The sequence below is a fragment of the Undibacterium sp. Di27W genome, assembly GCF_049340345.1.
Classification (GTDB): Bacteria; Pseudomonadota; Gammaproteobacteria; order Burkholderiales; family Burkholderiaceae_D; genus Undibacterium.
This window is the reverse complement of sequence record NZ_JBMPOS010000008.1, coordinates 228,357-286,027: the sequence shown is the minus strand read 5'-3', so window position 1 is coordinate 286,027 and position 57,671 is coordinate 228,357. Positions and strand designations below refer to the sequence as shown.

Sequence of the window (57,671 nt, the reverse complement as noted above, 5' to 3'; positions counted from 1 at the left end):
CGAAGCAGTTGATGAGGGTGGCGTGCAAGTCCATGCCAGCGGCAGAATTGATGCGGCCTGCCGGGACGAAACCATTCTTTTGCGCCCACAAAAATTTTTCTTCGTAATACGCCTGAAAGTCTGGCTGTTCTACGCTGGCCAGTGCCCTGGCAACACGTGACTGCACATCCTGGATGGTGACTTCATCACCTTTGGCATATTTTTCCAGCAAGACATCGAGGGAGATTTCCTGGGGAGACATTTCCGTCAATCCTAAAATTTTTTCGTTCGCGTTCATATGAAGAAGTTTTTCTTTGTTACTTGTTGCAGAGTTAAATCCAAAAGCCCGACAGCGATATTAGCGATATCAATAATCTCAACGATCTCAATAATGGAAGCTTAAAACTCAGGGGGCTATACATTCGGGGAAACAGGATGGCATTATTTCTATCAAAACAAATATTGCTCAATTGAAAATCCGGCACTGAAGTGCCAAGCATCCTGACATCAGATAGCTGCATTATAAACCCCGCCGCCATATTTTTTCTTGAGCGGGTTCAAGTTAAAACCAGATTCCAGCGCCAGGCCCGACAAAATAATCAAGCCAAAATTACCCAGAAAACATCTTCATTTTTGGAATCGTGCAAGCTGTCATGGTTTTGCCAGAATTTGCGGAAAAATGCCTGAAGTTGATTTCATACGGCATCATGCCTCGATGACATCACAGAATTTTTAGTGGAAAAAAATTCGCCAGCGAAGTTGCTGCCGAGATATGTACTATTACAAACAAAATGGCCAGTTTTCTATTTCCCTTGCAAAACCTGTGTGCAGTCGCTTGCCAATTTTGCTGCATTTTTGCGATTTTCCTACAAACTACAAAAATCTACCGCCCTTATAGGGATATCTATACTTTCTTGATGTCTGAATAACTTATACTTGGGCAAGACATTTTTGACAAAAACACCCATATTTCAGAGGACAGATAATGAGGCAGGACAGTTTGGCTAAGCGATACCTTTATCCTCAGTTTCTGTTTGCCTTTGTATGCCTGTTATGTGCCCTGCTTATGTGTCAGCCAGCAATGGCTGTACAAAGCCTGCGCTTTGAGCAAGTCGGGCGGGACCAGGGTTTCCAGCATGAATCTGTGCAATCCATGTTGCAAGACCGTCAGGGCTATATGTGGGTTGGCACTCAGGGGGGGCTGCATCGCTATGATGGTTCCAAGGTGGTGTTTTTTCGCCATGACCCCAATCATCCGGACAGCCTGGCCGATAACTGGGTCTGGGCCTTGCACCAGGATGACAAGGGCAGGATCTGGGTAGGTACGCGCAATGGTGGCTTGCACCGCTATGACATGGCAACCGAGACCATGGTCAGGTATAAGCGTAATTTGTCTGATATCCGTAGTGCTGGCAGCAACCAGATCCAGGCCATTATCAGTGATAGTGCGGGTGGCTTGTGGCTGGCGACCGGCGATGGACTGGCGCAATTTGACCCTGATAGCGGGCGCTTCCAGATTTTGCGCCATGATGACAAGGACCCCAGCAGTATCGCCAGCGATCAGGTGAATGCAATTTGCCTCGATAAAGACGGTAACTTGTGGGTGGGTAGCAATGCTGGTCTCAGCGTCATGTATCGTGGCAAGTCTGCTTTTGAGAATTTCCGCCTCGATAGTGATGCCAAGCCCGATCCGCGCCACAATAATGTGCAAGCCATACTCAATGACAAGCAGGGTAATCTGTGGATAGCCACGACGGCAGGCCTGGAAATCTGGAATAAAGAGCGCACGCAAAAACGTCGCCTGGGCCAGCGAGAGGGCTTGGACCCTGGTCCTGTCAACTCCTTGCTGGAAGACAGCGAGGGCATCATCTGGGCAGGTACCGAAGATGGCTTGAAACGCTGGGACCCGGCAGACCATCAATTTTCATCGTTTCGTCATCATGCCAGTGACCGCCATAGTCTGGCTGACAACCGTGTTACCCGCTTGTTGCAAGACCGCTCGGGTACTTTATGGGTGGGCACCTGGCTGGGCGGCGTCAGCCGTACCAATCTGGCCAGCGGTGGCTTTGAGCGCTTGCTGCATTTGCCTGGTGAAGCCAAGACCCTGAGTAATAATACCGTGGCTGCTGTGACCAGCAAGGATGGCATACTCTGGATAGGTACGGGCGATGGTTTGAACCGTTTCGACAAGGCGAAAGATCAGATACGCGCCTATTATCACCAGGCCAACCAGCCTGATAGCCTTAGCAATAGCAAGATCAGGGCTGTGAAGCTGGCGCCGGATGGCAAGCTCTGGGTGGGCACGCAAGATGGCTTGAATTTGTTTGATCCCGTCACCGAACGTGCCACGCATTTCCAGAATGATCCCAAACAGGCTGATAGCATCAGCTCCAGCATCGTTCATTCACTGGCCTATGACAAGGCTGGCAATTTGTGGGTGGCCAGCGACGATGGCTTGAATCTCATGCAGGGTGGTAAATTCAAGCGCTATATGCCTAATCCCAAGGATAGCGATAGCCTCAGTCATGGGCGCGTCGTCTCTTTGCTGTTTGACCATCGTGATCAGCTATGGGTGGGTAATTTTGGCGGCCTGGATAAGCTCGATCGCAGCACAGGGCGTTTTGAACATTACCGCCATGAGCCGGACAATGCCAATAGTCTCAGCCATAGCCGTGTCTATGCTGTGTACGAAGACAAGACTGGCGTGATCTGGGTAGGCACAGCCAGTGGCCTGAATCAAATGGTGCAGGGAGCGGATGGCAAGATCAGCTTTATCCGCTATGGCGGTGGGCTGGGTAATGATGCGATAGCTGGTTTTGCTGAAGATGATGCAGGCAATCTGTGGATCAGCACCGATGGTGGCTTGTATAAACTGGGCCCGGACAGGAAAAGCCAGAAAAAATATTCCGCCGATGATGGCCTCATCAACGGCACCTATACGGTAGGAGCCAGCCATCGTGATGCTGATGGTGCGCTGTATTTCGGTGGTTTCCAGGGCATGAGCTGGTTTTATCCTAAAGCCATACGTGACAATACCAGCAAGCCAGTCACGACGATAACTGACTTCCTGATTTTCAATCAGTCTGTACGCGGTGGCAAATTGCCCAAGGGCGTGAAGATGGATGGCAATATCTCGGATGCCAAGTCCATCACCCTGACTTACAAAGACAGCGTGGTCTCGATAGAATTTGCAGCGCTGAATTATTCTGACCCCCTGCATTATCGCTATGCTTATAAGCTGGAAGGTTTTGACCAGGACTGGGTACAGATAGACGGTGCTCACCGTGCTGCCAATTACACCAATTTACTGCCTGGAGAATATGTTTTCAGGACCAGGGCAGCGACCAAGGATGGCGAGTGGAGTGATGAAGGTGCCAGTCTGCTCATCACCATCACACCACCATTCTGGATGGAGTGGTGGTTCCGTATCATCGTCAGCCTGATCTTGCTGGCCTTGATTTATCTGGTTTACCGCTGGCGTGTACGACGTTTTTCTGATCAGCAAAGCTTGCTCGAAGGTCTGGTCAGGCAAAGAACCGCCGATGCCGACAGGGAGCGTAAACGTCTGACGGACCTGACGGATGTCTTGCCACTCTCGGTCTATCAATACCGCGAAAGACCAGATGGCCAAAGAGAATATGCCTACGTCAGTGAAAATGTCATCAACGTCCTCGGCGTGCCCGCAGAAGAACTGCTGGCTGATAAAAATGCGCGCTGGCGCACCACCCTGGCTGAGGACAGGGAAGCTGCCGAAGCCAGCCTGAACCGGGCAGTGGACAACCGCACTTACAGCAACTTCCACCAGCGTGTGCTGGTGGATGGCAAAGTGCGCTGGTTGCGCTCGCAAACCGTGATCCCCAAGCGCATCAATGGTGACTGGATATGGAATGGTTTCTGGATAGATGAAACCGAAACCTATCTGCAAAAAGATGAGTTGCGCGAGGCCAAGGAGCAGGCAGAGCAAGCCACCGTCGCCAAGTCCTATTTCCTGGCCAACATGAGCCATGAAATCCGCACGCCGATGAATGCCATCATCGGCCTTTCGCACCTGGCCAAGAAAACCCGCCTGACTTTGAAACAGCGCGACTACATCGATAAAATCCATAGTGCCGGTACATCCCTGCTGGGCGTAGTGAATGACATCCTGGATTTTTCCAAGATAGAGGCAGGCAAGCTCGATATAGAATCGGCTGAATTTGTACTGGCGGATGTGATTGATGATGTCGCCACCATCGTCAGCCACAAGGTGGCAGAAAAAGATATAGAGCTGGTGTTCGATATCGACACCCATGTACCTTCCAGCATGCGTGGCGACCCCTTGCGCCTGGGGCAGATCATCACCAACCTGGTCAACAATGCCATCAAATTTACTGACCATGGCTCTGTCATCATCCTGGTCAAGCAAGTGCAGGCAGAAGTCGACAAGGTGCAATTGCAATTCAGTGTGCAAGATACCGGCGTAGGCATGACGGACGAGCAGCAGCATAATCTGTTCCAGGCCTTTACCCAGGCAGACAGTTCCACTACCCGCAAATATGGTGGCACGGGCCTGGGCCTGACGATATCGCGGCACCTGGTGGAGCTCATGGGCGGCAGTATCTGGGTAGAAAGCCAGGTCGGAGTCGGCAGCACTTTCCACTTCAATTGCTGGTTTGCTTTTGCCAGCGCGGCCACGCAAACCCTGTTGCCATCACACATACAAGGTCTCAAATTGCTGGTCGTGGATGATCATGACGTGGCACGTCAGCATTTACAAAAACTGGGGCAGCAATTAGGTTTGACCGTGAATGCGGCCAACAGCGGCAAGCTGGCCCTGCATATGCTCAGTGAAGCCAGGGTGCATGGCCAGCCTTATGATCTGCTCTTGCTCGATGCCCATATGCCAGACATGGATGGCGCCGCCACCATGGGTGCCATTGCCGCCAGCATGGGCAAGGAAGCGCCGCAAGTGCTCATGCTGACCACCATGAATTTTGATGAAACGACCCTGCAAGCCAGGGCATATGCTCCAGTGGCCTATCTGTCCAAACCCATAGGTATGTCCGGCTTGCTGGAAGTCATGTTACGCATCAGTGCAAAAGCAATGGACACGCCCGTCAATGCGGCAGCAGAGCAGCATACCGACTGCCGCTTTGAAGGCATGCGCGTCTTGCTGGTGGAAGACAATCATATCAACCAGCAAATCGCCGCAGAGTTGATGAGTGAAGCAGGCATCATCGTTGACGTAGCAGACAATGGCCGCATCGCCATCGACAAACTCAATCATGGCAATCCCTATGACATCGTACTCATGGATTTACAAATGCCGGAGATGGATGGTTATGCCGCCACCACCGTCATCCGTTCTTACCCTGAGTGGCTGGACTTGCCCATCATCGCCATGACTGCCCATGCCATGAATGAAGAAAGGCAGCGCTGCCTGGATACCGGCATGAATGACCATATCGCCAAACCCATAGACCCGGATAACTTCTTTGAAACGCTGAGTCGCTGGTGTGGCCGCCGCATGCCTGGCTATCAGGTGGATGTGCCCGTCACGTCTGCTTCATCGGTCTCATTTGCTTCATCTGCCTCAACTGCCTCATCTGCCTCCGCTACTGTGGCTGCCAGGGTAGAGCCAGCCAAGGCAGAAGTGCCAGTCCATGATCTCAGCATCCCAGGTGTCGATGTTGCACCGGCCTTGCGCCGCTGCGGGCAAAACCTTGACCTTTATTTGCGCCTCTTGCAAATCTTTGTCGATAGCGCCGCCACTACGCCCGACAAGATCAAACGCGCTCTTGAGCTGGGTGACCGCGGGACCGCCGAACGCGAAGCCCACACCATGCGCGGTGCCGCAGGCAATATTGGTGCCACGGCCCTGGCCGCAGTCGCGACCGAGCTGGAGCTGGCCATAGAAAAGTCAGCAGAAAACCAGGTCTTGATACAGAAGTTTACCGATGCCAGCGCAGAACTGATACAGGCGCTGAAGCAGGCTTTGCAAGAACAGGCTGCCGAGGCAGTAGCGCTTGCTGATGAGCAGGTGGGCGTTGCAGCCGATGTAGTCGATGCAGCCGCGTTATTTGCCAAGCTGCGCCTGTATCTGGAAGATTCAGACAGCGAAGCCCTGGATTTTTTCCAGGGCCACCAGCGCAGCATGCGTCAGGTATTGGGGGCGCAGGCAGATGACTTCATTCAGTCGCTGCAAGCCTTTGATTTTGAAACTGCTTTACAGATACTTGACAGTGTCAGCCCGGTAGATAGCACCAGCTTATAAATATTTTTCCAGCATCTGCATGGTGCGTGCTGTGGCACCCTGATGCTGCAAGAAGAAGGCATAAGCTGCTTCGCCCATACGCTGGCATTGTTTCTTGTCAGCCAGCAAGGCATGTGCTTGCAGGAACAGGCTGAGTGCACCATCGACACGGAAAGCTGCACCGCAGGCGATGGCTTGCTCCGTAATTTCAGAAAAATTAAAGGTATGCCTGCCCGTCAGCACAGGCTTGCCCATGGCACAGGCTTCGATGAGGTTATGTCCACCGAGTGGCACCAGGCTACCGCCGACAAAAGCGATATCGCAAGCGGCATAGTACATATACATCTCGCCCATGCTGTCACCCAGCACGACCTGTATGTCTTCGCTGATGTGGGCAATTTCTTCATGATTCAGGCTGGAGCGGCGCAGGTACTTGATACCATGCGATTCCAGCAGGCTGGCCACATGGTCAAAGCGTTGCGGGTGGCGTGGCGTGATAATCAGCAGTGGGTTGGTTTGCAGCAAGGGCACCTGTTCAACAAAGGCTTGCAGTATCAGCTCTTCTTCGCCATCGCGGGTACTGGCGCACAAGATCACCTGGCGCTCACCAAAACTGCGACGCAGAGCGGCACCGCGTTCGGCCATCAGGGGTGGTGGTGTCACATCAAACTTCATATTGCCGGTGACACCAGGTTGTTCTATCCCCAGTTCATGCAGGCGCAAGGCATCAGGATTTGACTGCGCTGCCACGCTGCTGATAGCGCGCGCAGCAGGCAAGATCAGCGCAGCCAGGCGCTGGGCCTTGCGCAAAGATTTTTCTGACAGGCGGGCATTCACCAGGGTCACCGGGATGGATTTGGCTTCACACTGGGCGATCAGGTTGGGCCAGACTTCGGTCTCGATCAAAATGCACAACTGAGGAGAAAAATGCCGTAAGAAGCGCACGATCATCCAGTTGATGTCATACGGTAAAAACGCCTGTCGCAGGCGCGGGCCTACATCGGCAAACAGCTTGCCGCCAGTTTCACGGCCTGTCGCGGTCATATGCGTCAGCAAGATGCGATGTTCAGGGCAACGGGCCAGCAGTGCACGTATCAGCGGTTCAGCTGCGCGGGTTTCACCGGCAGAGACGGCATGTACCCAGATCGTTGGCATACTGGCAGCGGCCGGGTAAAAGCCCAGGCGCTCACCTATATGCTGGCGATAGCCAGGCTCAAGGCGGCCACGCCACCAGAGGCGGAACAGGGCAAACGGCAGGGACAGACCCCATACCAGGGAGTAAAGAAGACGCATGCTTTATGTCCGACGGAAATTCACCAATACAATACCACCACACACCAGTACTGCACCCAGCGCAAAGCGAGGGCTAATGGGATCGTGCATAAGAATGACACCAGCGGCCACGCCGAACAAGGGTGTCAGGAAAGAAAAGACAGAAAGACGCGAAGCCAGATAACGTCGCATCAGCCAGAACCAGGTCAGGTAACTGGCAAAGGCAATCACCACCGTCTGGAAAAACAGGCTGACGATGCTGGTCATATCCCATTGCATGGGCAGGCTCTCACCGCGCAGCATGACAAATGCCAGCAAGATTGCAGCACCTACTGCCAGTTGATAGAACAGCGTGGTCGTTGGTTCTGCTTCAGAAAGGCTGGATTTGCGTATGGTAATCGTGGTCGCTGCCCATAGTACTGCTGCAGCCACACCAAAACTGTCACCGATGAGCATGTCAGCCACATCATGCTGGTTACTGCCTGATGTATCAAATAAGGCACCGGAAAAGGCAATGGCCACACCCGCAAAGGCCGACAGTATGCCCAGCCACTGTGTTGACTGCAAACGCTCAGCCGGTATCAGCCAGTGCAGGCCCAATACGGTAAAAATCGGTGCTGTATATAAGAACACTGACATATGTGAAGCTGTGGTGTACTTCAGCCCCAGTGATATGCATAAAAATTCGACTGCGAACAAAACACCCGCTGCAATACCGGGCATGAGATGCTTGTCGCGCAAAGAAAATGGAAGCTTTTTAACAAGTATCAGCAACAACACCAGCACCGCAGCCAGCCCGGACCGCAAGCCCAGCTGCATAGTGGCACCGATAACAGGCGCCGCCAATTTAACCGCCACCTGTTGCAAACCCCAGCACAGGCAGAGTACCAGCATGAGGGATATGGCAAAACCATCAAGATTTTTACGGTGAGCAGACATCAAGCTTGGGGAGTGTGGGCGAAGAGGAGGGAATATACCTGAAAACAGTGTGTAGAGGTGTATGTCTTGCTAGAGCTTAATACACAGCAGAGGGTGTGTATTTTTATTAATATGAGATGCAATCCTTCCCAATTTTGTAATTAATTGTCTCTAATGTAAGTTCTTTGACGTTGCGGACGAGATAGTTTAATACAGGCAAGGCGCTAAAATCGTCGCTCCTGCGCAGGCAGGATCCTGGTGGCGTTTGTTGCCAGCCATACTGCTTGAAAAGTGAGTAAAGCTGAATAAGCTGCTTTGCTGTTCTACAAAATCACCCCCATAAAATGATATCCTATGCCTCTTAAACAACATGCAAGGACATGTTGAACCACCCACCCATCTTGGAAATGAAATAGATGAGCACAGACCTCTTTTGGCAAGCACTGGCAAACGCCCAGCCACAATTACAGAAAATGGAAATCCGTGAAGTCATGGAAGCCATCAATGCATTGCTGGAACCCCATTTTCCCAAGCTGGCCGCCGAGTTGCAAGGCACCTCCGGCGATGGTGTGTATGAACTCATCATCACGGCCCACGGTGCGACTGAGCATTTTCAGGATGTCATGGCGCTCACGCAGTCAGCCCCTAAGCTGGCCATGTTCTCCAAAGTGATCGCTTTCAGGGCGCGCACAGAAATGGGTGAGTTTGGTATCAATATGGACAATTTCAGTCTCAGCCCATCGGATGTGCTGGTCTGCCACTATGCTGACGCTGGCAGGGTGGGTTTGCAGTTATGGTTTAACAAACCTGTGCCACAGGACATGGTTGACCATGCCAGGCATATGTCCTTCATCTTGCTGGATCATTCCATAGGTGAATATGACTTCGCCATCAAGATAGGCCCTGTCGATTTCCTGGATGAAGCACCTGAGCAAGAGACGGTCAGCCTGGCCGCTTTCCCAGTCGTGCTGGATAGTTTCTGGCGCGATGAGCTCAAACATACTGCCCTGTTCCCTGCGGGTGAAAATGAATGGACAGGATTTGAGCTCGTCAGCAATACCGACCCCGACGACAAATTACTGGTACAGCGCAATGAATCCGCCATGGCCCTGGTTGGCAGGGCAGACATGCTGTGGCGTCTGCAAGTCGATGTCGTGCTGGACAATAAAGATGATCTTGAAGCCGCTCGCGAATTTGAAGACCAGCTAGAAACCCTGTTTGTGCAAACCCAGGAAGGCATCACCAGCCAGATCACCTTGCATGGCAATGTGCGCAGCATGAACTGGCATGTCAGTGATGTAGTAACGGCCCAGGCCAAGGCGCACAAACTGGCACAAAATTTTGCTCCAATGGAATTTGCTATCAGCAGCGAATTTGATCCGCAGTGGCAGAATTATCTGCGCTGGGTATCCTGAGCATATTCAGCATATCCAAAAATACCTATAAGCCTGTACACACTATTAAGAACTGGAATCATCTTGACTACCGTAGCCATCACCCCACAAATTCAAGCCAGCAACCAAAGCCCCTTCGTCCTCTTCGGTGGCATGAATGTGCTGGAATCCAAAGACATGGCCTTGCGCGTTGCTGAAGAATACGTGCGCGTTACCAGCAAGCTGGGCATTCCCTATGTCTTCAAGGCCAGCTTTGACAAGGCCAATCGCTCCTCCATCCATTCTTACCGTGGTCCTGGCCTGGAAGAAGGCTTGAAGATATTCGAGGCCATCAAGGCAGAATTTGGCGTACCTTTAATCACCGACGTGCATGAACCATGGCAAGCTGCACAAGTGGCTGAAGTGGTCGATGTATTGCAATTGCCAGCCTTTCTGGCGCGCCAGACTGACCTCGTTGTGGCGCTGGCCAAAACCGGCCGCGTCATCAACATCAAAAAGCCGCAATTTTTGAGCCCATCACAAGTACAAAACATCGTCGAAAAATTCAGGGAGGCAGGCAACGATCAACTGATACTCTGCGACCGCGGCACCTGCTTTGGCTACGATAACCTGGTGGTCGACATGCTGGGTTTTGCCGTCATGAAAAAAGTGACGAACAACCTGCCTGTCATCTTCGATGTGACCCACGCCCTGCAACAACGCGAAGCTGGCGCAGCAGCCTCTGGCGGCCGCCGCGAACAAATTGTCGAACTGGCACGCGCAGGCATGGCGACTGGCCTGGCTGGCCTGTTCCTTGAAGCACATCCTGATCCGGCGCAAGCCAAATGTGATGGTCCCAGCGCTCTGCCCCTGGATAAGCTGGAACCTTTCCTGGCGCAATTGAAGTCGCTGGATGATTTGGTGAAGTCGTTTGGGAAGTTGGAGATTTGAGACTGGTCATCTTGATGAAATACATTTTATAAAATGAAACTGGATGATGGGGGCATCCAGTTTACATAAACGCAATCAAAATTCCACTTAGCCCGGATAGGGCATTGACAAGTCTCACGCAGATAAGTAGGGCAAAGCGCCTATAGTGCTTTATGTTCTTTTAAATACTTGATGGCATCTTGATTTTTGGAGTCCAGTTCAAGAACACGCTGATAGCTTTTGATGGCCTCCTGTATTTGTCCTGCCTTCGCCAGTGTTTCTGCCAGGCCATCTTGCAGGAAGGCCTGATCTGGATACAAGTGAGTGCCAAGACGGAAGATTTCGCGGGCTTGCTCCAAACGGTTTAATTGGAACAATTTTAACCCCCAACTGTAAATCTGATCGGAGTCCAGTTTAAATGTTGCGTCTTGCGTCACAAGCTGACTGTAGACCGGGATGGCCTTATCGAAGCCTTTATTTGCCAGGCTTTGTGCGAAATTCTCTTGCGTGACTGGTGCGACATCTTTTTTCCGGCGGATGTCGGTAATAATCATGTGTGGTGGTGCCTTGTTCGCGATGGGTGTATTGTTGATGAACTTGAGTCCAGCAGCATCGTCCTTTAAATAAGCATCAAGAAAATGTCTGGTGTAAAGCATTGTCCAGCTGTGGGCCAGCGATATTTCATCGCGTGTGTAATCACCAAAGTCTTGAGGGGGTACAAGGCGCATGGCAAATGAAGTAAAGTTGGTGTGCTTCATAGGTAACATCGTGATGATATAAACGTCTGAATACTTCATTTCGTTCATGAATGAATAGTAAGTGCCGTTTTTCTTGCTATTCAATGTCTCTATGGTCTTGGGTTGCGCGCCCATGAATAGCATGGGTATGGCGACTTGCTTGGGTGTTACATATTTTGCTGCATCCTTGCCGCCATCAACGAGCTGCGGGAAATAACGTACAGAGCCATCAAGACTGACTAGCGCCTTGATACGCGCGTCTTTCGCCGCAGCGTAGACGTTTGACAGTCCACCCCAGCTAAAGCCGATGACGGCTACTTTACTTTGGTCTGCCTGTGGCAATGTGCTGGCATAGCCTATGAGATAGGAAATGTCAGCAGCCTGCGTTTCAGCGCCGTCCTGGTCTATCCCTATCCCTGGTGAGTGGGCGCCTAGCGACGCGCTGGATAATACTATGTATCCCTGGCTGGCCAGGTATTCGCACAGGTCGGCATTTTCTGTAGCCGATCCAGAATAACCAGGTGCGTAGATCACAATGGGGAAGCGACCGCTTGCTGGCTTGGCATCACGCACTGCTTGCATGGATTGTGCGACATCGCGCAGCAGTGCGTCACGGCGCATGCCAGTATTGCCTTCGATACGCTCGTCCGTCATGCGCTTTACCTCAGCTGCGCTGCGCGTGAAATCATCCTCGGTAGGAATGGTTTCGAGATATTGGCGATAAGTTAAGGGCGTGCCGCCACGCACGGCCGGATACCAAACCAGGGTTTGTACAGGACGCGAAAGTTCACCAGTGGAGGCTTCGCCAGTCGCTAAATCTACGTTTGTTTTATACAGGCGTGACCTATCGTATTGCTGGATAAGCTTGACGCCAACAGCATGCGGTCCAAACTGGTTTGAGAAGCTAAAACTGTCTGCTGCAGCAAAAACAGAAGCAGTATGAAAAAAAGCAAAGAGGAGGAATAAGCGTGTCATAAGTATTCTGGTAGAAGTGAAGATCCCAGCTGTTAAGCATAATATATGCCAAAATATAAACGTCTGATTTTAAATGATTTCTTCATGAATGCGCTGTCTGCGGACGTCCGTCGACCGGGCAAGGGGACATTCGTTGACAGGAGTGGCGATCAGCATTGCGCCAACCGGGGGTATTGTGCATCTCTGCTTTGAGGTGGGCGAAGGGCAGTTTTCTTCAATACTTTGGCGAAATATCCCGTCACCATTGACTCCTGTCCATTTTTCGATCGGAGTTAAGCATGAAAGAATCAAGTTTGCCAAAATTTCCAGTGGCATGGCAACCACTGGTTGCGCAGGCAGCGAATGGGCTTCGTCAATTGGCGCTGGATGAAGAAGCCAAGGCGCGGTTTTGTTATGATCCCGGCTTACGTCCCTATATGCAACGCGTGGCCAAGCGCTATGTCGCTGGCGAGACCATTCCTGATTTGTTGCGGCGCATAGAGCAAATCAACGCAAGAGGCCATGCCGGATCGGCTGAATACATGGGTGAGAGCTGCCGCGACGAGGGCAAGGCGCTGGCAGAAACAGCCATATTCCTTGAATTGATTGCAGCTATCGATAGGCAGAACTTGCGCTGTTCGATTTCCCTGGACCTGTCGCATGTGGGATCAGTGATTGATGCGGAACTTGGTTTTCAAAATATAAAACGCATCGCTATAGCCGCAGCAGCGGTAGGACGTGAGGTCATGATTTCCATGGAGGGATCGGATCGTGCTGATAATATTTACGCCACTTATGGCCGCTTGCATACGGAGGCGGGTCTCAGCAATGTTGGCATTACCGTGCCCGCCAAATTGCATCGTACCGCGCAAGACCTTCCGGCGCTGATGGCGTATCCGGGGCGGATACGCCTGGTCAAGGGGGCATTCCTGGAGGCTGAGAATATTGCTTATAGCCGCGATAGTCCTGAACTGGCAGCCTGCTATCGACGTTACGCAAAGGCTTTGCTGACGAGTGGCCATCAATGTTCGATAGCGACGCATGATGGTCAAATTCAAGAGGAATTATCTGCTTTTATTTCAAGTGAGGATATACGTCGCGATCGCTATGAATTTGAATCCCTGATCGGTCTTGGTACTGATTTGCTTGATAGCTTGCAGAAGCGCGGTTTTACTACACGGGAATATGCAGTGTTTGGCGAAGAATATTTTCTTTATGTACTCAACCGCATTGCAGAGGAACCTGTGCGGCTATATCAGGCGCTCATCGACGTGATGGAAGTATCATCCTAATTCGCTTATGACGGTATGAGTCTATCCGCGACCCCGATACTGACCTGGTGTTGCTGCCAGATGCTGTTTAAAGGCGCGCTGAAAATGTGCCTGGTCTGAGAATCCTATGTCGACGGCTATGTCGGCGATGGCATGGCCGCGCCTGAGCTGGGCGCGGCCCTGTTGAATACGGTGATTGATCAGATATGCATGAGGCGTCATGCCAAATTGATGCTTGAATGCGCGTATCAGATAGGCAGGCGACAATTCGGCAGCGGCGCAGATTTCTTCAAGCTTGGGGCTACGCTTGAAGTTTTCCTTGATGAATTCTGCCGTGCGCATGAGCTTGATGTTGGCGTCCTTGCTGCTGGTGGGTGCAGGATCAAGCCGGTTTTGCAGCATAGAGAAAAAATCGATGACAGCGCCATGTTTTTGCAATTGATCCGCATGTTCATCAGCCAATATTGCACTTAGGGTAGTCAATTCCGCAAACAGGAAATTGGTCGATATTGTTGAAAACGGCCTGAAGTCAGCATTGGCACTAAAGCCAAGTTCCTGCTGAAGCGCCGCCAACCATACATGATCGACATACAACATGTGGTAAGACCAGGGTTCATCAACAACGGGATTGCAGGCGTGCATCTCTTCAGGATTGATAATGACGACCGTCCCAGCACCTACCTGTTCTTTCATTTTACCGTTGAGGTAGGTACTCTTCCCACCAGTAACTGCGCCGATGGAAAAGCTCTCATGCGAATGCTTCGCATAGCCTATGCTGCGTGCGCCCTTGATAGACCGCATCTCGATAAAAGGCAGCTTTTCGTCATGCCAGAAATTGGGTGAAGCGCTGTGGCTGGAAGGGGATGCCATGGGTCGCGGTATATAGACAGGCGGGGTTTTATTTTACCGTATCTGGCATTTTCCTGGCATCTTGGCGAATACTAGAGGGAGTAGCTGTCGGGCTACCTCGGCTGGCCTGAATGACTTATGAAGGTATTTGAAAAGCGAGTTCGTGAAGTACAACTCTGAAATTAATTTGCCGTATAGTATGCCAAGAACGCCGCTGGATTCCAGCTAAAATCACGCTGGAATGACGTTACTGAGGGTATGGGTTATCTTCAACCGCCGGACTATTGCTATGCACCAGTTGTTCTCATTAGTGTGCAAATCGCATCGCGAACCTCGTCAACAGTCGCAGGTTGCCCACTATCCCCAAGATTAATAATCTTGTCCGACCAGTTTCCTTCAGTCTTCCAGCGCGGTGAAGCGCAATAGATTTCTATGGTTGGGGTTTCGTAAGCTGCGGCGATATGTGTCAGGCCGGTATCGACACCGATGGCGAGACGTGCTTTTTGCGCCAGCAGGGTTGCTGCCTGCATGGAGAGTGCAGGCAAGACGGTGGCGTTTGGCATGACGGCGGCCATTGCTTCTGCTTCGGCTTTTTCAGCGGCGCTGCCCCAGGGGAGTAGTATCGGTAATTCGTAGTTTTTTAATTCTGCGGCAATCGCTTGCCAGTGATCGCGTGGCCATTTCTTGGCTGCACCTGCCGTGCCATGGAAGAACACCGCATACGGTGTAGAAGGTAACCAGGTGCGCTGGTCAGCAGGTATATCTGGTGCCTGCAAGCCAAAGCTGGCGGGGGTGTTGACGGTATAGCCGCCAGGAGCAGCGGCGACCAGGCGGCCGCGCAGGACGGCGTGGGTGCGCTTGTCTACTGGTACGCTGATGTCGTGGAAGATTCTGGAAATGCCTTCATAGCCTGAACCCTCAGTGCCATTGGCAAGGCCAACTTTTTTGCCGCCTTTGACGGTTTTTGCCAGGCCCATGATGATGCCGGTTTTCAGCAAACCCTGGGTATCGAGCACCAGGTCATATTGCTCTTGCCTTAATTGGCGAAAGAAATTCTTGATCTCTTGCCGCGTTGCCGCCTGCCCCAGACTCTTGCGCCAGCGGCGCAGGGCGAAGGGGAAGACCCGGTCTACACCGGGGTTCAGGCGCACCAGTTGCACATAGGCTTCTTCCACCACCCAGTCTATACGCGCCAGCGGAAACTGGCGACGCAAGTCATCCACGATGGGCATATTATGCAAAACATCGCCCAGCGACGAGACACGAACAAGAAGTATTTTCACTTGGATAGTAAGACCGAAAATCTCACCACAGAGACACGGAGACACAGAGGTAGCACAGAGAAAAAACAAAGGCGTGAAGAGTCATTAGCAAACACTTTCAGCTTAAAAGATTTTCTCTTGTTTTTCTCTGTGTCTCGGTGTCTCTGTGGTGAGCTTTTATGTTTTAGGTTTGAATAAAATTAATATGGCAAGACAGCATCTGGCTTAACAGCCAGCACAGCCTGCTTCATTGCACCCTGTATGCGTGTCAGTGCTTCGGGGTTTTCGGCTTCGAAGCGCATGACGATGACGGGGGTGGTGTTGGATGAACGGGCCAGGCCGAAGCCGTCTGGATATTCCACACGCAAGCCATCGATGGTGATGATTTCATCTGAACCAGGGAAGCTGGCATTCGCTTGCATGGCGGCGATGATCTTGAAGTTTTCGCCTTCGGCCAGTTGCAATTGCAGTTCTGGAGTCGATGTCGATTGCGGCAAGTTGTTCAGCGTAGCTGTCATGTCGGCCACGCGGCTCAGCAATTCCAGCAAGCGTGCGCCAGCATACAGGCCATCATCAAAACCATACCAGCGGTCTTTGAAGAAGACGTGGCCGCTCATTTCACCACCGAGAGGTGAACCGGTTTCGCGCAGCTTGGCCTTGACCAGGGAATGGCCGGTTTTCCACATCAGCGGGACACCGCCGCGTGCTTTCACCCACGGTGCGATGTGGCGTGTACATTTGACGTCATACAAAATCTGCGCGCCGGGGTTGCGTGTCAATACATCTTCGGCAAACAGCATGAGCTGGCGGTCAGGGTAGATGATCTGGCCATCCTTGGTGACAACACCAAGACGGTCGCCATCACCATCAAATGCCAGGCCTATTTCTGCATCCGTAGTTTGCAGGCAGCGTATCAGGTCTTGCAGGTTTTCCGGGTGCGCTGGATCAGGATGGTGGTTGGGGAAAGTGCCATCGACTTCGCAAAACAATTCTATGACTTCACAACCCATGCCGCGATACAACTCACCGGCAAATGCACCAGCCACGCCATTGCCGCAATCAACGGCAATTTTCAGTGGGCGCGCGACTTTGACATCACCGATAATGCGCTCAAGATAAGTCGCCTTGATGTCATGTGTGCGGTAATTGCCACTGCCTTGTTTGAAATCCTTGTTCAGGATAGTTTGGTACAAGGCTTGTATGGCATCGCCATAAATTGCTTCTCCAGCCAGCACCATTTTGAAACCATTGTAGTCAGGCGGGTTGTGGCTGCCGGTGACCATGATGCCGGACGTGGCACCCAGTACATTGGTACCAAAATAGACCATGGGGGTGACGACCACTCCCAGGTCGATGACGTCAATACCAGTCGATTGCAGGCCCTTGGCCAGCGCAGTAATGAGATCAGGGCCGGACAAGCGGCCATCGCGGCCTATGACCACGGCTTTTTCGCCCTTGGCGATGGCGGCGCTGCCGAAAGCCTGGCCTATCAGGTGGGCAACTTCGGCATCCAGGGTTTTATCGATGATGCCGCGAATATCGTAGGCTTTGAATATGCTGGGGGAAAGTAAGGACATAATTATTTTTCTATATTAAAAAGATTCAGTGGAGCAGGCCTGTGTTCGCTTCTTTGGCTTCTTTGGCCTCTGTGGCTTGCTTGTCAGCGCCAACTTGCTGGGCTTGCCAGATCAGGTCTTCAATACCGCATTGTGGTTCATATTCTGCCACTATTTGCAGCAGCAGGGCGCGGATTTGCGCATAATCAAAGGCGGTGCAGGCAGCATTTAATTCCTGTAACAGGGTATGGAGTTGATCCCATGGCAGTTCATTTTCCTGGGCACGCATGATCAGCGGGTGCGAGGTACCTTCTACATTGTCACCGATCAGCAATTCTTCATACAGCTTTTCACCGGGGCGCAAGCCTACGTGCTGGATTTCTATGCTGCCATCTGGCGTGGTTTCACTTTTCACTTCGAGACCACTCAGGTGCACCATGCGGCGCGCGAGGTCAATGATGCGCACGGGCTCGCCCATGTCGAGTACAAACACGTCGCCGCCTTCTCCCATGGCACCGGCCTGCAAGACCAGTTGCGCGGCTTCGGGTATGGTCATGAAATAGCGGGTGATCTCGGGATGGGTCAGGGTGATGGGGCCACCCGCCATGATCTGTTTGCGGAATAGCGGCACGACCGAGCCGGAGGAACCCAGCACATTGCCAAAACGCACCATGCAAAAACGCGTATGCTGCTGGCGGCGTGAGCAGGCTTGCAAGATCAGTTCTGCCAGACGCTTGGTGGCACCCATGACATTGGTAGGGCGCACCGCCTTGTCGGTAGAAATCAGCACAAAATTCTTGACCTTTGCTGCCATGGCAGCTTGCGCGACGGATAGCGTACCAAACACATTATTGCGTATGCCTTCTGCCGGATTATGTTCTACCAGCGGTACATGCTTGTAGGCCGCAGCATGGTACAGGGTCTCAACTTCACAGGTAGTGAAGATGCGATCGAGCTTGGCGCTGTCGAGTATGGAACCGAGGAAGGGCAGGATTTCTACATCCAGGTTCAATTGCTGGCGCAGGCCAGTTAATTCCTGTTCTATGGCATACAGGGCGTATTCAGACATTTCCAGCAAGACCAGTTTGGCCGGGCGCTGGCGCAGGATCTGGCGGCATAGCTCAGAACCTATCGAGCCACCAGCCCCCGTCACCATGACACGCTTGCCAGTGATGCAGATACTCAGCAGGCGGGCATCTGGTGCTACCTGGTCGCGTCCCAGCAAATCTTCTATCTCGACTTCGCGTATATCCTGCAGGCGCAATTCGCCATTCACCAGGCTTTGTATTGATGGCGTGACCTTGATCTTTAACTTCAGGGGTTCAAGCTGGTCGAGTATCTGCTTTTGTCTGGTCTTGCTGATGCTGGGCATGGCCAGCAAAATCTCGCGTATATCGTGGCGTTCGGCCAGGTCTTTTAATTGTTCAGGGGCGTATACCTTGACGCCGCCTATGGTTGAACCTTGTACTGATTTGCTGTCATCAATGAAGGCCGCGCAAACATATTCACCACCGGCACGCAGGGCTGTTGCCAGTTGCGCGCCCGCCTTGCCTGCGCCATAGATGGCTATGCGACTAGCGTTTTCTGTCATGTCAGCTTGCAGCAACCAGGCCCTGGCCAGAAAACGGCTGGTACCTACATACAGGATGGAGCCTGCCCAAAAGAAACCAAACACGGCACGTGACAAAGGCATGATATGCAGCATGACGGCTAGAAAAGCCAGGAACAGCACAGACAGGCTGACTCCTATCATGACCACGCTGATGATTTTCTGATCGATGAAACGAATGACGGCGCGGTACAAACCTATGCGTATGAATACCGGAATGGCAATCAAAGGTACAGAAATGATGAGCCAGAAGTAATGATTGAACAGACCGGCATTGAAGGTTTCATAGCGCAGCCAGATCGCCAGTATGAAAGTCAGCGGCAGGAAGAGCGCATCTGCCAGGGCAGCTACTAGCTGTTTTTGCAGGCGTGGCAGATTCAGCAGGGATTGCATCATAGTAACCTGCCCTTATTAATGAGTAACACCATCACGACGCACCACCTTGTAAAAGGTCAGGAACAAGATGCGTATATCGAGCATGAAGGACTGGTGCTGCAGGTAATAGGCATCCAGGTCCACTTTGACGGGGATAGGTAATTCATCCCTGCCATTGATTTGCGCCCAGCCGGTCAAGCCAGGCGAGATAGTATGTACTTGCTTTTCCGTGCGCAGGGCGATCAGGTCATCCTGATTGTAGAGGGCAGGGCGGGGGCCGACAAAACTCATATCACCATTGAGTATGCTCCACAATTGCGGCAATTCATCGAGGCTGGATTTGCGCAGGAAAGAACCTATGGGCGTCAGGTATTGATCAGGATTAGTCAACAAGTGCGTGGCAACGGCGGGCGTATCGATGAGCATGCTGCGAAACTTGGGCATCTTGAAGATAGCATTATTGCGCCCGACCCGATCTGACCAGTAGACGATAGGGCCGCGGGAAGTCAGCTTGACGCAGATGGCGACGATGATCAAAGGCAGGATGAGGAACAGGCTGGCCGTCAGGGCAAGGAGGAGATCGAAAAGACGCTTTAACATAATCACATATTCATTCAGAGGGTAGTGCTGCTGCTGTGGCTTGCAAGCCTTGTTCTACAGTATAAGGAGGCGACCAGGCTAATAGCTCCCTGGTCTTGCTGATATCGACTTGCAATGACTGGCATAAGCGCTCAGCGACACTTTTCTTACCCAGTATGCTGGCAGCGAGTGTCAATAAGCTGGCCGGAAAAGGAAACAGCCTGGATTTCACCTGCAAGGCTTGCGCGCACAGGCGAAATAATTCTGTCGTCGATAAGTCCCTGCCATCCGATGCCAGGAAGATCTGGTTGCGGGCCGCCGGATGCAAACGGCAATGCAGGATGAGATCGACCAGGTTACCCAGATACACCAGACTGCGCTGATTGTGTATGCTGCCCAGTGGCAGGGGCAGGCCACGACGCACCCCGCGCAACATGCTCAGGAAATTGGCTTTGACGCCCGGTCCGTAGACCAGGGGTGGGCGTATGATGGTCACCACCATACTGGTTTCTGTTGCCAGTTGCAGCAGCGCTTGCTCGGCTTCCTGCTTGGAAATGCCATAGGCATCTTGCGGCATGGCTTGATCGTCGGCAGTGTAGGGGTGAGCAACTGTGGTGGCTTCACCATTCACCTTGACTGAACTCAGATAAATAAATTGTTTTACTCCAGCCGTTGCCGCCTGGCGCGCCAGTTGCAGGCTGGCGTCTACATTCACGGCGCGAAATTGTGCCAGAGGATCGCTGGCGGTCTCTTGCATGACATGCACCCGTGCTGCACTATGAATGACGATGTCCACACTTTGCAGATGGGCCGACCAGTCAGTGTCAGCCGTCATATCCCCCATCAGAGGATTGCGCATTTCTGCAGCCTGCCAGCCCAGAGGGCGGCGGCTGGGACAAACCAGGCTGGCATCCGCAGCCAGGCAGGCACGGGCAAGAGCTTGGCCGACAAAGCCGCTGGCACCAGTCAACAAGATTGCTTGTTTCATACTTTATTTAGGGACAGGCAGATTCGACCGCCTGTCATAGACAAAATAGCGGCGTGACAGAAATTTCAAAAAACTGCGGAAAAACCAGCTGGCGTGGCGTGATACCAGGTTGCGGTTTTTGTGGGCGGCCGTATGGGTGGCATGCAGTTGTGGATAAAACCTTACCCCCTTGCCCAGCAATTGTCGGGAACGGTAGCAGATATCCACATCTTCAAAATACATGAAATAACGGGTATCAAAGCCCTGCAGTGCACGATAATGGCGCGCATCAAAGGCCAGGAAGGCACCTGAGGCCCAATCTACATGGCAGGTTTCTGTCATGTTTTGTTTGTCGTAAGGCTCAGACAGTGAACGCACCGCAACCATGCGCAGCAAGGAGATGGCATTCGGGAAGCGGCGTATATTGGCATCTATATGCAAATGCTGCTCGTCACGGTAGAGATTGATAGTGGCAAGCGGGAAGGCATCGCGCTGCATATTCTCGACCAGGGCAGTGATGGTGGCGGCACTGATGGTGATGTCCGGGTTCATGACGATGAAGCTGTCACCCTCGGCAAAACCCACGCTATTGCTGATCAGGTCAAACAGGTAATTATTGTTTTCGCCAAAACCCAGCCCTGGCTTGTCGTCGGTATAGGAAATACCATGCTGCAGGCAATAGGCTTTCAGGTCCGGCGAAGGCCGGTTGTCCTTGATCCACACGTGCATGCCTGTTGCTGCATCGCGCAAGCCGCCCATGCCGCTTTCAATAAGCAGATTTTCATGGCCGTGACTGACGATTGCGACATGTATCATAGTAGCTAAGTGATGCTGCATTAATCTGACAACTAAGCTGGCAATTAGGCTAGCAATTAAGCAAGCAACTAAGCAAGCAACTTAGCAAGCAACTAAGCAAGCAATTTTGCCTGGCGATTAAGCTGGCGGCTTTGTATCCAATATTTTAAAAATAATACGCCCAGTTTCCAGTCAGGGAAATTATGGATGGGCGGTGCGAACAATTTCCTTGTGTACCAGATTTTCTCATAGAAATCGCAGTTTATTGATGCCGGATTATGCCAGGGTGGTTGTTTTTCTTGTGTACTTGCCATTTCAGCCTGGCTGATACGGCTTGCCACCTGCTCTATACCATGTACTTCCCTGATTTCTTGCAGGATAGCAGCCTGCTCTATGCCTGGACGCCGTCTTTGCTGCGGTCGCTGCTGCTGTTGTTGTTCTTGCGGCTTTTGCCCAAGATAATAGACCATATCTTCCAGCAAGGCAGCCTGGCTGGCTGATTTGAATTGATCCGCCGGTGAATAACCATGCGCGCCTGTCAAAATGCCAAAGCAGGGCAGACCTTTGATCGCCATTTCCGGGAAAGCCGTGCCACCCGTCAGTGGGAAGCTATCGACATACACACTGGCATCGCGCATGCAGACCAGATAATCCTGATAGGCCATGCGTTGATGAAAAATCGCTTGCTTGCCCATTTGCCGGGCAGGCTTCCACCACCACCAGTTGGTTTTCAGGTTGGGGCCTATCAGCATAAGCTTGCGCCCCGTCCTGGCTTGCAGGCTTACTGCAAAATCAGGAAAGGAATAACTGCCCCCTGGTTTGAATTTGTAGGCAGAGCCCGCACTGGCGATATGGCCCGTACTATTTTCTGGCCGTTCAGCGTTGTTGTCAGGCAACATCAGTGGAATGCCGGCAAACACACATTTGTCGTGACTGCCGCGCAGCTTGCTGAGTTCCCAGCCATAATAACTGAGCTCCAGTACGACATCGGCCATGCCATGGCCATAAGAAAATACATGGTCAGCATGGTTATACATATAGATACGCGTGCCACACAATTGCCTGGCCAGGCCAGCGGCAATGACAGCTTCTATGTCATACGGGTGGATATGTAAGACCAGGATTTTGTATGAAGCAAAATGCTCCAGCAAAGCCTGTATCTTTTCTTGCTTGCTACTGAACTTGGGCAGGCAAATACAGGGCTGGCTGGGGGTACTGAGTTTTGCCCAAGTCTCAGTCGGTGCTTTTTCTGTAACCAGTACTGCAGAATCCTGCAAGGCCTGGCTGGCAATCAAGTGTTCAACCACGCGGGTATGGCCACTGCTGGTATAGGCCTGGCTCAGGACATGCAGATAAGTTGCCGTGCTATTTCGTGGCGCAGGGACTTTGAATAGATGCTGGTAGCGCTGCAACAGGGCTTGCTCAAGCACAGGCAAGGCATACTGGCCCATATCATTTTTCCATAACAACTCACCCAGGGCGCGGGCGCGCCGCACGCAAGCATCCAGCTCAGCAGCCGCCAGCACGCGGTCCAGGCAATTTTGTATGAACAAGCCAAATTTAGCGGTAGGCATATTTTTTCAAAATCCAGGCGATACATGCCCAATACAATACATAGTTAATGCTAAAAGCAATCACCGCACCCTGCAAGCCAAATGCCGGGGTCAGCAGATAAGTCAGTACTACCAGTGACAGGCTGAAGACGATCTCGGTAATTACATATGGCCTGGTCAAGGCGCGGCCCAGCAAGACAAACCCCAGTACCCAGCTGCCTATCTTGATAAAATCCCCGACCAGTTGCCATATCAATAGCTGCAACATGGGGCGAAATTCTTCAGTGAATACCAGCCACAGCATGAGATCACGCAAGAGATACACCATGACTGCACCCAGCGCCGTCAAAGGCAAAACGAAGCGATATACCCTGGCGATTTCTTTTTTGAGCTCTGCTGCTGCCTTGATTTCTGCCAGGCGTGGCAGGTAATACACGGTTAGCGTGGTGGTGATCAGCATCAGATAAATATCACTGATGCGTGTCACTGCCTGCCAGTAACCAGCTTGTTGCCAGCCAAAATTCTGTACCAGATGATCGCGTATCAGCATTTGCGACAAGGGTACGACAGTGGCAGTGACCATGGCCATCAGGGCATAAGCGCCCAGTTTGCGCAACATGCCTGCATCTGCTTTCGCAAACAGCATGCCCAGGCTAAACCATTTGCTGCGCAGGCATAGCACCAGGGTGATAATGGCGACGAAAGACTGGTTCACTGCCAGTGCCACCAGTGCACCATACAGACCCCAGACGCTGGCCAGCCCCCAGGTCGCCAGCAGAGTGACGATGCTGGTGGCAATATTGGCCGCTACATAGACAGCCACTGCTTTCTTGCCATTCAAAATCGCCAGCAACAGCGTATTCAACACAAACAACACCAGGCTGGCAGCCAGCCATAAAAACACACTGCCATACTGCGCATCTTTTAATAGCAATACGGCCAGTTGCTGATGAAATACGGCAATGACAGCCGACGCTGCCAGTGAGCAGTAAAGCGAGATACGTGCCGCACTGGCCCAGACTTTTTGCTGGGCTGCGACATCATCACCATGCTCGGCTGTGTACTTGGTCACGCCAGTGGAAATCGCGCCACTGGCAAAGGACAGTATCATGGTCACGGCATTCTGGAACTGGCCTATGACGGCATAGCCGCCTGGCCCCACATACACCGCCAGCAGTTTGTTCAAGCCCAGCATGGTCAGCATTCTGACCATGACTGCAATCGCATTTAACAGGCTGGTACGTACCAGTGTCATTGTCAGGGCGCTGAGGCAGCTGAGCCAGCTTGCAGGACGAAATCGCGCACGGCAGCAATGACGCGGCTGACATCTTCAGGCGCCAGATAGGGGTCTAGTGGCAGGCTCAGTTCTTCTGCATGGATTTGCTCAGACAGCGGGAAGCTGCCCACTCCCAGTTGCATTTCAGCATAAGCGCCTTGCAGATGTGGCGGGATAGGATAGTGCACCATGGTGCCTATGCCAGCCTGCTGCAAATGTTTTTGCAGTGCATCGCGCTGGGCATGGCGTACAGCATAGATATGCCATACCGGTTCAGACCAGTCTGGCACAAAGGGTATGACCAGACCAGGCAAGTCTTTCAAACCCTCATGATATTGCTGTGCCAGCGCACGGCGCTGTACATTCCAGCCATCGAGCCTGTGCAGTTTGACTCTTAACAGCGCGGCCTGCAATTCATCCAGACGTGAGTTATAACCCTTGACTTCATTATGATATTTGACGTGTGAACCATAATTGCGCAATGATGTTAACTGCCTGGCCAGCTCTGCATCATTGGTCGTGATGGCACCAGCATCTCCCAGCGCACCGAGGTTTTTGCCAGGATAAAAACTGTGCGAAGCAGCATCGCCTATACTGCCAGAGATACGGCCCTTGTATTTTGCCCCATGCGATTGCGCTGCATCTTCTATGACTTTCAAACCATGTTCACGGGCAATGGCGATAATCGGGTCCATGTCCGCGATTTGTCCATACAGATGCACCACCATGATGGCCCTGGTCCTGGGCGTAATGGCAGCGGCGATTTTTGCCGGGTCAATATTATAAGTAGGCAAATCCGGCTCCACTGCCACCGGCGTTGCACCCGCATACGACACCGCCAGCCAACTGGCGATATAGGTATTTGAAGGCACGATAACTTCATCACCCGCACCTATGCCATAGGCACGTAAGATCAGATGCAGGGCATCCAGACCATTGCCTACACCTACACAATGCTGGCTGCCACAATAAGCAGCATATTCCGCTTCAAAGGCTTCCAGTTGCTGGCCCTGTATGAACCAGCCACTATCCACGACTTCATTAAAAGCCTGATTCAACTCAGCGCGCAAATCCTGGTGCTGAGGTTTGAGCTCCAGATAGGGGAAAGATTTCATGTTATCCATTCGTTCAAAAGAAGGATGACACCAAGACACAATCAAAAACCGTTTTAAGTTCTTCTCTTGGTTTTCTCTGTGCCTCTGCGTCTCCGTGTCTCAGTGTCTCTGTGGTGAGAGGTTTTTTCCTGCAAATGATGACTTAGGGTTTTTCTGTTGCACGCAAATAAGCCAAAAACTCATCATAGTTGCGCAAATAATCTGCCTCGTCATAATGCTGGTCAGCAAATACCAGCAGCACGCAGTCTTCACTGAAGTTATTCATTTCGCGCCAGATCTTCGGACCGATATAGACGCCTTTATCTGGCGCATCCAGCACGATCTCGGTTTTTTCATGGCCATCATCAAACAGCATGGTGCAAGAGCCACGCACCGCAACAGCCACTTGCTGCAAGGCCTTGTGAGCATGAAAACCGCGTTCCACACCTTGCTTGGTGCCAAAAATATAGTACACCCTGGCAATGGCAAAAGGGATGTCCTGCTCTGCTTCCAGCGCAATCAGGCTACCGCGTTCATCACCCCTGATGCGCAAGGTTTTTGTATGTATATTCAATTGCTTACGCCTTGTAGTGTGGGCTGACCATGGAGTGCAGACAAGTCTGCAGACAGTTGTCCCAGTCTGGTATGTTCAGTTTGAACTTGTCGCTGATTTTTTGGGTATTCAGTAATGAATTATGTGGCCTGGCCGCAGCAGTGGGATATTCACTGCCGGGTATGCCCGTGATGGCAGGCGCAGGCTTGCCCAGCAAGCCTTTCTCGTCGGCCAGTGCAATGATGCGTGAGGCAAATGCTGACCAATTGGTTTTGCCGCCCGCACTCAGATGATATACGCCGCCACATTCTTGCCACCAGTTTGATTGATCCTGTGCTTGCTGCAATTGTGCCAGTATCTCGCATGTAGCAGCAGCCAGCCAGTCCGCCGAATTAGGCGTGCCCCACTGGTCATTCACGACGCGCAACTGATCGCGTTCACGCGCCAGTTTCAGCATGGTCAGGAAAAAATTCTTGCCAAAGTTTGAATACACCCAGCTGGTGCGCAAGATCAGATGCTGACAGCCACTGGCGATGATGGCCTGTTCGCCAGCCAGTTTGGTTTTACCATACACATTCAAGGGGCCCGTAGCATCGGTTTCTACATAGGCTTGCCAGTTAGCTTCGGCATCTGCCTTGTCACCGGCATACACATAATCTGTAGAGTAATGAATGAGGCCAGCGCCCAGTTTGCGTGCTTCTTCTGCCATGATGGCAGGGGCGATGGCATTGATGGCATGCGCCTGGTCTGCTTCACTCTCAGCCAGGTCGACCGCTGTATAGGCCGCCGGATTGATGATCAGGTCAGGTTTGAAGTCAGCGATGCACAGTCGCAATTGCGCGGCATTGCTCAAATCCAGTTCTGCTCTTTGCGGCGCATGCACGATCGCTGTTGCAGACAAGCGTGGTAAGTGAGGCAGGAGGGCATGGCCCAGTTGCCCACTCGTGCCTGTCAATAATATCCTCATGCAAAGACCTCAGCTTCAACCAGGGGTTTGCCGAGTGCGTCTTTTGCTGACAGCAAAGGTGTCGCCGTCAAAGGCCAGTCTATGCCCAGTGCGGGGTCATTCCATAATAGACAGCGCTCATGTTCAGGTGCCCAGTAATCGGTGGTCTTGTACAAGAACTCTGCACTCTCGCTCATGACCAGGAAGCCGTGGGCAAAGCCCGGCGGTATCCATAACTGGCGCTTGTTTTCTGCCGATAAAATCTCTGCTGTGACCTTGCCAAAGCTGGGGGAAGATTTACGCAAATCAACGACCACATCAAACACTTCACCGGCAGTGACGCGCACCAGTTTTCCCTGGCTTTGCTGTATCTGATAATGCAAGCCACGCAAGACATTTTTTGCGGATTTGGAGTGATTGTCCTGCACAAAAGCCGTGGTGACACCCGTCAGTTTAGCAAAGGTCCTGGCATTGAAGCTTTCATAAAAAAAGCCACGATCATCACCAAAGACCCTGGGCTCCAGCAGCAGGACATCCGGCAATCCGGTTTCTATCACTTTCATCAATCAATACGCTTTCTTGTTCAGTAGTTGCAATAAATATTGGCCGTACTCATTTTTCTTGAGTGGCTGGGCCAGTTTTTCCAGCTCGGCATCACTGATGTAATGGCGGCGGTAAGCAATTTCTTCAGGGCAGGCAACTTTCAATCCCTGGCGTTTCTCTATGGTGGCGATGAACTGACCAGCTTCCAGCAGGGATTCGTGAGTGCCGGTATCGAGCCAGGCCATACCCCTGCCCATCAATTGCACATTCAGTTTGCCCTGCTTCAGGTATTCATTATTGACATCGGTGATTTCCAGTTCGCCGCGTGCAGACGGTTTGATATTGGCAGCGATATCGCAAACCGTATTGTCATAGAAATACAGACCAGTAACGGCATAATTGGATTTTGGCTGCTGCGGTTTTTCTTCTATGCTGATGGCATGGCGTTTATCATCAAATTCAACGACGCCATAGCGCTCTGGATCTTGCACATGATAGGCAAATACCGTTGCACCTTGCTGCTGCGCATCCGCCTGGCGCAATTGCGATTCAAAATCATTGCCGTAATAAATATTGTCACCCAGTATCAGCGCCGTATTGGCATTGCCGACAAATTCACGGCCTATGATAAAGGCCTGCGCCAGACCATCAGGCGAGGGTTGTACTGCATAAGTGATTTGTATGCCCCATTGATTACCATTGCCCAGCAGTTCGGCAAAACGCGGCGTATCCTGTGGCGTGGAAATGATGAGGATATCGCGTATCCCCGCCAGCATCAGTGAGGTCAGCGGGTAATAAATCATGGGCTTGTCATACACAGGCAGCAATTGTTTGGAGATAGCCTGAGTGACAGGATACAGGCGCGTTCCTGAGCCACCTGCCAGGATGATGCCCTTGCGTGCGGATGTATTGTTCATGCTTTTACTGACATGACTGCTCATGCTTCTTCCTCATCATCATATTGCAGTGCTACCCATTTCAGGTATTCACCAGACTGCACCTGCTTGGTCCATTCATCGTTGGCCAGATACCATTCCACAGTCTTTCTGAGGCCAGTAGTGAAAGTCTCTTGCGGCTTCCAGCCCAGTTCTTTTTCTATCTTGCGGGCATCTATGGCATAGCGGCGATCATGGCCGGGCCTGTCGGTGATATGTTTGATCTGGTCTTTGTAGCTGCCCTGGGCCTTGGGCTGCAATTCATCCAGTAGTTCACACAGGGTGTGCACGACACTCAGATTGGTTTGCTCATTCCAGCCACCTACATTGTAAGTTTCCCCCAGCCTGCCAGCTTCCAGTACCCGGCGTATGGCCGAGCAATGGTCCTTGACATACAACCAGTCGCGCACTTGCAGACCATCGCCATAGACAGGCAAGTCTTTGCCTGCGCGGGCATTGGTGATCATCAGGGGGATGAGCTTTTCAGGGAAATGGTAAGGACCGTAATTGTTGGAACAATTGGTCGTCAGCACCGGCAAGCCATAAGTATGGTGGTAAGCGCGCACCAGATGATCAGATGCTGCCTTGGTCGCAGAATAAGGGCTGTTTGGTGCGTAGGCCGTGGTTTCGCTGAAGGCCGCATCATCTGCTGCCAGCGTGCCATAGACTTCATCGGTGGAGATATGCAGGAAGCGGAAATTCTCTTTAGCCTCACCTTCCAGGCTTTGCCAGTAAGTGCGTGCTGCTTCCAGCAGGCTGAAAGTGCCATTCACATTGGTCGTGACAAAGGCGGCCGGACCAAGGATGGAACGGTCTACATGACTTTCAGCCGCAAAATGGACGATGGCCCTGGGTTGATATTCAAAAAACAAGCCACACAAATGGGCACTGTCATTGATGTCGCCTTTGACAAAGACATGGCGCGCATCATTGTTCAGGCTGGCCAGGTTATTCAAATTGCCCGCGTAAGTCAGTTTGTCATAATTGAGGACAGACTCATCCGACTGGGCCAGCCAGTCCAGAACAAAATTGGCACCGATAAATCCCGCGCCGCCTGTGACAAAAATCATTCCTCACTCCTGTATGTATCGCTGATATACGTTGAATATGCGTTAAATATATGCTGATGAGCGTCAAATTGCTCGCAACAGGCGATTTTACTTGAGATGAGGGCAGTTTCGTTGAAGGGGCTTGCTAAACTATGTGTTTATTTAATGTGTTTTAGCAATTTTATGGCAAATGTTTCAGACTATTGCCTGGTATGAATGTATGGCGCAATAGAGCGACAGCGAAGTGATATTGCGGTGACATTGCAAGTAATGCAAGTCAGTCTTGCCAATCTTCTATGCTATTACGAAGAAAGGGGATTGTATTGAGATAAACATATCCAGGCCACCGTGGCAACGGTGTAGGCCAGTAACAGCAGGGAGATGACAGAGAGTTTCATGGCTTGAGCTCCATAGGCATTCATCTTAGAAGCTGCTTACAATCTTATTGCGCAAGCGTGATCGGGGGTCATGCGCTGCTCAAAGTGCTCATGTACTGGAGTACATTCCGCTTTTTGCGCTGCGTTTTGTTACCTTCATCCCCGCTGACGCTCGCTCGCTACAGATTGTAATCAGCTTCCTAGTCATCATTTTAGGATGTACTTTCCCCAGGTCCAGTAATGAATTGTTCTAGTTTTGTTACCAGATGTGTTTATTTGTATAAGGCATGTACAATTTTTCCCTTGTTTTTCCTTAAAAACAGGGAAATCAGGAAATTTTCGGCTAAAGCCTTGAAATCGCATGGGTATATCCCCAATTGCAGGGGCAATGTACGTTTTTGATCGGGAGAGTAAGTATGCAAGAGCAAGAAAACCAGCAAGCGGAAAAGGTAGAAATACAAGACGCCGCCACGCCGGAAGTTCAACTGGATGGCGTAGTTTTAGGTGAAACAGTGCAGACTTCTGCGCCGGATGCTGCCCAGGCCGCAGCACCTGCACAAGATACTGCCGAGCAAGTGATTGCCAAGCTTGAAGCCAAAGTGCAAGAGTTGCAAGATTCTTTCATGCGCGCCAAGGCCGAGGGTGAAAACATCCGTCGCCGTGCTCAGGATGATATCAGCAAGGCACATAAATTTGCGATTGAAGGCTTCGCCGAAGCCATGGTGCCAGTCAAAGATAGCCTGGAAATGGCGTTGAAGATAGATACACCATCCATAGAAGCGCTGAAAGAAGGCGTGGAAATGACTTTGAAGCAACTCAGCGCTGCATTTGAAAAAAATCGCCTGAATGAAATCAGCCCTGCTCAGGGTGACAAGCTGGACCCCATGAAGCACCAGGCTATCTCCATGGTGCCTGCTGAGCAAGATGCCAATACCGTCGTGACGGTATTGCAAAAAGGTTATACCATTGCCGACCGTTTGCTGCGTCCGGCTTTAGTGACAGTAGCGCAAGGAAAGTAAGAAAAGCGTAAAAAACACGCAAAAAGTGCTTGAAAAGCGTGTTTTTTACCATATATCCGAAACAGACGAGTTAGTTGCAGCAAAAAGTGCACTGACTCACCAACATTGACAAAAAAATATACATTCTGAGGGAATTATCATGGGAAAAATGATTGGTATTGATTTGGGTACAACCAATTCTTGCGTTGCTATCATGGAAGGCGGTCAGCCAAAAGTCATAGAAAATGCAGAAGGTGCACGTACTACGCCTTCCATTATTGCTTATCAAGAAGACGGCGAAATCCTGGTTGGCGCATCCGCCAAACGCCAGGCTGTTACAAATCCTAAGAACACACTGTTCGCGGTAAAACGCTTGATCGGTCGTAAGTTCGAAGAAAAAGAAGTGCAAAAAGACATCGGTCTGATGCCTTACTCCATTTCCAAAGCTGACAATGGCGACGCATGGGTGTCCGTGCGCGATAAAAAACTGGCTCCGCCGCAAATTTCTGCAGAAGTTTTGCGCAAAATGAAAAAAACCGCTGAGGACTACCTCGGTGAAGAAGTGACAGAAGCAGTTATCACTGTTCCTGCTTACTTTAATGATGCACAACGTCAGGCAACCAAAGATGCTGGCCGTATCGCCGGTCTGGATGTCAAACGTATCATCAATGAGCCTACTGCTGCTGCGCTGGCCTTTGGTCTGGACAAAAAAGAAAAAGGCGATCGCAAGATTGCTGTGTATGATCTGGGCGGCGGTACTTTCGACGTCTCCATCATTGAAATCGCTGACGTAGATGGCGAAATGCAATTCGAAGTATTGTCCACAAACGGCGATACTTTCCTCGGTGGTGAAGATTTCGATCAACGCATCATTGATTACATCATCGACGAATTCAAAAAGATCAATGGTCTGGACCTGTCCAAAGACCCTATCGCTTTGCAACGTATCAAGGCATCTGCCGAACGTGCAAAGATAGAATTGTCGAGCGCGCAACAAACAGAAATCAACGAGCCTTACATCGCCATGGCCAATGGCGCACCTGTGCATTTGAACTTGAAAATCACACGTGCCAAACTGGAAGCCCTGGTTGAAGAACTGATCCAGAAAACCATCGATCCTTGCCGCATGGCGATCAAGGATGCAGGCGTAAAAACGACAGACATCGACGACATCATTCTGGTCGGTGGTATGACACGTATGCCTAAGGTACAGGACATCGTTAAAGAGTTCTTCGGCAAGGAACCACGTAAAGACGTGAACCCGGATGAAGCCGTTGCCGTTGGTGCAGCGATTCAAGGTTCCGTTTTGTCTGGTGACCGTAAAGATCTGTTGTTGCTGGACGTGACACCTTTGTCCCTGGGTATCGAAACCCTGGGCGGCGTCATGACCAAAATGATCCAGAAAAATACGACTATTCCGACCAAGTTCAGCCAGGTGTTCTCTACTGCAGACGACAACCAGCCTGCAGTAACGATCAAGGTCTACCAGGGTGAACGTGAAATCGCTGCTGGCAATAAAGGCCTGGGCGAATTCAACCTGGAAGGTATTCCACCATCAGCCCGTGGCACGCCACAGATTGAAGTGACTTTTGATATCGATGCCAATGGTATTTTGCACGTAGGTGCGAAAGACAAAGCCACAGGTAAAGAAAACAAGATCACCATCAAGGCCAACTCTGGTTTGACGGAAGATGAAATCCAGAAAATGGTGAAAGACGCTGAGCTGAACGCGGAGGAAGACAAAAAGGTCAAGGAATTGGCTGAGTCCCGCAATCAGGGCGACGCTTTGGTGCACTCCACCAAAAAAGCGCTGGCCGAGCATGGCGACAAGCTGGAAGCTGGCGAAAAAGAGAAAATCGAAGCCGCCATCAAGGAACTGGAAGATGTATTGAAATCCGGTGACAAGGCTGAGATCGACACCAAGCTGGGCGCATTGTCCACAGCATCACAAAAGCTGGGTGAAAAAGTCTACGCTGACATGCAGGCACAACAGGCAGCAGCAGGTGCGGCTGGCGGTGCAAGTGCGGCTGGTGCAGAAGCCAAACCTAAAGATGACGACGTTGTTGACGCTGACTTCAAAGAAGTCAAAGACGGCAAGTAATCCCTAGACTGACGGGCTTGCCCGTCATGACGCGCCGGGTGGCTCGCTTTGCGGTGCCGGCCCGGCGTTTGTGCTTAAGTTTGAGACTAAAGATCAGGCTCATTTGAGGCTGAAGTTCAAACTGATGTTCGATAATACTGAGGTTAACAAGAGATGGCGAAGCGTGATTTTTACGAGATTCTTGGGTTAGGCAAAAACGCCACCGAAGACGAAATCAAAAAGGCTTATCGCAAAATGGCGATGAAGTACCATCCGGACCGCAATCCGGATAACAAGGTCGCGGAAGAAAAATTCAAGGAAGCCAAAGAGGCTTACGAAATGCTTTCCGACAGCCAGAAGCGCGATGCCTATGATCGTTATGGTCACGCCGGTGTCGACCCGAATATGGGTGGCGGCGGTGGCGGTGGCGCAGGTGGCTTTGCTGATGCCTTCGGTGATATTTTCGGTGATATTTTTGGCGGTGGCCGTCGCAACGCAGGCCCGCAAGTGTATCGCGGTGCCGACTTGCGCTATAACCTGGAAATCTCGCTGGAACAGGCTGCCAATGGTTTCGATACCACCATCCGCGTACCTAGCTGGGATTCTTGCGATACCTGTCATGGCTCCGGTGCCAAACCAGGCACTTCACCAGTCACCTGTACCACGTGCGCTGGCCATGGCCAGGTGCGCATGCAGCAAGGCTTGTTCAGCATACAGCAGACTTGTCCCAAGTGCCATGGCACAGGCAAGATGATTCCTGACCCATGCCCTGCTTGCTCAGGCGTTGGTCGTATCAAGCGTAACAAGACACTGGAAGTTAAAATCCCTGCCGGTATCGACGACGGTATGCGCATACGTTCATCTGGTAACGGTGAGCCAGGCGTCAATGGTGGCCCGCCGGGTGACTTGTATGTGGAAATCCACATCAAGCAGCATCCGGTATTCCAGCGCGATGGCGATGATCTGCATTGCGAAATCCCGATTTCCTTTGTCAAGGCAGCATTGGGTGGCGATATAGAAGTACCTACCCTGAGTGGCAAGGCTTCTTTCACCGTGCCTGAAGGTACGCAGTCAGGCAAGACTTTCCGCCTGCGCAGCAAGGGTGTGAAGGGTGTGCGTTCTGGTTACGCTGGTGACTTGTTCTGTCACGTTGTTATCGAAACACCTGTGAAGCTGACAGAAAAGCAAAAAGAACTCTTGCGCGATTTTGAAAAGCTGACGGTAGAAGGTGGCCCCAAGCATAACCCTCAAAGCAAAACCTGGATGGACAAGGTCAAGAAATTCTTTGAATAAATCCGTCTAGTAGTTGTATTAAATCCGCATCAAAGCCTGCCTGTCTATGACGGCAGGCTTTTTTGTTGCTGGTGGGGATAGAATATACCTGTTATGTTGCATGTGAAGAATTCCATGAACCACAATGGTAGCATTCTGCTACTATTATGCAGCATTCAGATTGCTGTATCAGCCAGGGTCGGGGTAATCAGCAAGCAACAAATTGGCAGCCGTTTTTAGGACGCGTAAGGCTTAATGGATAAATCATACATAGGCATGTCCGCCAGATATCCCAGGCTATTTGCACTGGGAGCGGCATTGCTTGTGTTCCTGGGTTTTTGGGCTGTTGATAATAATGAACGCGCGCTGGCCATACAAAAGCAAAAAGTCGACATCATAGAAAAACTGGTGGTATTGCGCACCAAGCTGGGCACGGGCCTGACCTCGAATATTTCAGCTGCGCGGGTGCTGGCTGTCACCTTTGCCACCAAACAGGATTTATCCGAACAGGAATTCAAGGTCCTGGCGGCAGAAGTGGCCAATGCCAATCCCAGTATCCGCAACCTGGTACTGGTCAAGGGGACCATAGTCAATTATGTCTACCCCTATCAGGGCAATGAAAAAATCCTCGGTGCTGATTATCGCCAGTTGCCCCAGCAATGGCCGGTCTATCAGCGCATGATGGAAGAGCACAATATACAAATTGCCGGACCACTGACCCTGGTACAGGGCGGTATCGGGCTGGTCGTGCGCATTCCCGTGTATCAGCATGAAAGCCGGGATGAATTCCTCGGCTCCATCGCCATGGTGGTGAATTATGAGGCACTGCTGGAGCAGGCTGGCGTCACCCAAATGCAAAAGGAAATCAAACTGGCCATACGTGGGCGCGATGCCAAAGGCAGTAAAGGTGAAGTTTTTCTGGGGGATGCCAGCTTGTTTGAGGGGGATGCTGTAACTCAGAGCATCATCTTGCCTGGTGGCAGCTGGGAACTTGCGGCCTCTCCACAGGAGGGCTGGCAAGGCATGACCAGGCTGTCAAGATTCATTGAAGTCTTTGGCATCGTCGTTTGCCTCATGGTCTGGATGCTCAGTTATCAATCCATCATCAGGCAAAGACAGCGCGAATTGAATGCCCAGAACCTGCGCGAAAGCGAGGCCCTGCTGCGTCTGCGCAATGAAGCCCTGAGCGCCACTTCACAAGGCGTGATGCTGGCTGCCGTTGATGGACATATCAATTACGTCAACCAGGCCGCCTGCCACTTGAGTGGCTATAGCCAGGAAGCCCTGCATGAAAAGAAACTGGGTGATTTGTTCGCGCCCGTGGTGGCAGACCTGCTGACACAAGATGCAGCAGAAAGAAAGCCACTGACACTGGAATACAGTCGCCAGGGTGAAGCAGGGCAGCAAATCTGGCTGGAGTTATTACTGACGCCCGTGTATGACCAGCAGGGTGATTTGCAACAATATGTCGCTCTGTTGCGCGACATCACCGACAAGAAGCTGGCAGACAAAGAGCTGGAAATTGCCGCCATGGCTTTTGAGACCGAAGAAGGCATACTCATCACCGATGCCAGTTTGCAGATCTTGCGCGTCAATAAAGCGTTTACGCGTATTACCGGCTATGAAGCCAGCGAAGCCTTAGGCCAGAGCATGCGTCTGTTGGAGTCTGGCAGACATGACGAAGTGTTTTATACCCAGATGTGGGAAGAGATCAGCCGTCACCACCGCTGGCAGGGTGAGCTATGGAACCGCCGCAAGAATGGTGAAATTTATTCGGAAAGACTGGTGATTTCGGCAGTGCTGGGCAAAGATGGCAGCGTCACCAATTATGTCGGCTCCTTCAATGATATTACTGAGCACAAGGTGTCTGAAGAGAAAATCCATCAACTGGCTTTCTTCGATCCTTTGACAGGTTTGCCCAACCGTCGTCTCTTGCTGGACAGGCTGGCCAGGGCGCTTTCCATGAGCCGCAGGCATCAGCGCTATGGTGCCATCCTCATGATAGACCTGGACAACTTCAAGACCCTGAATGATACCCAGGGTCATAATATGGGTGACATGCTGCTGACCCAGATAGGCAAACACATTCAGGCCTGTGTGCGTTCTGACGATACAGTGTCCCGCACCGGCGGTGATGAATTCGTGGTCTTGCTGGAAGGCGTGCATGAAGACTTGCAACATGCCGCCAGCCTGGCCGAACATGTTGCTGAAAAAATCCGCCTGGCCCTGAGCCAGACCATCAATCTCGGCCATATCGATTACGAAAGCTCAGGCAGCATAGGCATCACCATGTTTGGTATGGAAGCCGTAGGCATAGACGAGTTATTGCGCCGCGCTGACATGGCGATGTACCAGGCCAAGGCCATGGGCAAAAATAACGTACGCTTCTTTGACCCCAGCATGCAGGCAGCGCTGGAATTTCGTACCGCCATGGAAACGGATTTGCGGCATGCCCTCATGCATGATCAGTTTGTTTTGCATTATCAATTACAAGTCAGCGCCTTGGGTGACCCGATAGGGGCAGAAGTCTTGCTGCGCTGGCGGCATCCTGGCCGTGGCCTGGTGTCGCCACTGGATTTCATCCCCCTGGCAGAAGAAACCGGCCTGATATTGCCCATAGGCTTGTGGGTACTGGAAACCGCCTGCAAGCAAATCGCCGTCTGGGCCAGTGACCCTGTTAAATCGGGCATGCAACTGGCCGTCAATGTCAGCGCCCGCCAATTCCGTCACCCTGGTTTTGTCGACGATGTGACACGCATCTTGCATGAGACAGGTGCCAACCCGGTCTTGCTGAAACTGGAATTAACAGAAAGCGTAGTGCTGGAAGAGGTCACCATCGTCATAGAAAAAATGCATGCCATCAAAAAACTGGGTGTTGGTTTTTCCATGGATGATTTTGGCACTGGTTATTCTTCCCTGTCCTACCTGCAGCGCCTGCCCCTGACCCAGCTCAAGATAGACCGCAGCTTTGTCCATAATCTGCCGGATGATGTGAATAATGCGAACATCGTGCGTACCATCATCAGCCTGGGTGCCAGCCTGGATTTGAACGTCATCGCCGAGGGTGTGGAAACCGAACAGCAACGTGATTTTTTATTGCAAGCCGGTTGCCAGGCTTATCAGGGTTACCTGTTCTGCAAACCCATTCCCATAGAGGAATTTGATCATTTTATCTCGCACAGACAGGCAACTGAAAAAGCCGACAGCCCCAAGTCTGAAATTCAGGTAAGCTAGTGCTGCGGCCTTCGTAACCCAAAGCGAGGCGAGTAGTTCACAAGTGGTATTAAAATAAAAGGGGAGACAAATGCAATTGAATACAACCGTAAGACGTTTGGCAGCAATGGCGCTGGCCTTGTGCGTCAGTGTGCAAGCCGGTGCCACAGAAGTAGCTGGTATTAAATTCGATGAAAGCATACAACTTGCAGGCACTGAGCTGAAACTCAATGGTGCTGGCATACGCTACAAGGCTATTTTCAAAGTCTATGCCGCAGGCTTGTACCTGAAAGAGAAAAAAACCACGGTGCCGGATGTCTTGGCATCCGCTGGCCCACGCCGCGTGACCATCGTCATGCTGCGTGACCTGAGCAATGAAGAATTCGGACGTGGCTTCATGTCCGGTATTCAGCAAAACACCGACAAGGCAGAAAAGTCCAAAATGACGATGCAATTCATCCGCTTCGGTGAATTGTTTGCCTCCGTGCCTGAACTCAAAAAGGGCGATGTCATGACCAATGACTGGGTACCTGGTGTCGGCACGGTAGTGGCACTGAATGGCAAAAAGATGGGCGAACCTTATCCAGACATCGCCTTCTACAATGCCCTGCTGCGCATCTGGCTGGGTGAATACCCGGTAGACCGCAGCCTCAAAAAAGCCATGCTGGCTGAGGAAGATACCCGCGGTCGTTGATCGCGCAAAAAGTGGCGGTCAGGGTAGCACAACAGCCTGTCCTAAACCGCCACCCATAGGCTGTACCCGCACCGAGTTTCACCAGCGCTATCAGGGCAATTGCAACTGTACGGGATAGTTTTTCTTGCCTATCCACACTCCAGATAAAACACCATCCTTGAGCTTTAATTCCATCTTGTAATTCTTGCCTTCAGGATCGGGGTTGGTTTCAGTGAATTCCAGCTGATTGTTTTTCAAGTCGCCGCTGAGCGGTATTGCTTTGCGGTGCTTGTCGTAAAAATAGACGGCAGTGTAGTGCTTGTCATCGCTGTACTGTATCAGCATGGTGATGGGATTATTCCCCAGGCTTGCCGTGCAAGACCTGCCCCTGCCAGCCATCGGCCTTTGCTACTCCCTCATTGAGCAATAAGGCGCGTCCATATGCATTCATATAGGGGCGCAAATTCTCAAAGCTGACATTGACGGCAATATCGCCTACGTCATCCAGTGCACGCATCGCATGATTGCTACATCTGCCCAGGAAAACGATGAGTTTGTCCTGCAAGAAACTGACTGAGCGCTGCAAGGGATGTTCATCTGTCTTCACCTGGCTCAGGCAATCTTCATTGAGGCTGATACGGCTTTCAATATCTTCAAGTTCTGCCTTCCTGGTTTTATTCTTCTGTGCTTTTTTCAACTGCGCATTCAGGGTGGCCAATTGCTGGCGGTAATGCCTGGTTTGTTCCACCTTGATTTGCTGTGCGAGGTATTTTTTCGCACTCGCTTGCAATACATCGTACAGCTCAAGGTGGCGGCCAGTCTGCAAGTCAAAATTAAAGTAAAGATGATTTAGCTCGCAGTAAGCGCCGCAGCCATCCATGGCTATACTCATTGATAGCAGGCGCTCACTTTGGTATTCGAGTTTGTAGTCCATGCTCGCGATACTTGCGGTATCCATATCGGTTTCACGCCATTCCTGCACATAGTTACGTGGCGGCAGAGATTCCAGTGTTCCCAGGTAGATGCGCTCATTGATGAGCCTGGCTATCTCCTGCTTCTCCATTTGCAGGTAAGGCATCACTAATTTATCCTGCCTGCGCATGCGCTCTTCTTCATCCCTGACCTTGAGTTTAATGCTGCTAATCGTCAAACCGGCAGCACCTGGAGCTGCTTGGGCACAGGCGCTCAAACCCAGTAAGACACTGAGCAGGAAAGATGGAATCAGGAAGGTGTTTTTATGCATACTCATTCAGTCAGATTTGTGCAAGATGGGAAGGGAAATTTTATCGTATGACCAGGGCTGAAAATTTATCAGACTTCTGTGCTGCCAGCTATCTTATATTTAGGCAGCAAACAGTGCAGGGAATGCTATTTGAATGAGGTATATCGAGTATTCAAAATCGCTTATTTCGCTATCGCTATATATAAGTGTATATTACGCTTCTTGTTCTACATTTCCTCTGGATATCTCATGCAAATCAAGACCTTGAGCAAATTACTTGCCAGTATTGCTTTCTGTGCAATTTCTGCTAACAGCCTTGCCGCAGAAGTCACTGTCTCTGCCGCTGCCAGCCTGACTAATGCCTTCAAGGAAATCGCGCAAAATTATCAGTCGCGATATCCTGAAGCCAAGGTATCCCTGAATTTCGGCGCTTCTGGCGCACTGCTGCAGCAAATTGCCAAAGGTGCACCGGTCGATGTATTTGCTTCTGCTGACCAGGAGAGCATGGACGAGGCGCAGAAACAGGGTTTGGTTGTCGCTGCAGACCGCCGTGATTTTGTTAAAAACACCCTGGTGCTGATTGCCCCTGTAGACAGTATCTTGTCCATCAAGCGTCTGGACGATTTGAACCAGGTGGGCGTCAAGCGCATCGCCATCGGCAACCCGGCCAGCGTGCCAGTCGGGCGTTATACCCAGCATGCTTTGACGGCAGCAAAGCTCTGGTCCGCGCTGGAAGCCAAGGCCATCTATACCCAGAATGTGCGCCAGTCGCTGGACTATGTGGCCCGTGGCGAAGTCGAGAGCGGCTTTGTGTATGCGACCGATGCTGCCATCATGAAAGACAAGGTCAAGGTCACCATGGAAGTGCCGCTGGATATCCCCATCACTTACCCCGTCGCCAAGATCAAGATCAGCACCAATGCTGAAGAAGCCAAACGCTTTATCGCCTTTTTGTTCATGCCGCAAAGCCAGGCTATCCTGACAAAATACGGTTTCCAGAAACCGTAAAACCTTAAGGGTGATTGATGAATCCAGCATGGACAGCCTTGCTATTGTCACTGAAAGTCGCGGGCTGGGCCACGCTGCTGAATCTGATTTTTGGCATAGGTGTGGGCTATTTGCTGGCACGCAAGCGCTTTCCTGGTCGTGACTTGCTTGATACGCTGTTGACCCTGCCCATGGTCATGCCGCCCACAGTACTTGGTTACTACCTGCTGGTCTTGCTGGGGCGGCGTAGCGCACTCGGCGCGTGGCTGCAGGATCATTTTGGCTTCAGTTTTATTTTTACCTGGCAGGGGGCGGTCATTGCGGCAGCCATTGTCGCCTTCCCGCTGGTATTCAAACCAGCACGGGCGGCTTTTGAGGCGGTCGATGGGCAACTGGAACAGGCGGCCAGGGTTTTGGGTGTTTCTGAAATGGCGGTTTTTTTTCGCGTGACTTTGCCGCTGGCATGGCGCGGCATTTTGGCTGGCGTCTTGCTGGCCTTCGCCCGCGCCCTCGGCGAGTTTGGTGCCACACTGATGGTGGCGGGCAGCATACCCGGCAAGACCCAGACTTTATCGATCGCCGTCTATGAAGCAGTGCAGGCCGGGCAGGATGATGTCGCCAATACCTTGGTTTTGCTGACCTCGGCTGTCTGTATTGCGGTCTTGCTACTGGCAGGCAAGCTGGCACCTGGCCGCATCGCCAACCGCATGTGACGCCTTTGAATATGAGTAGATACCATGCAATTTGACCTGCACATACACAAGACACTGCGATCCGGTCAGCGCAGTTTCAAGCTTGATGTCGTGGTTCGCAGCGATAGCCAGCGCCTCGTCATACTCGGCCCATCTGGCGCTGGCAAGAGCCTGGTGCTCAAAGCCATTGCCGGTTTGATGACGCCAGATACTGGTTACATCCATGTCGCTGGCAACACCCTGTTCGATCACACAGCCCGCATCAACCTGCCGCCACAGCGGCGGCAACTGGCTTATCTGTTCCAGGACTATGCCCTGTTCCCGCATCTGAACGTGGCGCAAAACATTGCCTTTGGTCTCAGCCATGGCTGGCGCAATCCTTCAGCCAAGGTGCAGGATGAGAAAGTCGACTACTGGCTCGAAGCCCTGCACATCAAAGCCCTGGCCAGGCAAATGCCGCATGAATTATCGGGCGGGCAAAAACAGCGAACCGCTCTGGCGCGTGCCCTGATTGCCGAGCCGCGTGCGCTCTTGCTCGACGAACCCTTTGCGGCACTCGATCAGCCCCTGCGTATCAGCATGCGCAGGGAACTCGACAGCCTGCAAAGGCAATTGAATATTCCCATGATACTCATCACTCACGACGCAGAAGATGCCCAGGTGTTTGGTGAGCAGGTATTGAATTTACAGGATGGGAAATTGCAAGCCAGTCAGGCTGTAGCTGGTCTCTCCAGCGCCGCTTAAGTTTTCCAGATATTTTTTTAACCACCGTTATATACAAGTTGCTATAACGTTTTTGAGAGTAGCCATGTTGTCAGGTTTTATTAAAACTAAATTCCTCACTATGAAGCCCAGTATGATCGTAGCAAGCGTAGCGTCTGCCTTGCTGGTTCTGCATAGCCAGTCTGCTCTGGCCGCAGAAGACAAAACACCTGTTTTTGAACTTGGTACTATCTTGCTGACTGTCAAGCGTCTGCCGCAGACTGAGGTGGGCGAGGCGGGTGACCAGGTTTCCTCTATCCTCACCGCCAAAGACCTGCAGCAATACAACCGCAATAATGTGGGCGATGCCCTCAACCTGCTGTCAGGCGTCAGTCTTTCCACTAATGCACGCAATGAAAAAACCATCGCTGTGCGTGGTTTTGATAGCCGCCAGGTACCCTTGTTCATCGATGGTATCCCGGTCTATGTGCCCTATGATGGCTATGTGGACTTCAACCGCCTCACGACAGCAGACCTGGCAGCGATACAACTGGCCAAGGGCTTTTCTTCTATGGCGTATGGCCCCAATACCCTGGGCGGGGCGATCAACCTGATCTCGCGCAAACCCAAAGCAGCATTGGAAGGTGATGCAACTGTCGGCTTTGCCAGCGGCAACGAGAGGCAGGCAGCAGTCAATCTTGGTGGCAAGCAGGGCATCTGGTATTGGCAAACCGCTTTGTCTCATCTGCAGAGTGATACTTTCCCGCTATCCGCTGACTTTATCCCTAACAGCAGCGAGAACGGCGGCTCGCGCAATAATGCCTACCGCAAGGACAGCAAGTTCTCTTTCAAGCTGGGTCTGACACCCAATGCTGGCGATGAATACGCCATCAGCTATTACAAACAAAATGGTGAAAGAGGCCAGCCACCATCTACAGTGCCAGCGGCAGCACGCTACTGGAAATGGCCTTACTGGGATAAAGAGAGCCTGTATTTCATCTCGAATACTACGCTGGGTGAGCATGAAAGCATCAAGCTCAGGCTTTACCACGATAGTTATGGCAATGAAGTCGATACCTATACCAACGACAGCTATACCTTGCTCAAGACTTCAGGTTCGGGCAGTGTCAGTACAGGCCGCAGTATTTATGACGACCACACCAATGGCGCATCGCTGACGCTGGAATCCATGCGTTTCTCAGCGCATACCCTGCGCCTGATAGGGCATTACAAGGCAGATGAGCATAAAGAGCTGGATAGTGTCGGCACTTTGAACACCCGTTTTAAAGACGTGCTCATATCCATCGCGGCAGAAGACAATATACAACTGAGCCAGGGCCTGCTGCTGTCACTGGGCCTGGGCAGGCATGAGTTAAGGCCGGACAGCGTCTTCAGCCTTGGCAACCCTTATTCTCTGCCACGCACACAGTCGGCGACAGATGCACAGGCAGGCTTGTTCTACACACTCAGCAATAGCGCACGCCTGTATGCCAGTATTGCCCAAAAGAACCGCCTGCCCACACTCAAGGACCGTTATTCACAACGCCTCGGTACCTTCATAGAAAACCCTGACTTGCAGCCTGAGCGTGCCTTGAATATGGAAGTTGGCTACCAGGGCCAGCCATGGCAGGGTGCCAAGGCTGAGGCCGCCATTTTCTATAGCGATGTCAGCAATAAAATACAGACTGTTGCGAATGTCATCGGCACTAAATCGCAAATGCAAAATGCGGGCAAGGTCAGGATCAGTGGCCTGGAAGCTGGCATCAGCAGCAGCGTCTATCAATGGCTGGAGCTCGGTGGCAATTACACTTTCACTGATCTTAAAAATATCAGCAATCCTGCTACCAGGCTGACCGATATCCCGCGCCACAAATTGACAGCCCATGCCGCGCTGCACCCGCTGGAGCAAGTTGATATCACCGCCTATGTAGAAAACAATAGCAGCCGCTGGGTATCGAATACCCTGGAATTGCCAGGCTTTACTACCCTGAATCTGAAGCTGGCTTATCAGCCCATGAAGAACCTGAACCTGGAAGCAGGTGTCACTAATTTGACAGACAAGAACTATGCCCTGGCAGATGGTTTTCCCAATGCTGGCCGTATGTGGTTTGCCAATCTGAATTACCGTTTTTAAGGACAACAGCCATGTTAAAAATCCTGGGCAACACCGCCTTCGCCCTCATACTCTTGCACGCACCCGCTGCGTTTTCACATGACAAGCCAGGTGATATCTCACAATATGTGAGCCAGTCCCTGAGCATCAGCGGTGCAGTTGAAAAACCATTGACGCTGACGGTAGAAGACTTGAAAAAATTCCCCGTACAGCAAATCAGTGAATTGCCATTGACCAGGCAAAATGGCGCGAATGCAGGCAAGCTGGAAATCTTTAAAGGCGTGCGTTTGCGTGACCTGCTAGACAAAGCTACCGTCATTGCACGCGACCACAATGACGTCAAAAAAACCATCATCATCGCCACTGCCACCGATGGGTATACAGTCGTCTATTCATGGAGTGAAATCTATAACACTGCAGTTGGTGAAGGCGTACTGGTTTTCTTTGAAAAAGATGGCAAGGCTCTGCCGGATGAAGAAGGGCGCATCGCCATGATCTCCGGCAAGGATTTGCGCACAGGTCCGCGCCATGTCAAATGGCTCAAGGCCCTGGAAGTCAGGAAGATCAGCGACTAAAAACAGTCATGGAAAGCCAGCAATTGCATTTCATCCGCAAGCAAAGTGAGCCTGAGCTTGCACCAGCTTATCTGCATATAGCGATTGCTGGTGTACTCAGGCATGCACAAGAAGGCGAACTGCCGCTGTTCGCCTGGACCCTGGGTCTGCCGCAACAGGAATTACGAGTGATGCTGGCAAGTGGCTTTCCCGAGCCTGGCATGGCAGATGCCCGGATATTAATGAACTTATCAGATGATCAGTACCATGCGCTCTTACAGGCCGCACCTGTCGAATTCATGCAATTGAAACAGCTATTGCTGGATCATCAATCTGTGTCAGTTAATACACAGCACGCCAGCTGGCTGGCCAGCGCCATCGCCGCTGCCAGTTTCGGTAGCCGCCACCTGTGGCAAGATCTGGGAGTGCCAGGCCGCGAGGCAGTCTCGGCCCTGATGCGTGAATACTTCACTGAGCTGTTTCTGGCAAACACGCAAAACCTTAAATGGAAGCGCTTTTTATTTGCCGAACTTGGCCGCAGGCAAGGCAAATACGATTTACGTCCACCAAAATGTACGCATTGCGACGACTTCCATGTATGCTTTCCAGATTCAGTAACTACGACATAGCACAACATGGCAGCGAAAGATAAATCCATCGCCCTGCAAGGCTCCGTATGGATGACCGTCGACGGTGAAAACTTTGGTGGCAAGGGCCGCATTGCCCTGCTGGCCCAACTGGCCGAGAGTGGCTCCATCACCCAGGCTGCAAAAGCTGTCAAAATGAGTTATAAAGCTGCCTGGGATGCCATCGACACCATGAACAATCTCGCAGGTGAACCCCTGGTAGAACGCCTGACAGGTGGCAAAGGTGGCGGTGGCACAAGGCTGACAAAGCGCGGCGAGCAACTGGTCAATAATTTCAGGATCATAGAACAGGAACACCGCGACTTTATCGCCCAGCTAGACCGGCAGGCCGTAGGCATTGCCGACGACTTTTTACTCATCAGGAAAATGAATATGAAAACCAGCGCACGCAACCAGTTCCTAGGCAAAGTCAGCCAGGTCAAACCCGGTGCCATCAATGACGAAATAGAGCTGGAAATAGCCGGTGGCCAAAAGATCGTCGCCATCATCACCCATGAAAGCACACTGGAACTGGGTTTGCAAATCGGCGCAGAAGCCTTTGCACTCATCAAAGCTTCTTCCATCATCCTCATGGAACAAGACTCCAAAGCCAGACTCTCAGCTCGTAACCAGTTGACTGGTAACATCAGCCGCATTTTGCCAGGTGCAGTCAATACCGAAGTAGTAGTTGAATTGCCAGGCGGCGCCACCCTGGCTGCCATCATCACCAATGAAAGCGCAAGCAGCATGGGGCTGGCTGTAGGTGGCACGGTGACGGGCTTGTTCAAGGCGTCGAGTGTGATACTGGGTGTGGCTGGGTAATTGCATTGTTTGATGTATTACTTGAAACTCTCAAATAACAGGTAAATTCCCTCCCCTTCAAGGGGAGGGCTAGGTGGGGATGGGTTTCGGTTGATTGACCATCACTGAATTTCGGGCAGAAACCCATCCCCATCCCGACCTTCCCCTTGAAGGGGAAGGGGCATAAAAAGGCAAAAAACGGTCCACTGCGCCGCTTGCAAGCGGCTTAGATTTCGTCAGCGCAAAGCTCGCTTTGCGAAATCCCGACTGCATCCCTTTGAAGGGGAAGGAATTTTAAGTATTTTTCAGGTCAAGACCGAGCATCAACACCTCGGGAGCGTGCAAGCCGACAATAGTGAAACACAGATCAAGCTGATGCTGAATTGCAGGGATTTATTATTGATCAGTTGGAAAATGGATTTGTAGAATTTCATTGGTATGCAAATTGTTCAGGTAAATGATGTGCTGGCTAAGTGCTATAAATACGGTCTTTATTTTAGCATGCGTGAAAATCGCACTATCAAAAACAGGGCTCATGGGATCGTCAACACTTACTCCACCCTGAACCCCAAATCTCTATTACTCTTCGCCACATTCCCCGCAAAATCCGTCGCATGGATACGCAAGACATAATCGCCAGGGGCGAGTTTGCTGATATCCCAATTGCCTTTTTTAGCAACACCACTTTTGACAATTCCGAGATCCATATTTTCTCAACACCGTTGCTATATCCTGCCTCGCTGAAAAATTGCACAATATATTTTACTAAAAAATGCAATCTAGCTATTCGTTTGCCTCTTCAAGTCGTCCTGACCAGCGTAGGTAGAACATTAAATATGGCTCAGGAATATCTAGCAAATCTTTCTCTTCATTCCAATCTATAACTTTATCTCCAGCAAACTTTGTTTCTGCTAAAGAAACCATTTGTTTGCAACTTCCTTGAAGGCTAGATCCGGCGGGTGATTCTTCCAAACAAATCGCAGCAGACCGCTTAACAATTTCTTCATAACTAAAAGCTAGTTTGGGAGGATCATTTGCAATTGATTTTAGTACGCAACGGTATACGTCCCCAGTAGAACCATCTTTAAACTTATACATTTTTCTTTCTTTACCTCTTAATTTGGGACCACAATCAAGTACGTCAACCAGTGTCCGATAATCAATTGTTCGAGAGGTTGTTTCGAATATTTTTTTTCTACTTTCTACGGTGATTTTGCATTTCTTTGCCGTGTCCCCTTTGATGGTTTCTTCGATATTGAGGAAATAACATGCATTTAAACATATCGTTTGCATGAGCTGGGGAGATCCTGCGGCTTCTATCGCAAAGTTTTGAATTGATTCCGTATCAATTTCTACGTTTAACTCTTTAAATCCTTTTGTTGCAATATCGATCAATTCTTCGATACTCCAATAGTTAATGTCTAGTATTGTTAGCCTTCCTTGTAGTTCAGTATTTGCGCGTATCGCAGCGTCGGCTTTATGAAGCACTGACACAACACAAATTTTTATTTTTAATCGCGCAGCCTCTTTAATATGCCGCATTACCTCTACTTGAGTCTCTGGCGAAATATAATGAAAATCGTCTAGTAATATTACGAAATCACTGCCAGCTATTTCGCGTACAACTTGATCTAACCCATTTTTCTTTCTAACTTCACGTACTTCAGTTCCTTTTTCTAAAGATCCGCTGGCTTTCCCACCAACTTGAGCAGTGGCAATTAGCGGGACTCCTACGTTACCGCTTCCGCTAACTTCAAGTGAGGCTTTGGAGCCTTTTTTCTCTGTGTCAGAAACCTCTGTGGGTACATCCATCCATCCTAGAACTCTTTCCCAGATATCTTCTGCTTTATAGATCCTTGCGCCTGATAACGGAATAAGTAGGTCAGGCCCGATAGCACTTTCTACAAGTACGGTCTTTCCCGATTTTGATGGTCCTGCAATAGAAACAAATTTACCTGCTTCACTTAAATACCTAACCAATAATTTTTCAGGACTTTGGCCTTCTTTGGTGATTCGTGTCACATGAGTAACGCTTGGCAGGCCACCAGGGACAAAGATTTCATTTGGTTTCATATCGATTCATCAAAGTTAATTTTTTTAAATTCAATTTAATAATCATAACCTTGATTTTAACGTAATAGCAATGCTTGTTAAGTTGAAAGAAAAAAATAGAATTACTCGTTGTAGAACAAAAGTAGAGCCAGATTTCCTAGCATCTCCACAGCATAGTTCGAGCAAGGAAAAACGGCAGAAATACAGATTTCTTACGCACTCGTTTAGAAGTTTTTTTATTGCATCGAAGCACCTTTACAGAACATCACTTCATATTAAATGCGAGATCCCTGTTTTGTTTCGCCACATTCCCCGCAAAATCCGCCGCATGGATACGCAAGACATAATCGCCAGGGGCGAGTTTGCTGATATCCCAATTACCTCTTTTGGTAACACCATCCTTGACGGTATTGCTAGCCAAGTACAAAAAGCGGGTTTTCTTGGCACCGTGCACGGTGATGCCGCTTTCTTCTGCATATAATAATTTGACCATTTCGCGGTCGGGTGGCAGGGCGTTGAATTCCATGGTCACGTGCGGGTTTTCATAACCGGGTACGGGGCTGCCGTCGGTGTACAGGAGTTGATAGCCAAGTTGGTAGAGGCCGAGGCGGCGGCGTTTGGCATTGCCGTCTACCTGGTCATAGGCATCAACGACGATACCATAATCCCTGGCCTGGCTGGACAGGAGCAGGCGGCCTTTTTGCTTTTCTTTGACGGGTTTGCCGCTGCCATCGACGATTATTACTTCTTCTATTTGCGGTGCCACGGTATCGACCAGGCCAGGGAAATTCAGTTTCAACGGGTTGATTTTGAGACCGGCATGATTATGTTCCAGATGCACATGGAACATGCGGTTGATACTGCCCAGCGCTTCACCGGTCTTGAAGCGGGTGCCGCGCCTGACGCGCACTGCATAGGGTTTGCCATCCGCCAGCGTCTGTAGCTGGAATTTGTTTTCATCGAGCAAAGCATCTTTGGCATTTCGCCCTACCTTTATGTGGATGTAAGCCATGCTGTCCAGCTTGATGCCTTCACTGAGGCCAGCGTAACCCCAGGCGCTACTGGTGCCACGTACTTTTTCATTGGCGATGGCATACACGGTCGTGCCCATATTGGCTTGTACATCGAGACCACCATGAAAATGGTCGCGGCTTTCGCCATCATAATTGCCGCGCACTTCACCCATGGTGCCTACCACCTCATGTGGCGATTGTTGTGGCTTGATGGGCCAGGGGTAGGATTTGGTCTCATCGTCAAGGCGGGTATTTTTTATTTCCGGCAAGAGGGCTGGTGCCGCCGGTGGTTTTGGTTTATCTGTGGCATCCATAGTACCGCGAGCAGCTAGCTTCACCAGTTGCAGGCGTGCCGAATCGCTGACGAACAAAGCGCCCTTGTCGTCCAGGGCGATGCCGGTGGGTTGCAAGAAACGCGTCATGGTTTCATCACCGGGTTCAAAATTGATACCCACTCCCGTCACCCCACGCATTTCACCTGTGGGGGATATCTGTATGATGCGCCCTTTGCTGCCTTCACCGACATAGAGATGATCGTCATAGGTGACTACGATGCTCAGGGGGCGACGCATCAGAGGAGTCTCTTCATTGTCGAGCGCGCGGGCTACGGTGGTGACTTGCCCATCTTTGCCGAGCCTGCGTATGGTGTCGTTCTTGCTGTCGGCAATGAGTATCTCGCCCTTGCTATTGACGGCCAGGCCTGTGGGCGTATCAAACAAGGCAGTGGCTGCCGGGCCATCCAGATAACCAGAGCCATTGCCCCCCGCCAGTGTGCTGACGTGGCCATCCGGGCTGATTTTGCGTATGCGGTCATTGTAGGTATCTGCCACGTACACATTGTCGGCCTTATCCACGGCGATGCCCACCGGGCCATTGAATTGTGCCTCGCCACCGATGCCATCGTGGTCACCGGGTTTGCCATTACCTGCCAGGGTAGTCACCAGGCCTTCAGGGCTGATGCGGCGTATCGCATGGTTGCCGGTATCAGCCACCAGCAGATTGCCCTTGCTATCAAGCGCAATGCCTGAGGGGGTATTAAATGCCGCCTGATCAGGCTTGCCATCAATGAAACCCTCGACTGAGCCAGCAAACGGCGTGACGCTGCCATCAGTGCTGATCTTCATGATACGGTTATGTTCACCTGCATCGCTGACAAAAATATTGCCTTGCTTGTCGAGGGCGACCGCATAAGGGTCAGAAAAATAACTGGCGTCGACATCGGGCTGGCCTGCGTACACGTCTAGTTCAGCTTGCCAGTCAAATGAGGTTGCTGCAGGTTTTTTCATCATGCCCGCTGTTGCCAGCAAGCTGCCAGGCACATTGCTGATTGTGTCCTTGCCCAGATAGCGTGCCAGCCCCAGTATGATGGCGAGCACGGCAATAACAAATAGCAGGCGTATGACGATGATTCTGGGCATGGGGTGAATTCAATGATGAGAAACGCAAGTCGTGCAGCTTAGCCCAAATACCGCGGGCTTGCCATTGTCTGTATGGCCATCTCGCACAAAAAAATCCTAAATGGATTAGCATCTCTACTTTAAGCCTGCGGGCATGATTACATCTGGAAGGAAACATCATGAGCAATACAGTACTAAGCGATTTCCCCATCACCAAAAAATGGCCAGCCCAGCATCCTGAACGCCTGCAACTGTATTCACTGCCGACACCGAATGGCGTCAAAGTTTCCATCATGCTGGAAGAAACCGGCCTGGCTTATGAGCCTCACCTGGTCAACTTCGAGACCCATGACCAGACCTCGCCAGAATTTTTGTCGCTGAACCCGAATAATAAAATCCCTGCCATCATCGACCCGCAAGGCCCAGGCGGCAAGCCGCTGGCCCTGTTTGAATCCGGTGCCATCCTCATCTATCTGGCTGACAAGACTGGCTTGTGCATCCCTATCGATGCAGCCGAGCGCTATGAGTGCCTGCAATGGCTGATGTTCCAGATGGGTGGCATAGGCCCCATGTTTGGGCAATTGGGCTTCTTCAATAAATTTGCTGGCAAGACTTATGAAGATAAACGCCCGCGTGACCGCTACGTGGCAGAATCCACGCGCCTGCTGGCCGTCGTCAACCAGCGCCTGGCAGACCGCAAGTGGATCATGGGTGATACCTATACCATTGCCGATATCGCGATCTTCCCCTGGATACGCAATCTGATTGGTTTCTATGAAGCGGGTGAGCTGGTGGGTATCAATGATTTTCCGCATGTACAACGCGCCCTTGCTGAGTTTGTCGGGCGTCCGGCGGTGCAGAGGGGTTTGTTGATACCGGCTCGCGGATAATAAAAAATCATTCTTGTATTGTTATCTGATTAAGCCTATAAAATATTTTTGGCGCTTTGTCGATTTGCCTGTATCCCAAACGTCATTGTCATGACGGAGCATCTTGCCCGTTGACTATTGAAGAGGAGAAAGTCATGCAATACATATTATTGATCGCCGCAAATGAAGCCGAAGAGCAACAAATTCCGGATGCCGAGATGCTGCAGATGATTGCTGCCTACGGTGCCTATACTCAGGCCTTGATACAGGCGGGTGCCCTGATATCCGGTGAGCGCCTGCGTGAGTCGACCAAGGCAACCACGGTGCGCGTGCGTGAAGGCAAGACCACGGTACTGGATGGCCCTTATGCCGAGGCTAAGGAACAACTGGGTGGCTTTTACATCATCGATGTGGCCGACCTGGATGCCGCCTTGCACTGGGCGGCACGCTGCCCTGGTGCTGCCTATGGTTCTATCGAAGTCAGACCCATCTGGCCTACAGAAAAAATGTCTGGCGACGAATGCCAAGCAGCGGCTTAGCGCGAGCCACTGAAGTAGCAAGGGCAGCAGAGGCTGCTGCCCGCAACAGTTATGGGCGGCTGGTCGCGATTTTGTCGGCACGTTCCCATGATGTGGCCTGGGCAGAAGATGCCTTGTCCGCGGCCTTTGAAAGCGCCTTGCAACATTGGCCGCAGACTGGCATACCAGCAAAGCCCGAAGCCTGGCTGTTGACCGTGGCCAGGCGCGCCATGATCGATGTTGCACGCCAGCGGCAAACCCAGGCTGCTGCCTTGCCCGATTTGCTCCTGCTAAGTGATGAGTTGATGGAGGAGGTGGGGAGCGTAGACAGTGCTGCCATCCCCGATCAGCGCCTGGCCCTGATGTTTGCCTGCGCCCATCCGGCCATAGACCCCGGCATGCGTGCGCCGCTGATTTTGCAAACCATACTGGGACTGGATGCGGCGGCGATCGCCTCGGCCTTTCTGGTATCACCTGCCACCATGGCGCAAAGGCTGGTGCGTGCCAAGGCCAAGATACGCGATTCCGGCATCCCCTTATTGATACCAGACCAGAGTGTTATCGGTGAAAGGCAGGATGCCATCAACGACGCCATCTATGCCATTTATACCGCAGGCTGGGCAGATGTTGCCAGTGCGCCAGGGCAAACCAGGCTGGCTGATGAAGCCATCTGGCTGGCCGATTTACTGGCCGCCCTGAAACCGGACGAGGCAGAATCTCTGGGCTTGCTGGCACTCATGTTATACACAGAAGCGCGCCGACCTGCACGCCGTGATGCCCATGGTGATTATGTACCACTGGCTTTGCAAGATACCCGACTCTGGGATAGCAAGCTCATACACACCGCTGAAAAAATCCTGAGGCGCGCCAGCATCCTGCAACGAGCTGGCCGTTACCAGCTGGAAGCCGCCATACAATCTGCCCATGTCGCACGACGCGTCAGCGGCCAGACTGACTGGCCAGCCATCGTACAACTCTATGCGCAGTTGATGCGCATCACCGATTCACCCGTAGTAGCCATCAACCATGCCATTGCCGTGGCGGAAACTGCAGGCCCGCGAGCGGCGCTGGAGATATTGCCCACAGTACAGGCCCAGCCGCGCCTGCAAAACTACCAGGCTTACTGGGCGGCGCGGGCACATTTGCTAAAAAACGCAGGCGAGGTGGCGCAAGCACGTCAGGCTTATGATGTTGCCATAGGGCTGGAGCCAGATGAGGCCGTGCGGCGTTTTTTGCGAAAGCAGCAGGCCAGCCTGTATCAGTGATTTTTGCGCAGTAAAGCTTCCAGTCGGGTGGCCAGGTCCGCATGCTTCTTATGCAGATAATGGTAGAGTGGTATGGTGCTGACAGGTGGGGTCAGCATATGCACCGTACCTTCCAGCCCCATTTCTTTCACCAGTTGTAAGCCAGCTTGTTCATCGATGACGATCATCTCCACTCGTTTGTTCAGCATTTGCCGGAAGGCGGTCTTGATATTTTGTTCTGCATGGGCGGTACTGAAACCCTGGGTATTTTGTTCTATGACCTTGGTGCCGGTTTCATAGGAAAAGCTGTGCTCACGCAAACTGTCCCAGCCGTGATCGGTATCCATGTTTTTATTGAGGGAAAAAGCCACGGTATTGGTGGTGGCCAGCGGCACCGGGATTTGCAAGAGATTGGGGTATTCTGTGCTCAGACCCGCCTTGCGCATGAGTTCGCCATCCAGGCGCCCACTATTTGATTCTTGCAAGGCGCGGTTACCTGGCAGGTTGACGAACTCAATTTGTACACCCAGTTTTTTATAATTCTCAGTCAGAGAGGCGGCAGCGGCTTTTTCCATAGGGCCACCCTGGCCAAAAGTGGCTATGCGCAAACTTTCCTGTTGTGCCTGGGCTGGGCCAGTGACGCAGAGGCAAAAAATGCTGGATGCGTAAAGCCAAGCTGCCATCGTCTTGCCATAGACCATACCTGCACTCCATTACCGGATGTTTTGTTTCCTTCAAGTATTCATAATACAGACTTGTTTCGCAAGATGATCATCTTGCTCATGTCAGATCGACCATGGCAGACTAGCATGCCAGGATATATTATGCAGGCAAACGCCAATCCGGTTAGAATCTCGCCTGTCTAAAATAAATGGGCGAGAGCATGAGCGCAACAAGTAACACTGGATTGACTCCACAGCAATTATTTGAAAACAACCGCAACTGGGCTGCTGCCATCACGGCAAAGGATGCTGATTTCTTCAAGAAACTGGCAGCACAGCAAAGCCCTGAATACTTATGGATAGGCTGCTCTGACAGTCGCGTTCCAGCGAATGAATTACTGGGCCTTTTGCCTGGCGAATTATTCGTCCACCGCAATATCGCCAATGTCGTCGTCCACTCTGATTTGAATTGCCTGTCTGTATTGCAATTCGCCATCGAAGTGCTGGGCGTCAAGCACATCATCATCTGCGGCCATTATGGTTGCTCAGGTGTGCATGCTGCCTTGACCAAACGCCGCGTTGGCCTGGCTGACAACTGGCTGCGTCATGTACAGGACGTGCATCAAAAGCATGAAAAATACCTGGGCGAAGCGCTGTCTTTGCAACAACAAAGCGAACGCCTGTGCGAATTGAATGTCATAGAACAAGTCGTCAACCTTTGCCAGACCACCATCGTGCAAGACGCATGGGACCGTGGCCAGCCGGTGACCGTACATGGCTGGGTATATGGCTTGCGTGATGGCTTGCTGAGTCAGTTGGGCATGACAGTCAGCTCTGCCGATGAACTGGCCCCGCATCTGGAAGCCAGTCTGGCACGTTACGACGAAGTAGCTAAATAAGTAAAAAAATAAGTTGTAGACTGGGCAGATGGTTAGAGATGGCTGTATTCTGCAGCCATCGCTTCATTTGCATGAATTTGCATGCATCAGGTATGACCAGGCATCTTTGTGATGGAGTTATCCAAATGAAAATGCGAAAAAAGTCTGACTTGCCCAGCAAACTTTGCCAGACTTGCGGCTTGCCATTCAACTGGCGCAAGAAGTGGGAAAAAGTCTGGGACGAGGTCAAGTATTGCTCCCAGCGTTGCCGCAACAATGCTAATAGCAATAGCAAGCCACGGGTTTGAGCGCTGTTACCATATTGGAATATGCCATGCAGCCAACCATGCAATCTGCTACACCCGCGACGACTTTGCGCCTGATCCTGGGTGATCAGCTTAATCCTCAGCATAGCTGGTTTAGTCAGGTTTCACATGATGTGGTTTACGTCATGATGGAAATCCGGCAAGAGACAGATTACGTCCTCCATCATGCCCAAAAAATTATCGCCATCTTTGCTGCCATGCGCGAACTGGCGGTGCAACTCCAGGCTGCTGGCCATCGCCTGCATTATCTGACTATCGATGATGCAGACAATACGCAATCCCTGACAGCCAATCTCGACTGGCTGCTGGCACATTATCAGTGCAGCCAATTTGAATACCAGGAACCAGACGAGTTCAGGCTTGATGCGCAACTTGCTGCCTACAGCGATGCCAGCAAGATTAACTGCCGCATGCGCAGCAGTGAACATTTTTTCACCCGTCGTGATGAAGCTGCCATCCTGTTTGAAGGCCGCAAAAAATGGCTTATGGAAAACTTCTATCGCCATATGCGCGTCAAGCACCAGGTCTTACTCGAAGAGGCCAACAAACCAGTCGGCGGGCAATGGAATTATGATCATGACAATCGCAAAGCCTGGCCAGGCATACCCTGGGAACCTGCGGATTTCCGGCCACGGCATGATCATTCAGCCTTGTGGAAAACCATACAGCAGGCAGGCATCAATAGTTTTGGTGAAGCGAACGCAAGCAATCTTGCCTGGCCGCTGAATCGTGCAGAAGCACTGGCGCAACTTGATGCCTTTATCCAGCATGCCTTGCCGCATTTTGGCGAGTTCCAGGATGCCATGAGCAGCAAGTCATGGCGCTTGTTCCATTCCCTGATTTCTTTTGCCCTGAATGTCAAAATGCTGCATCCGCAAGAAGTGGTCAGCAAGGTTGAGGCTGCTTTGTGGTCAGGCCATGCTGCCTTGCCTGCGGTAGAAGGCTATATACGCCAGATACTCGGATGGCGTGAATATGTACGCGGCATCTACTGGGCGCAAATGCCCGGCTATGAAGCGCATAATTTTTTTGGACATGAGGCAGAGTTGCCCGCATGGTTCTGGACCGGAAAAACAAAAATGCGCTGTGTCTCCAGCGCCATCACCCAGTCACTGGAACATGCCCATGCCCACCACATACAGCGCCTGATGGTCATCGGTAATTTTGCCTTGCTGGCAGGCTTGCAGCCGCAGCAAGTCCATCGCTGGTATCTGGGTATTTATATTGATGCTTTTGAATGGGTAGAGTTGCCCAATACCCTGGGCATGAGCCAGTTTGCTGATGGCGGCAAGCTGGCGACCAAACCCTATGTATCTGCCGCAGCTTATATCGACAAGATGAGTGATTACTGCAAGGGCTGCCATTACGATAAAAAGCAGCGCACTGGCGATAATGCTTGCCCCTACAATGCCCTGTACTGGGATTTTTTTGCGCGCAATGAAGACAAGTTATCCAGCAACCCGCGCATAGGCATGGTCTACCCGCAACTCAGGAAAATGGATAAAGATGTTTTGCAGGCGCTGCGCGACAGGGCGACAGATCTACGTGCCAGGCTGGATGATTTGTAAGCGCTTTGTATTTGATACCTTACGTTTAGTACCTTGCATCTGAAAGCCAGAAAATGAATCCCATACAGCCAAACAAGCTCATGCTATCCAAATGGACTGCGGTGCAGGTCGTTGCCAAACAAAAGCATTTTCTGGTCAGTAAAGTCTATTTGCCTGAGCTGCAAGAAGGGCAGGTCGTCATTCATGCCCAGGTAGAATTTGTGGAACTTGAAGCCGTGTATACCAGGGCCAAACGCAAGATCGCCTGGCGGGAACTGGCTGATACGACATTGTGGAAGCAAGGGTGGCTGTGATGCCAGATTTGCTACTAAGTTCTTTTCCGCAGGATTTCAGGGCGCTTGTTGTTGGCGCATCTGGCGGCATAGGTGCAGCGTTTGTCGGAGTATTGCGTGAGCAAAGTAATTGCGCTGTCGTTGAATGCCTGCATCGCCAAAGCCAGCCAGCACTGGACTTTACCCATGAAGACAGCATCGCTGAAGCGGCTTCTATACTGAAACAGCGTGGCCCTTTTCATCTCATCATCAACGCCACCGGCCTGCTGCATACTGGCGATTTCATGCCAGAGAAAAAACTGGATGATTTGCAGTATGCGCAAATGCAAGCAACTTTTCTCGTCAATGCCTTTGGTCCAGCCATGCTTTTGCGTCACTTCTCACCCCTGCTCGACAAACAACGTGGCGTCATGGCCATGCTATCTGCCAAGGTCGGCAGCATACAAGATAATCGATTGGGTGGCTGGTATAGCTATCGCGCATCCAAGGCTGCGTTGAACATGATGATCAAGACTGCAGCAATAGAACTCAAACGTACTCAGCCAAATGCAGTTTTATTTGCCATGCACCCCGGCACGGTCAACACTGCATTGTCACAACCCTTTCGCGGTGCCAGCATAGGTCGCCCTGTAACGCAGGCAGCCAGTGAAATGCTGGCTGTGATCAACAGCATGCAGCCTGCGCAATCGGGCGGGTTCTATACCTATGCAGGTGAGATGCTGCTCTGGTAAGTCCTCAGACCAGTTGCATCACTTCATGCACTTGCTTGCGTGGTTTTTGCGGCCAGTTGCCTGCAGCCGCATAACCCACCGTGATCAGCATGACCGGGATTTCTGTCTCATGCAAATCAAATTCACGTGACACCGCATCTGCATCAAAGCCACTCATGGCGCATGATACCAGCCCCATGCCCTGTGCTGCTAGTATCAGCGTCATCGCCGCCAGTGAGGCAGAG

50 protein-coding genes (2 of these 50 cut by a window edge) are annotated in these 57,671 nt (G+C 51.4%); 24 read left to right on the top strand and 26 right to left on the bottom strand.

Features of this window, described 5'->3' with window-relative positions:
- Positions 1-277, bottom strand: the 5' end (the start) of a protein-coding gene (locus ACO0LF_RS17920) for an adenosylcobalamin-dependent ribonucleoside-diphosphate reductase (RefSeq protein ID WP_423016379.1). It extends 2,213 nt beyond the left edge of the window; 277 of the gene's 2,490 nt are visible here — the first part of the coding sequence; it begins with the start codon at positions 275-277; its stop codon lies beyond the left edge, outside the window.
- A 783-nt stretch (positions 278-1,060) separates the two neighbouring features.
- Between ACO0LF_RS17920 and ACO0LF_RS17915 the strand changes: the two genes are divergently transcribed.
- On the top strand, positions 1,061-6,232 hold the full coding sequence (locus tag ACO0LF_RS17915; RefSeq protein ID WP_423016377.1) for a two-component regulator propeller domain-containing protein: 5,172 nt from the start codon (positions 1,061-1,063) through the stop codon (positions 6,230-6,232).
- Here the strand turns inward: ACO0LF_RS17915 and waaA are convergent.
- Both waaA and ACO0LF_RS17905 read right to left on the bottom strand, forming a co-directional pair.
- The gene (gene waaA, locus ACO0LF_RS17910; RefSeq protein WP_423016375.1) at positions 6,227-7,504 is read right to left on the bottom strand and encodes a lipid IV(A) 3-deoxy-D-manno-octulosonic acid transferase; all 1,278 of its coding nucleotides are present in this window, start codon (positions 7,502-7,504) and stop codon (positions 6,227-6,229) included. The two genes, ACO0LF_RS17915 and waaA, sit on opposite strands and share 6 nt — an antisense overlap.
- A 3-nt stretch (positions 7,505-7,507) precedes the next feature.
- Positions 7,508-8,422: a DMT family transporter gene (locus ACO0LF_RS17905; RefSeq protein ID WP_423016373.1), complete on the bottom strand. Its 915-nt coding sequence runs from the start codon at positions 8,420-8,422 to the stop codon at positions 7,508-7,510.
- Positions 8,423-8,817: 395 nt separating this feature from the next.
- Between ACO0LF_RS17905 and ACO0LF_RS17900 the strand changes: the two genes are divergently transcribed.
- Complete coding sequence (locus ACO0LF_RS17900) at positions 8,818-9,816, top strand: hypothetical protein (protein WP_423016371.1); 999 nt, start codon at positions 8,818-8,820, stop codon at positions 9,814-9,816.
- Between the two features lie 63 nt (positions 9,817-9,879).
- On the top strand, positions 9,880-10,725 hold the full coding sequence (gene kdsA, locus ACO0LF_RS17895) for a 3-deoxy-8-phosphooctulonate synthase (RefSeq protein WP_423016368.1): 846 nt from the start codon (positions 9,880-9,882) through the stop codon (positions 10,723-10,725).
- A 140-nt stretch (positions 10,726-10,865) separates the two neighbouring features.
- Here the strand turns inward: kdsA and ACO0LF_RS17890 are convergent, their stop codons facing one another.
- Positions 10,866-12,416, bottom strand: a complete 1,551-nt coding sequence (locus ACO0LF_RS17890; RefSeq protein ID WP_423016366.1) for a dienelactone hydrolase family protein — start codon at positions 12,414-12,416, stop codon at positions 10,866-10,868.
- 278 nt (positions 12,417-12,694) lie between these two features.
- Here ACO0LF_RS17890 and ACO0LF_RS17885 point away from each other — a divergent pair, with 278 nt between their 5' ends.
- Positions 12,695-13,687 (top strand): proline dehydrogenase family protein, encoded by a 993-nt coding sequence (locus ACO0LF_RS17885; RefSeq protein ID WP_423016364.1) that lies wholly within the window; start codon positions 12,695-12,697, stop codon positions 13,685-13,687.
- Positions 13,688-13,708: 21 nt separating this feature from the next.
- On the opposite strand, the gene ACO0LF_RS17880 is transcribed toward ACO0LF_RS17885, so the two are convergent.
- The 15 genes from ACO0LF_RS17880 to rfbB all read right to left on the bottom strand — a co-directional run bounded on the left by ACO0LF_RS17880 (position 13,709) and on the right by rfbB (position 29,628).
- Complete coding sequence (locus ACO0LF_RS17880; RefSeq protein WP_423016362.1) at positions 13,709-14,536, bottom strand: AraC family transcriptional regulator; 828 nt, start codon at positions 14,534-14,536, stop codon at positions 13,709-13,711.
- Between the two features lie 266 nt (positions 14,537-14,802).
- Entirely contained in the window at positions 14,803-15,798 is a 996-nt protein-coding gene (gene waaC / locus ACO0LF_RS17875) for a lipopolysaccharide heptosyltransferase I (protein WP_423016360.1), read from the bottom strand.
- Between the two features lie 179 nt (positions 15,799-15,977).
- Positions 15,978-17,354 carry a phosphomannomutase/phosphoglucomutase gene (locus ACO0LF_RS17870; protein WP_423016358.1) on the bottom strand — a complete coding sequence of 459 codons (1,377 nt, stop codon included), beginning with the start codon at positions 17,352-17,354 and terminating at the stop codon, positions 15,978-15,980.
- A gap of 25 nt (positions 17,355-17,379) precedes the next feature.
- The gene (locus tag ACO0LF_RS17865; protein ID WP_423016403.1) at positions 17,380-19,335 is read right to left on the bottom strand and encodes a polysaccharide biosynthesis protein; all 1,956 of its coding nucleotides are present in this window, start codon (positions 19,333-19,335) and stop codon (positions 17,380-17,382) included.
- Between the two features lie 18 nt (positions 19,336-19,353).
- The gene (locus ACO0LF_RS17860) at positions 19,354-19,917 is read right to left on the bottom strand and encodes a sugar transferase (RefSeq protein WP_423016356.1); all 564 of its coding nucleotides are present in this window, start codon (positions 19,915-19,917) and stop codon (positions 19,354-19,356) included.
- 10 nt (positions 19,918-19,927) lie between these two features.
- Positions 19,928-20,884, bottom strand: coding sequence for a UDP-glucose 4-epimerase family protein (locus ACO0LF_RS17855; protein ID WP_423016354.1), 957 nt, complete (start codon positions 20,882-20,884; stop codon positions 19,928-19,930).
- 3 nt (positions 20,885-20,887) lie between these two features.
- Positions 20,888-21,679, bottom strand: coding sequence for a hypothetical protein (locus ACO0LF_RS17850; protein ID WP_423016352.1), 792 nt, complete (start codon positions 21,677-21,679; stop codon positions 20,888-20,890).
- A gap of 92 nt (positions 21,680-21,771) precedes the next feature.
- Positions 21,772-23,232, bottom strand: coding sequence for a hypothetical protein (locus ACO0LF_RS17845; RefSeq protein WP_423016350.1), 1,461 nt, complete (start codon positions 23,230-23,232; stop codon positions 21,772-21,774).
- Complete coding sequence (locus tag ACO0LF_RS17840) at positions 23,219-24,466, bottom strand: O-antigen translocase (RefSeq protein ID WP_423016348.1); 1,248 nt, start codon at positions 24,464-24,466, stop codon at positions 23,219-23,221. Before ACO0LF_RS17840 ends, ACO0LF_RS17845 begins: the two co-directional genes overlap by 14 nt.
- A gap of 2 nt (positions 24,467-24,468) precedes the next feature.
- Positions 24,469-25,602 (bottom strand): DegT/DnrJ/EryC1/StrS family aminotransferase, encoded by a 1,134-nt coding sequence (locus tag ACO0LF_RS17835; RefSeq protein WP_423016346.1) that lies wholly within the window; start codon positions 25,600-25,602, stop codon positions 24,469-24,471.
- 142 nt (positions 25,603-25,744) lie between these two features.
- Entirely contained in the window at positions 25,745-26,155 is a 411-nt protein-coding gene (locus ACO0LF_RS17830) for a sugar 3,4-ketoisomerase (protein ID WP_423016344.1), read from the bottom strand.
- Positions 26,156-26,159: 4 nt separating this feature from the next.
- Complete coding sequence (gene rfbD, locus ACO0LF_RS17825; RefSeq protein WP_423016342.1) at positions 26,160-27,101, bottom strand: dTDP-4-dehydrorhamnose reductase; 942 nt, start codon at positions 27,099-27,101, stop codon at positions 26,160-26,162.
- A complete protein-coding gene (rfbC, locus tag ACO0LF_RS17820; RefSeq protein WP_423016340.1) occupies positions 27,098-27,643 on the bottom strand; it encodes a dTDP-4-dehydrorhamnose 3,5-epimerase in 546 nt (181 codons plus the stop codon). The genes rfbD and rfbC overlap by 4 nt, the downstream gene beginning before the upstream one ends.
- Before the next feature lie 3 nt (positions 27,644-27,646).
- Entirely contained in the window at positions 27,647-28,564 is a 918-nt protein-coding gene (gene rfbA, locus ACO0LF_RS17815; RefSeq protein WP_423016338.1) for a glucose-1-phosphate thymidylyltransferase RfbA, read from the bottom strand.
- On the bottom strand, positions 28,561-29,628 hold the full coding sequence (rfbB, locus tag ACO0LF_RS17810; RefSeq protein WP_423016336.1) for a dTDP-glucose 4,6-dehydratase: 1,068 nt from the start codon (positions 29,626-29,628) through the stop codon (positions 28,561-28,563). Before rfbB ends, rfbA begins: the two co-directional genes overlap by 4 nt.
- Positions 29,629-30,400: 772 nt before the next feature.
- Here rfbB and grpE point away from each other — a divergent pair.
- The 5 genes from grpE (at position 30,401) to ACO0LF_RS17785 (ending at position 38,241) form a co-directional block, all read left to right on the top strand.
- The gene (gene grpE / locus ACO0LF_RS17805; protein ID WP_423016334.1) at positions 30,401-31,003 is read left to right on the top strand and encodes a nucleotide exchange factor GrpE; all 603 of its coding nucleotides are present in this window, start codon (positions 30,401-30,403) and stop codon (positions 31,001-31,003) included.
- A gap of 139 nt (positions 31,004-31,142) precedes the next feature.
- Positions 31,143-33,083, top strand: a complete 1,941-nt coding sequence (dnaK, locus tag ACO0LF_RS17800; protein ID WP_423016332.1) for a molecular chaperone DnaK — start codon at positions 31,143-31,145, stop codon at positions 33,081-33,083.
- A gap of 153 nt (positions 33,084-33,236) precedes the next feature.
- Entirely contained in the window at positions 33,237-34,355 is a 1,119-nt protein-coding gene (gene dnaJ, locus ACO0LF_RS17795) for a molecular chaperone DnaJ (RefSeq protein ID WP_423016330.1), read from the top strand.
- Between the two features lie 234 nt (positions 34,356-34,589).
- The gene (locus ACO0LF_RS17790; RefSeq protein ID WP_423016328.1) at positions 34,590-37,568 is read left to right on the top strand and encodes an EAL domain-containing protein; all 2,979 of its coding nucleotides are present in this window, start codon (positions 34,590-34,592) and stop codon (positions 37,566-37,568) included.
- 70 nt (positions 37,569-37,638) lie between these two features.
- Positions 37,639-38,241 (top strand): chalcone isomerase family protein, encoded by a 603-nt coding sequence (locus ACO0LF_RS17785; protein WP_423016326.1) that lies wholly within the window; start codon positions 37,639-37,641, stop codon positions 38,239-38,241.
- Between the two features lie 90 nt (positions 38,242-38,331).
- Here the strand turns inward: ACO0LF_RS17785 and ACO0LF_RS17780 are convergent, their stop codons facing one another.
- Both ACO0LF_RS17780 and ACO0LF_RS17775 read right to left on the bottom strand, forming a co-directional pair.
- Entirely contained in the window at positions 38,332-38,619 is a 288-nt protein-coding gene (locus ACO0LF_RS17780) for a hypothetical protein (protein WP_423016324.1), read from the bottom strand.
- Positions 38,576-39,463, bottom strand: a complete 888-nt coding sequence (locus ACO0LF_RS17775; protein WP_423016322.1) for a hypothetical protein — start codon at positions 39,461-39,463, stop codon at positions 38,576-38,578. The genes ACO0LF_RS17780 and ACO0LF_RS17775 overlap by 44 nt, the downstream gene beginning before the upstream one ends.
- 228 nt (positions 39,464-39,691) lie before the next feature.
- Between ACO0LF_RS17775 and modA the strand changes: the two genes are divergently transcribed.
- The 7 genes from modA (at position 39,692) to ACO0LF_RS17740 (ending at position 45,938) form a co-directional block, all read left to right on the top strand.
- Entirely contained in the window at positions 39,692-40,450 is a 759-nt protein-coding gene (modA, locus tag ACO0LF_RS17770) for a molybdate ABC transporter substrate-binding protein (RefSeq protein WP_423016320.1), read from the top strand.
- Positions 40,451-40,467: 17 nt separating this feature from the next.
- On the top strand, positions 40,468-41,142 hold the full coding sequence (gene modB, locus ACO0LF_RS17765) for a molybdate ABC transporter permease subunit (RefSeq protein WP_423016318.1): 675 nt from the start codon (positions 40,468-40,470) through the stop codon (positions 41,140-41,142).
- Positions 41,143-41,166: 24 nt separating this feature from the next.
- Entirely contained in the window at positions 41,167-41,865 is a 699-nt protein-coding gene (locus ACO0LF_RS17760; protein ID WP_423016316.1) for an ABC transporter ATP-binding protein, read from the top strand.
- A 112-nt stretch (positions 41,866-41,977) separates the two neighbouring features.
- Positions 41,978-43,957 (top strand): TonB-dependent receptor plug domain-containing protein, encoded by a 1,980-nt coding sequence (locus ACO0LF_RS17755; protein ID WP_423016314.1) that lies wholly within the window; start codon positions 41,978-41,980, stop codon positions 43,955-43,957.
- 11 nt (positions 43,958-43,968) lie between these two features.
- Positions 43,969-44,511 (top strand): molybdopterin-dependent oxidoreductase, encoded by a 543-nt coding sequence (locus ACO0LF_RS17750; RefSeq protein ID WP_423016312.1) that lies wholly within the window; start codon positions 43,969-43,971, stop codon positions 44,509-44,511.
- A complete protein-coding gene (locus ACO0LF_RS17745; protein ID WP_423016310.1) occupies positions 44,472-45,119 on the top strand; it encodes a nitrogen fixation protein NifQ in 648 nt (215 codons plus the stop codon). The genes ACO0LF_RS17750 and ACO0LF_RS17745 overlap by 40 nt, the downstream gene beginning before the upstream one ends.
- A gap of 6 nt (positions 45,120-45,125) precedes the next feature.
- Complete coding sequence (locus tag ACO0LF_RS17740; RefSeq protein WP_423016308.1) at positions 45,126-45,938, top strand: TOBE domain-containing protein; 813 nt, start codon at positions 45,126-45,128, stop codon at positions 45,936-45,938.
- 530 nt (positions 45,939-46,468) lie between these two features.
- Here the strand turns inward: ACO0LF_RS17740 and ACO0LF_RS17735 are convergent.
- From ACO0LF_RS17735 to ACO0LF_RS17725, 3 genes are all read right to left on the bottom strand, one after another.
- Positions 46,469-46,624 (bottom strand): hypothetical protein, encoded by a 156-nt coding sequence (locus ACO0LF_RS17735; protein WP_423016306.1) that lies wholly within the window; start codon positions 46,622-46,624, stop codon positions 46,469-46,471.
- 76 nt (positions 46,625-46,700) lie between these two features.
- Positions 46,701-47,990, bottom strand: a complete 1,290-nt coding sequence (locus ACO0LF_RS17730; protein WP_423016304.1) for a hypothetical protein — start codon at positions 47,988-47,990, stop codon at positions 46,701-46,703.
- A gap of 244 nt (positions 47,991-48,234) precedes the next feature.
- Positions 48,235-50,400 (bottom strand): gluconolaconase, encoded by a 2,166-nt coding sequence (locus ACO0LF_RS17725; RefSeq protein WP_423016302.1) that lies wholly within the window; start codon positions 50,398-50,400, stop codon positions 48,235-48,237.
- A 158-nt stretch (positions 50,401-50,558) separates the two neighbouring features.
- On the opposite strand from ACO0LF_RS17725, the gene ACO0LF_RS17720 reads away from it, so the two are divergent.
- From ACO0LF_RS17720 to ACO0LF_RS17710, 3 genes are all read left to right on the top strand, one after another.
- The gene (locus tag ACO0LF_RS17720) at positions 50,559-51,269 is read left to right on the top strand and encodes a glutathione S-transferase N-terminal domain-containing protein (protein WP_423016300.1); all 711 of its coding nucleotides are present in this window, start codon (positions 50,559-50,561) and stop codon (positions 51,267-51,269) included.
- Between the two features lie 134 nt (positions 51,270-51,403).
- Positions 51,404-51,787 carry a YciI family protein gene (locus tag ACO0LF_RS17715; RefSeq protein WP_423016298.1) on the top strand — a complete coding sequence of 128 codons (384 nt, stop codon included), beginning with the start codon at positions 51,404-51,406 and terminating at the stop codon, positions 51,785-51,787.
- Positions 51,769-53,031: an RNA polymerase sigma factor gene (locus ACO0LF_RS17710; RefSeq protein WP_423016296.1), complete on the top strand. Its 1,263-nt coding sequence runs from the start codon at positions 51,769-51,771 to the stop codon at positions 53,029-53,031. Before ACO0LF_RS17715 ends, ACO0LF_RS17710 begins: the two co-directional genes overlap by 19 nt.
- Here ACO0LF_RS17710 and ACO0LF_RS17705 read toward each other — a convergent pair.
- Complete coding sequence (locus tag ACO0LF_RS17705; RefSeq protein WP_423016294.1) at positions 53,025-53,693, bottom strand: hypothetical protein; 669 nt, start codon at positions 53,691-53,693, stop codon at positions 53,025-53,027. The genes ACO0LF_RS17710 and ACO0LF_RS17705 overlap by 7 nt on opposite strands.
- A 200-nt stretch (positions 53,694-53,893) precedes the next feature.
- On the opposite strand from ACO0LF_RS17705, the gene can reads away from it, so the two are divergent.
- The 5 genes from can to ACO0LF_RS17680 all read left to right on the top strand — a co-directional run bounded on the left by can (position 53,894) and on the right by ACO0LF_RS17680 (position 57,447).
- On the top strand, positions 53,894-54,571 hold the full coding sequence (can, locus tag ACO0LF_RS17700; RefSeq protein ID WP_423016292.1) for a carbonate dehydratase: 678 nt from the start codon (positions 53,894-53,896) through the stop codon (positions 54,569-54,571).
- Between the two features lie 125 nt (positions 54,572-54,696).
- Positions 54,697-54,858 carry a DUF2256 domain-containing protein gene (locus ACO0LF_RS17695; protein ID WP_423016290.1) on the top strand — a complete coding sequence of 54 codons (162 nt, stop codon included), beginning with the start codon at positions 54,697-54,699 and terminating at the stop codon, positions 54,856-54,858.
- A gap of 26 nt (positions 54,859-54,884) precedes the next feature.
- Positions 54,885-56,444 (top strand): cryptochrome/photolyase family protein, encoded by a 1,560-nt coding sequence (locus ACO0LF_RS17690; RefSeq protein WP_423016288.1) that lies wholly within the window; start codon positions 54,885-54,887, stop codon positions 56,442-56,444.
- Positions 56,445-56,497: 53 nt separating this feature from the next.
- Positions 56,498-56,737 (top strand): TIGR02450 family Trp-rich protein, encoded by a 240-nt coding sequence (locus ACO0LF_RS17685; RefSeq protein ID WP_423016286.1) that lies wholly within the window; start codon positions 56,498-56,500, stop codon positions 56,735-56,737.
- On the top strand, positions 56,737-57,447 hold the full coding sequence (locus tag ACO0LF_RS17680; RefSeq protein ID WP_423016284.1) for an SDR family NAD(P)-dependent oxidoreductase: 711 nt from the start codon (positions 56,737-56,739) through the stop codon (positions 57,445-57,447). The genes ACO0LF_RS17685 and ACO0LF_RS17680 overlap by 1 nt, the downstream gene beginning before the upstream one ends.
- A 4-nt stretch (positions 57,448-57,451) precedes the next feature.
- On the opposite strand, the gene ACO0LF_RS17675 is transcribed toward ACO0LF_RS17680, so the two are convergent.
- Positions 57,452-57,671 carry the final stretch of a nitroreductase family protein gene (locus ACO0LF_RS17675; RefSeq protein WP_423016282.1) on the bottom strand. The gene runs 398 nt beyond the window's last position, so the window shows 220 of its 618 coding nt (coding positions 399-618); the start codon falls outside the window, past its right edge — the gene reads right to left on this strand; it ends in the stop codon at positions 57,452-57,454.

Bases quoted from the DNA above. Each gene is read 5' to 3' on its own strand.
- ACO0LF_RS17915 (WP_423016377.1), top strand. From the start codon at position 1,061: ATGGCTGTACAAAGCCTGCGCTTTGAGCAAGTCGGGCGGGACCAGGGT.
- waaA (WP_423016375.1), bottom strand. From the start codon at position 7,504: ATGCGTCTTCTTTACTCCCTGGTATGGGGTCTGTCCCTGCCGTTTGCC.
- ACO0LF_RS17905 (WP_423016373.1), bottom strand. From the start codon at position 8,422: ATGTCTGCTCACCGTAAAAATCTTGATGGTTTTGCCATATCCCTCATG.
- ACO0LF_RS17900 (WP_423016371.1), top strand. From the start codon at position 8,818: ATGAGCACAGACCTCTTTTGGCAAGCACTGGCAAACGCCCAGCCACAA.
- ACO0LF_RS17890 (WP_423016366.1), bottom strand. From the start codon at position 12,416: ATGACACGCTTATTCCTCCTCTTTGCTTTTTTTCATACTGCTTCTGTT.
- ACO0LF_RS17885 (WP_423016364.1), top strand. From the start codon at position 12,695: ATGAAAGAATCAAGTTTGCCAAAATTTCCAGTGGCATGGCAACCACTG.
- ACO0LF_RS17880 (WP_423016362.1), bottom strand. From the start codon at position 14,536: ATGGCATCCCCTTCCAGCCACAGCGCTTCACCCAATTTCTGGCATGAC.
- ACO0LF_RS17870 (WP_423016358.1), bottom strand. From the start codon at position 17,354: ATGTCCTTACTTTCCCCCAGCATATTCAAAGCCTACGATATTCGCGGC.
- ACO0LF_RS17865 (WP_423016403.1), bottom strand. From the start codon at position 19,335: ATGCAATCCCTGCTGAATCTGCCACGCCTGCAAAAACAGCTAGTAGCT.
- ACO0LF_RS17860 (WP_423016356.1), bottom strand. From the start codon at position 19,917: ATGTTAAAGCGTCTTTTCGATCTCCTCCTTGCCCTGACGGCCAGCCTG.
- ACO0LF_RS17855 (WP_423016354.1), bottom strand. From the start codon at position 20,884: ATGAAACAAGCAATCTTGTTGACTGGTGCCAGCGGCTTTGTCGGCCAA.
- ACO0LF_RS17850 (WP_423016352.1), bottom strand. From the start codon at position 21,679: ATGATACATGTCGCAATCGTCAGTCACGGCCATGAAAATCTGCTTATT.
- ACO0LF_RS17845 (WP_423016350.1), bottom strand. From the start codon at position 23,232: ATGCCTACCGCTAAATTTGGCTTGTTCATACAAAATTGCCTGGACCGC.
- ACO0LF_RS17840 (WP_423016348.1), bottom strand. From the start codon at position 24,466: ATGACACTGGTACGTACCAGCCTGTTAAATGCGATTGCAGTCATGGTC.
- ACO0LF_RS17835 (WP_423016346.1), bottom strand. From the start codon at position 25,602: ATGAAATCTTTCCCCTATCTGGAGCTCAAACCTCAGCACCAGGATTTG.
- rfbD (WP_423016342.1), bottom strand. From the start codon at position 27,101: ATGAGGATATTATTGACAGGCACGAGTGGGCAACTGGGCCATGCCCTC.
- rfbC (WP_423016340.1), bottom strand. From the start codon at position 27,643: ATGAAAGTGATAGAAACCGGATTGCCGGATGTCCTGCTGCTGGAGCCC.
- rfbA (WP_423016338.1), bottom strand. From the start codon at position 28,564: ATGAGCAGTCATGTCAGTAAAAGCATGAACAATACATCCGCACGCAAG.
- rfbB (WP_423016336.1), bottom strand. From the start codon at position 29,628: ATGATTTTTGTCACAGGCGGCGCGGGATTTATCGGTGCCAATTTTGTT.
- grpE (WP_423016334.1), top strand. From the start codon at position 30,401: ATGCAAGAGCAAGAAAACCAGCAAGCGGAAAAGGTAGAAATACAAGAC.
- dnaK (WP_423016332.1), top strand. From the start codon at position 31,143: ATGGGAAAAATGATTGGTATTGATTTGGGTACAACCAATTCTTGCGTT.
- dnaJ (WP_423016330.1), top strand. From the start codon at position 33,237: ATGGCGAAGCGTGATTTTTACGAGATTCTTGGGTTAGGCAAAAACGCC.
- ACO0LF_RS17790 (WP_423016328.1), top strand. From the start codon at position 34,590: ATGGATAAATCATACATAGGCATGTCCGCCAGATATCCCAGGCTATTT.
- ACO0LF_RS17785 (WP_423016326.1), top strand. From the start codon at position 37,639: ATGCAATTGAATACAACCGTAAGACGTTTGGCAGCAATGGCGCTGGCC.
- ACO0LF_RS17780 (WP_423016324.1), bottom strand. From the start codon at position 38,619: ATGGCTGGCAGGGGCAGGTCTTGCACGGCAAGCCTGGGGAATAATCCC.
- ACO0LF_RS17775 (WP_423016322.1), bottom strand. From the start codon at position 39,463: ATGCATAAAAACACCTTCCTGATTCCATCTTTCCTGCTCAGTGTCTTA.
- modA (WP_423016320.1), top strand. From the start codon at position 39,692: ATGCAAATCAAGACCTTGAGCAAATTACTTGCCAGTATTGCTTTCTGT.
- modB (WP_423016318.1), top strand. From the start codon at position 40,468: ATGAATCCAGCATGGACAGCCTTGCTATTGTCACTGAAAGTCGCGGGC.
- ACO0LF_RS17760 (WP_423016316.1), top strand. From the start codon at position 41,167: ATGCAATTTGACCTGCACATACACAAGACACTGCGATCCGGTCAGCGC.
- ACO0LF_RS17755 (WP_423016314.1), top strand. From the start codon at position 41,978: ATGATCGTAGCAAGCGTAGCGTCTGCCTTGCTGGTTCTGCATAGCCAG.
- ACO0LF_RS17750 (WP_423016312.1), top strand. From the start codon at position 43,969: ATGTTAAAAATCCTGGGCAACACCGCCTTCGCCCTCATACTCTTGCAC.
- ACO0LF_RS17745 (WP_423016310.1), top strand. From the start codon at position 44,472: ATGGCTCAAGGCCCTGGAAGTCAGGAAGATCAGCGACTAAAAACAGTC.
- ACO0LF_RS17740 (WP_423016308.1), top strand. From the start codon at position 45,126: ATGGCAGCGAAAGATAAATCCATCGCCCTGCAAGGCTCCGTATGGATG.
- ACO0LF_RS17735 (WP_423016306.1), bottom strand. From the start codon at position 46,624: ATGGATCTCGGAATTGTCAAAAGTGGTGTTGCTAAAAAAGGCAATTGG.
- ACO0LF_RS17730 (WP_423016304.1), bottom strand. From the start codon at position 47,990: ATGAAACCAAATGAAATCTTTGTCCCTGGTGGCCTGCCAAGCGTTACT.
- ACO0LF_RS17725 (WP_423016302.1), bottom strand. From the start codon at position 50,400: ATGCCCAGAATCATCGTCATACGCCTGCTATTTGTTATTGCCGTGCTC.
- ACO0LF_RS17720 (WP_423016300.1), top strand. From the start codon at position 50,559: ATGAGCAATACAGTACTAAGCGATTTCCCCATCACCAAAAAATGGCCA.
- ACO0LF_RS17715 (WP_423016298.1), top strand. From the start codon at position 51,404: ATGCAATACATATTATTGATCGCCGCAAATGAAGCCGAAGAGCAACAA.
- ACO0LF_RS17710 (WP_423016296.1), top strand. From the start codon at position 51,769: ATGCCAAGCAGCGGCTTAGCGCGAGCCACTGAAGTAGCAAGGGCAGCA.
- ACO0LF_RS17705 (WP_423016294.1), bottom strand. From the start codon at position 53,693: ATGGCAGCTTGGCTTTACGCATCCAGCATTTTTTGCCTCTGCGTCACT.
- can (WP_423016292.1), top strand. From the start codon at position 53,894: ATGAGCGCAACAAGTAACACTGGATTGACTCCACAGCAATTATTTGAA.
- ACO0LF_RS17695 (WP_423016290.1), top strand. From the start codon at position 54,697: ATGAAAATGCGAAAAAAGTCTGACTTGCCCAGCAAACTTTGCCAGACT.
- ACO0LF_RS17690 (WP_423016288.1), top strand. From the start codon at position 54,885: ATGCAGCCAACCATGCAATCTGCTACACCCGCGACGACTTTGCGCCTG.
- ACO0LF_RS17685 (WP_423016286.1), top strand. From the start codon at position 56,498: ATGAATCCCATACAGCCAAACAAGCTCATGCTATCCAAATGGACTGCG.
- ACO0LF_RS17680 (WP_423016284.1), top strand. From the start codon at position 56,737: ATGCCAGATTTGCTACTAAGTTCTTTTCCGCAGGATTTCAGGGCGCTT.